This window comes from Planomicrobium sp. CPCC 101110 (assembly GCF_007859395.1).
GTDB lineage: Bacteria > Bacillota > Bacilli > Bacillales_A > Planococcaceae > Planococcus.
In genome coordinates, this window is record NZ_VOHD01000003.1 from 198575 (window position 1) to 255290 (window position 56716).

Annotated in this window: 63 protein-coding genes, 1 tRNA gene and 2 riboswitches (1 of these 66 only partly in view); of the genes, 43 read left to right on the forward strand and 21 right to left on the reverse strand. The window is 47.4% G+C overall.

Going from position 1 to position 56716, the window contains the following annotated elements; translation table 11 throughout:
• Window positions 1-1169, forward strand: the 3' portion of a protein-coding gene (locus FQV30_RS01190) for a bifunctional diguanylate cyclase/phosphodiesterase (protein WP_146498321.1). The gene continues 1111 nt to the left of window position 1, outside the view; only the last 1169 of its 2280 coding nucleotides appear in the window; the start codon falls outside the window, past its left edge; it ends in the stop codon at window positions 1167-1169.
• Window positions 1170-1218: 49 nt separating this feature from the next.
• On the opposite strand, the gene FQV30_RS01195 is transcribed toward FQV30_RS01190, so the two are convergent.
• A complete protein-coding gene (locus FQV30_RS01195) occupies window positions 1219-1614 on the reverse strand; it encodes a GNAT family N-acetyltransferase (RefSeq protein WP_146498322.1) in 396 nt (131 codons plus the stop codon).
• 325 nt (window positions 1615-1939) lie between these two features.
• Complete coding sequence (locus FQV30_RS01200; protein WP_146499531.1) at window positions 1940-3406, reverse strand: murein hydrolase activator EnvC family protein; 1467 nt, start codon at window positions 3404-3406, stop codon at window positions 1940-1942.
• Between the two features lie 429 nt (window positions 3407-3835).
• Between FQV30_RS01200 and FQV30_RS01205 the strand changes: the two genes are divergently transcribed.
• The 11 genes from FQV30_RS01205 (at window position 3836) to FQV30_RS01255 (ending at window position 14631) form a co-directional block, all read left to right on the forward strand.
• A complete protein-coding gene (locus tag FQV30_RS01205) occupies window positions 3836-4528 on the forward strand; it encodes a YflT domain-containing protein (RefSeq protein ID WP_146498323.1) in 693 nt (230 codons plus the stop codon).
• 152 nt (window positions 4529-4680) lie between these two features.
• Window positions 4681-4866, forward strand: a complete 186-nt coding sequence (locus FQV30_RS01210) for a DUF3934 domain-containing protein (RefSeq protein ID WP_146498324.1) — start codon at window positions 4681-4683, stop codon at window positions 4864-4866.
• A 233-nt stretch (window positions 4867-5099) separates the two neighbouring features.
• On the forward strand, window positions 5100-6050 hold the full coding sequence (locus FQV30_RS01215; protein WP_146498325.1) for a DMT family transporter: 951 nt from the start codon (window positions 5100-5102) through the stop codon (window positions 6048-6050).
• A 212-nt stretch (window positions 6051-6262) separates the two neighbouring features.
• Window positions 6263-7042, forward strand: coding sequence for a PAS domain S-box protein (locus tag FQV30_RS01220; protein WP_146498326.1), 780 nt, complete (start codon window positions 6263-6265; stop codon window positions 7040-7042).
• 291 nt (window positions 7043-7333) lie between these two features.
• Complete coding sequence (locus tag FQV30_RS01225; RefSeq protein WP_146498327.1) at window positions 7334-8605, forward strand: Nramp family divalent metal transporter; 1272 nt, start codon at window positions 7334-7336, stop codon at window positions 8603-8605.
• Between the two features lie 177 nt (window positions 8606-8782).
• Window positions 8783-8959, forward strand: a riboswitch (cobalamin riboswitch).
• Between the two features lie 151 nt (window positions 8960-9110).
• Window positions 9111-9311 (forward strand): hypothetical protein, encoded by a 201-nt coding sequence (locus FQV30_RS01230; RefSeq protein WP_146498328.1) that lies wholly within the window; start codon window positions 9111-9113, stop codon window positions 9309-9311.
• 1 nt (window position 9312) lies between these two features.
• Window positions 9313-11595, forward strand: a complete 2283-nt coding sequence (locus FQV30_RS01235) for a ribonucleoside-diphosphate reductase subunit alpha (protein ID WP_146498329.1) — start codon at window positions 9313-9315, stop codon at window positions 11593-11595.
• 13 nt (window positions 11596-11608) lie between these two features.
• The gene (locus FQV30_RS01240; RefSeq protein WP_146498330.1) at window positions 11609-12655 is read left to right on the forward strand and encodes a ribonucleotide-diphosphate reductase subunit beta; all 1047 of its coding nucleotides are present in this window, start codon (window positions 11609-11611) and stop codon (window positions 12653-12655) included.
• Entirely contained in the window at window positions 12636-13091 is a 456-nt protein-coding gene (locus FQV30_RS01245) for a flavodoxin domain-containing protein (protein WP_146498331.1), read from the forward strand. The genes FQV30_RS01240 and FQV30_RS01245 overlap by 20 nt, the downstream gene beginning before the upstream one ends.
• A gap of 720 nt (window positions 13092-13811) precedes the next feature.
• Complete coding sequence (locus FQV30_RS01250) at window positions 13812-14228, forward strand: hypothetical protein (RefSeq protein ID WP_146498332.1); 417 nt, start codon at window positions 13812-13814, stop codon at window positions 14226-14228.
• 43 nt (window positions 14229-14271) lie between these two features.
• Window positions 14272-14631, forward strand: a complete 360-nt coding sequence (locus FQV30_RS01255) for a GNAT family N-acetyltransferase (RefSeq protein ID WP_146498333.1) — start codon at window positions 14272-14274, stop codon at window positions 14629-14631.
• A 293-nt stretch (window positions 14632-14924) separates the two neighbouring features.
• On the opposite strand, the gene FQV30_RS01260 is transcribed toward FQV30_RS01255, so the two are convergent.
• Entirely contained in the window at window positions 14925-15356 is a 432-nt protein-coding gene (locus tag FQV30_RS01260; protein WP_146499532.1) for an NUDIX hydrolase, read from the reverse strand.
• A 144-nt stretch (window positions 15357-15500) separates the two neighbouring features.
• Here FQV30_RS01260 and FQV30_RS01265 point away from each other — a divergent pair, with 144 nt between their 5' ends.
• From FQV30_RS01265 to FQV30_RS01275, 3 genes are all read left to right on the forward strand, one after another.
• Window positions 15501-15743 (forward strand): hypothetical protein, encoded by a 243-nt coding sequence (locus FQV30_RS01265; protein WP_146498334.1) that lies wholly within the window; start codon window positions 15501-15503, stop codon window positions 15741-15743.
• 83 nt (window positions 15744-15826) lie between these two features.
• Entirely contained in the window at window positions 15827-16528 is a 702-nt protein-coding gene (locus tag FQV30_RS01270) for an aspartate/glutamate racemase family protein (protein WP_146498335.1), read from the forward strand.
• 206 nt (window positions 16529-16734) lie between these two features.
• Entirely contained in the window at window positions 16735-16938 is a 204-nt protein-coding gene (locus tag FQV30_RS01275; protein WP_146498336.1) for a thioredoxin family protein, read from the forward strand.
• A 60-nt stretch (window positions 16939-16998) separates the two neighbouring features.
• Here the strand turns inward: FQV30_RS01275 and FQV30_RS01280 are convergent, their stop codons facing one another.
• The 7 genes from FQV30_RS01280 to FQV30_RS17830 all read right to left on the reverse strand — a co-directional run bounded on the left by FQV30_RS01280 (window position 16999) and on the right by FQV30_RS17830 (window position 22594).
• The gene (locus tag FQV30_RS01280) at window positions 16999-17562 is read right to left on the reverse strand and encodes a polysaccharide deacetylase family protein (RefSeq protein ID WP_255473276.1); all 564 of its coding nucleotides are present in this window, start codon (window positions 17560-17562) and stop codon (window positions 16999-17001) included.
• Between the two features lie 87 nt (window positions 17563-17649).
• Window positions 17650-18438 carry a phosphonate ABC transporter ATP-binding protein gene (gene phnC / locus FQV30_RS01285; protein ID WP_146498338.1) on the reverse strand — a complete coding sequence of 263 codons (789 nt, stop codon included), beginning with the start codon at window positions 18436-18438 and terminating at the stop codon, window positions 17650-17652.
• 14 nt (window positions 18439-18452) lie between these two features.
• Window positions 18453-19208: a phosphonate ABC transporter, permease protein PhnE gene (phnE, locus tag FQV30_RS01290; protein ID WP_146498339.1), complete on the reverse strand. Its 756-nt coding sequence runs from the start codon at window positions 19206-19208 to the stop codon at window positions 18453-18455.
• An 11-nt stretch (window positions 19209-19219) separates the two neighbouring features.
• Complete coding sequence (gene phnD / locus FQV30_RS01295; protein ID WP_146498340.1) at window positions 19220-20119, reverse strand: phosphate/phosphite/phosphonate ABC transporter substrate-binding protein; 900 nt, start codon at window positions 20117-20119, stop codon at window positions 19220-19222.
• Between the two features lie 85 nt (window positions 20120-20204).
• The gene (selD, locus tag FQV30_RS01300) at window positions 20205-21254 is read right to left on the reverse strand and encodes a selenide, water dikinase SelD (protein WP_186725486.1); all 1050 of its coding nucleotides are present in this window, start codon (window positions 21252-21254) and stop codon (window positions 20205-20207) included.
• 60 nt (window positions 21255-21314) lie between these two features.
• A complete protein-coding gene (locus FQV30_RS01305; protein WP_186725487.1) occupies window positions 21315-22310 on the reverse strand; it encodes a glycosyltransferase in 996 nt (331 codons plus the stop codon).
• 187 nt (window positions 22311-22497) lie between these two features.
• Window positions 22498-22594, reverse strand: a tRNA-Sec gene (locus FQV30_RS17830).
• Between the two features lie 141 nt (window positions 22595-22735).
• On the opposite strand from FQV30_RS17830, the gene selB reads away from it, so the two are divergent.
• From selB to FQV30_RS01330, 5 genes are all read left to right on the forward strand, one after another.
• Window positions 22736-24643 carry a selenocysteine-specific translation elongation factor gene (selB, locus tag FQV30_RS01310; protein WP_146498342.1) on the forward strand — a complete coding sequence of 636 codons (1908 nt, stop codon included), beginning with the start codon at window positions 22736-22738 and terminating at the stop codon, window positions 24641-24643.
• A 45-nt stretch (window positions 24644-24688) separates the two neighbouring features.
• On the forward strand, window positions 24689-26098 hold the full coding sequence (selA, locus tag FQV30_RS01315) for an L-seryl-tRNA(Sec) selenium transferase (RefSeq protein WP_146498343.1): 1410 nt from the start codon (window positions 24689-24691) through the stop codon (window positions 26096-26098).
• 114 nt (window positions 26099-26212) lie between these two features.
• Entirely contained in the window at window positions 26213-26326 is a 114-nt protein-coding gene (locus tag FQV30_RS01320) for a peroxiredoxin family protein (protein ID WP_146498344.1), read from the forward strand.
• Window positions 26327-26359: 33 nt separating this feature from the next.
• Window positions 26360-26968 (forward strand): thioredoxin family protein, encoded by a 609-nt coding sequence (locus FQV30_RS01325; RefSeq protein ID WP_255473277.1) that lies wholly within the window; start codon window positions 26360-26362, stop codon window positions 26966-26968.
• 79 nt (window positions 26969-27047) lie between these two features.
• Window positions 27048-28034, forward strand: a complete 987-nt coding sequence (locus tag FQV30_RS01330; protein ID WP_146498346.1) for a 2-hydroxyacid dehydrogenase — start codon at window positions 27048-27050, stop codon at window positions 28032-28034.
• 110 nt (window positions 28035-28144) lie between these two features.
• Here the strand turns inward: FQV30_RS01330 and FQV30_RS01335 are convergent, their stop codons facing one another.
• Complete coding sequence (locus FQV30_RS01335) at window positions 28145-29017, reverse strand: metallophosphoesterase family protein (RefSeq protein WP_146498347.1); 873 nt, start codon at window positions 29015-29017, stop codon at window positions 28145-28147.
• Between the two features lie 287 nt (window positions 29018-29304).
• On the opposite strand from FQV30_RS01335, the gene FQV30_RS01340 reads away from it, so the two are divergent.
• Together FQV30_RS01340 and FQV30_RS01345 are read left to right on the forward strand one after the other, a co-directional pair.
• Entirely contained in the window at window positions 29305-29964 is a 660-nt protein-coding gene (locus tag FQV30_RS01340; RefSeq protein ID WP_186725488.1) for a GntR family transcriptional regulator, read from the forward strand.
• A gap of 5 nt (window positions 29965-29969) precedes the next feature.
• Window positions 29970-31340 (forward strand): MmgE/PrpD family protein, encoded by a 1371-nt coding sequence (locus FQV30_RS01345; protein WP_146498349.1) that lies wholly within the window; start codon window positions 29970-29972, stop codon window positions 31338-31340.
• Between the two features lie 87 nt (window positions 31341-31427).
• On the opposite strand, the gene FQV30_RS01350 is transcribed toward FQV30_RS01345, so the two are convergent.
• Window positions 31428-31823 carry an SRPBCC family protein gene (locus tag FQV30_RS01350; protein WP_146498350.1) on the reverse strand — a complete coding sequence of 132 codons (396 nt, stop codon included), beginning with the start codon at window positions 31821-31823 and terminating at the stop codon, window positions 31428-31430.
• Window positions 31824-32148: 325 nt separating this feature from the next.
• Between FQV30_RS01350 and FQV30_RS01355 the strand changes: the two genes are divergently transcribed.
• Together FQV30_RS01355 and FQV30_RS01360 are read left to right on the forward strand one after the other, a co-directional pair.
• Window positions 32149-32391 carry a hypothetical protein gene (locus FQV30_RS01355; protein ID WP_146498351.1) on the forward strand — a complete coding sequence of 81 codons (243 nt, stop codon included), beginning with the start codon at window positions 32149-32151 and terminating at the stop codon, window positions 32389-32391.
• 42 nt (window positions 32392-32433) lie between these two features.
• Window positions 32434-32943 (forward strand): CPBP family intramembrane glutamic endopeptidase, encoded by a 510-nt coding sequence (locus FQV30_RS01360; protein ID WP_186725489.1) that lies wholly within the window; start codon window positions 32434-32436, stop codon window positions 32941-32943.
• Window positions 32944-33045: 102 nt separating this feature from the next.
• On the opposite strand, the gene FQV30_RS01365 is transcribed toward FQV30_RS01360, so the two are convergent.
• The gene (locus FQV30_RS01365) at window positions 33046-33600 is read right to left on the reverse strand and encodes a GNAT family N-acetyltransferase (RefSeq protein WP_146498353.1); all 555 of its coding nucleotides are present in this window, start codon (window positions 33598-33600) and stop codon (window positions 33046-33048) included.
• Window positions 33601-33922: 322 nt separating this feature from the next.
• On the opposite strand from FQV30_RS01365, the gene FQV30_RS01370 reads away from it, so the two are divergent.
• Window positions 33923-34384 (forward strand): hypothetical protein, encoded by a 462-nt coding sequence (locus FQV30_RS01370; protein WP_146498354.1) that lies wholly within the window; start codon window positions 33923-33925, stop codon window positions 34382-34384.
• A gap of 75 nt (window positions 34385-34459) precedes the next feature.
• Here FQV30_RS01370 and FQV30_RS01375 read toward each other — a convergent pair whose 3' ends face one another.
• The 4 genes from FQV30_RS01375 to FQV30_RS01390 all read right to left on the reverse strand — a co-directional run bounded on the left by FQV30_RS01375 (window position 34460) and on the right by FQV30_RS01390 (window position 39284).
• Complete coding sequence (locus FQV30_RS01375) at window positions 34460-35203, reverse strand: ABC transporter ATP-binding protein (protein WP_146498355.1); 744 nt, start codon at window positions 35201-35203, stop codon at window positions 34460-34462.
• A 1-nt stretch (window position 35204) separates the two neighbouring features.
• Window positions 35205-36836, reverse strand: a complete 1632-nt coding sequence (locus FQV30_RS01380; protein ID WP_146498356.1) for an ABC transporter permease — start codon at window positions 36834-36836, stop codon at window positions 35205-35207.
• A gap of 72 nt (window positions 36837-36908) precedes the next feature.
• Window positions 36909-37976: a Fe(3+) ABC transporter substrate-binding protein gene (locus FQV30_RS01385; protein WP_146498357.1), complete on the reverse strand. Its 1068-nt coding sequence runs from the start codon at window positions 37974-37976 to the stop codon at window positions 36909-36911.
• Window positions 37977-38378: 402 nt separating this feature from the next.
• Complete coding sequence (locus FQV30_RS01390) at window positions 38379-39284, reverse strand: peptidase MA family metallohydrolase (RefSeq protein ID WP_146498358.1); 906 nt, start codon at window positions 39282-39284, stop codon at window positions 38379-38381.
• Between the two features lie 277 nt (window positions 39285-39561).
• Between FQV30_RS01390 and FQV30_RS01395 the strand changes: the two genes are divergently transcribed.
• Both FQV30_RS01395 and FQV30_RS01400 read left to right on the forward strand, forming a co-directional pair.
• Window positions 39562-40041 (forward strand): DUF2975 domain-containing protein, encoded by a 480-nt coding sequence (locus FQV30_RS01395; protein ID WP_146498359.1) that lies wholly within the window; start codon window positions 39562-39564, stop codon window positions 40039-40041.
• Window positions 40042-40050: 9 nt separating this feature from the next.
• Window positions 40051-40275, forward strand: a complete 225-nt coding sequence (locus FQV30_RS01400; protein WP_146498360.1) for a helix-turn-helix domain-containing protein — start codon at window positions 40051-40053, stop codon at window positions 40273-40275.
• Between the two features lie 96 nt (window positions 40276-40371).
• On the opposite strand, the gene FQV30_RS01405 is transcribed toward FQV30_RS01400, so the two are convergent.
• Complete coding sequence (locus tag FQV30_RS01405; protein WP_146498361.1) at window positions 40372-41046, reverse strand: sulfite oxidase-like oxidoreductase; 675 nt, start codon at window positions 41044-41046, stop codon at window positions 40372-40374.
• 92 nt (window positions 41047-41138) lie between these two features.
• Window positions 41139-41243: riboswitch (SAM riboswitch) on the reverse strand.
• A gap of 169 nt (window positions 41244-41412) precedes the next feature.
• Between FQV30_RS01405 and modA the strand changes: the two genes are divergently transcribed.
• The 5 genes from modA to FQV30_RS01430 all read left to right on the forward strand — a co-directional run bounded on the left by modA (window position 41413) and on the right by FQV30_RS01430 (window position 45182).
• The gene (gene modA / locus FQV30_RS01410) at window positions 41413-42186 is read left to right on the forward strand and encodes a molybdate ABC transporter substrate-binding protein (protein WP_146498362.1); all 774 of its coding nucleotides are present in this window, start codon (window positions 41413-41415) and stop codon (window positions 42184-42186) included.
• Entirely contained in the window at window positions 42183-42866 is a 684-nt protein-coding gene (gene modB / locus FQV30_RS01415; RefSeq protein ID WP_146498363.1) for a molybdate ABC transporter permease subunit, read from the forward strand. Before modA ends, modB begins: the two co-directional genes overlap by 4 nt.
• 5 nt (window positions 42867-42871) lie before the next feature.
• The gene (locus FQV30_RS01420; protein ID WP_146499533.1) at window positions 42872-43504 is read left to right on the forward strand and encodes an ATP-binding cassette domain-containing protein; all 633 of its coding nucleotides are present in this window, start codon (window positions 42872-42874) and stop codon (window positions 43502-43504) included.
• Between the two features lie 122 nt (window positions 43505-43626).
• Window positions 43627-44646, forward strand: a complete 1020-nt coding sequence (locus FQV30_RS01425; RefSeq protein ID WP_146498364.1) for a ThiF family adenylyltransferase — start codon at window positions 43627-43629, stop codon at window positions 44644-44646.
• Window positions 44647-44666: 20 nt separating this feature from the next.
• A complete protein-coding gene (locus FQV30_RS01430; RefSeq protein WP_146498365.1) occupies window positions 44667-45182 on the forward strand; it encodes a MogA/MoaB family molybdenum cofactor biosynthesis protein in 516 nt (171 codons plus the stop codon).
• On the opposite strand, the gene moaC is transcribed toward FQV30_RS01430, so the two are convergent.
• Window positions 45167-45655 (reverse strand): cyclic pyranopterin monophosphate synthase MoaC, encoded by a 489-nt coding sequence (moaC, locus tag FQV30_RS01435; protein ID WP_146498366.1) that lies wholly within the window; start codon window positions 45653-45655, stop codon window positions 45167-45169. The genes FQV30_RS01430 and moaC overlap by 16 nt on opposite strands.
• Window positions 45656-45719: 64 nt before the next feature.
• On the opposite strand from moaC, the gene FQV30_RS01440 reads away from it, so the two are divergent.
• From FQV30_RS01440 to FQV30_RS01480, 10 genes are all read left to right on the forward strand, one after another.
• Window positions 45720-46964 carry a molybdopterin molybdotransferase MoeA gene (locus tag FQV30_RS01440; protein WP_146499534.1) on the forward strand — a complete coding sequence of 415 codons (1245 nt, stop codon included), beginning with the start codon at window positions 45720-45722 and terminating at the stop codon, window positions 46962-46964.
• Window positions 46952-47473, forward strand: a complete 522-nt coding sequence (gene mobB / locus FQV30_RS01445; RefSeq protein WP_146498367.1) for a molybdopterin-guanine dinucleotide biosynthesis protein B — start codon at window positions 46952-46954, stop codon at window positions 47471-47473. Before FQV30_RS01440 ends, mobB begins: the two co-directional genes overlap by 13 nt.
• The gene (locus FQV30_RS01450) at window positions 47460-47900 is read left to right on the forward strand and encodes a molybdenum cofactor biosynthesis protein MoaE (RefSeq protein ID WP_146498368.1); all 441 of its coding nucleotides are present in this window, start codon (window positions 47460-47462) and stop codon (window positions 47898-47900) included. Before mobB ends, FQV30_RS01450 begins: the two co-directional genes overlap by 14 nt.
• Window positions 47897-48130 (forward strand): molybdopterin converting factor subunit 1, encoded by a 234-nt coding sequence (gene moaD, locus FQV30_RS01455; RefSeq protein ID WP_146498369.1) that lies wholly within the window; start codon window positions 47897-47899, stop codon window positions 48128-48130. Before FQV30_RS01450 ends, moaD begins: the two co-directional genes overlap by 4 nt.
• Window positions 48127-48690, forward strand: coding sequence for a molybdenum cofactor guanylyltransferase (gene mobA, locus FQV30_RS01460; RefSeq protein ID WP_146498370.1), 564 nt, complete (start codon window positions 48127-48129; stop codon window positions 48688-48690). Before moaD ends, mobA begins: the two co-directional genes overlap by 4 nt.
• Window positions 48691-48709: 19 nt before the next feature.
• Window positions 48710-49726, forward strand: coding sequence for a GTP 3',8-cyclase MoaA (moaA, locus tag FQV30_RS01465; protein WP_222434307.1), 1017 nt, complete (start codon window positions 48710-48712; stop codon window positions 49724-49726).
• Between the two features lie 538 nt (window positions 49727-50264).
• Window positions 50265-50498, forward strand: a complete 234-nt coding sequence (locus tag FQV30_RS01470; protein WP_146498372.1) for a DUF1871 family protein — start codon at window positions 50265-50267, stop codon at window positions 50496-50498.
• A 176-nt stretch (window positions 50499-50674) separates the two neighbouring features.
• Window positions 50675-50845: a hypothetical protein gene (locus tag FQV30_RS17835; protein WP_186725490.1), complete on the forward strand. Its 171-nt coding sequence runs from the start codon at window positions 50675-50677 to the stop codon at window positions 50843-50845.
• A 784-nt stretch (window positions 50846-51629) separates the two neighbouring features.
• On the forward strand, window positions 51630-51971 hold the full coding sequence (locus FQV30_RS01475) for a hypothetical protein (protein ID WP_146498373.1): 342 nt from the start codon (window positions 51630-51632) through the stop codon (window positions 51969-51971).
• 380 nt (window positions 51972-52351) lie between these two features.
• Complete coding sequence (locus tag FQV30_RS01480) at window positions 52352-53308, forward strand: sugar-binding transcriptional regulator (protein ID WP_146498374.1); 957 nt, start codon at window positions 52352-52354, stop codon at window positions 53306-53308.
• A 135-nt stretch (window positions 53309-53443) separates the two neighbouring features.
• On the opposite strand, the gene FQV30_RS01485 is transcribed toward FQV30_RS01480, so the two are convergent.
• Complete coding sequence (locus FQV30_RS01485; protein WP_146498375.1) at window positions 53444-54310, reverse strand: LysR family transcriptional regulator; 867 nt, start codon at window positions 54308-54310, stop codon at window positions 53444-53446.
• Between the two features lie 208 nt (window positions 54311-54518).
• Here FQV30_RS01485 and FQV30_RS01490 point away from each other — a divergent pair, with 208 nt between their 5' ends.
• Window positions 54519-55412, forward strand: coding sequence for a DMT family transporter (locus FQV30_RS01490; protein ID WP_146498376.1), 894 nt, complete (start codon window positions 54519-54521; stop codon window positions 55410-55412).
• 131 nt (window positions 55413-55543) lie between these two features.
• Here FQV30_RS01490 and FQV30_RS01495 read toward each other — a convergent pair whose 3' ends face one another.
• Entirely contained in the window at window positions 55544-56089 is a 546-nt protein-coding gene (locus FQV30_RS01495) for a prolyl-tRNA synthetase associated domain-containing protein (protein WP_146498377.1), read from the reverse strand.
• Window positions 56090-56716 lie beyond the last annotated feature (627 nt).

Consider the following 56716-nt stretch of genomic DNA (forward strand, 5'->3'; position numbering starts at 1 on the left):
TCAAACAAGTGAACGATTTGCATGGCCATAGCAGCGGAGACGAATTATTGAAGCAGATTGGGGAGCGGATGGCGGGGATAACCGAGAACACCGGCAGCCGGCTGTTCCGCATAGGCGGGGATGAATTCATCTTATTAAGCTCTTCCATAAAACGGCAAGAGCTGAACCAAGAAGTTGAAAGGCTGATGGAGGTGCTCCGCCAAGAATTTGCTTTAACAAAAGCGGCGGTCTCTATTTCTTCAAGCGTCGGTATAAGTTTTTTCCCGCAAGATGCAAAAACGCTGGATGATCTCTTGCATTACGCAGATAGCGCGATGTACGAGGCTAAGAATAATGGGAAAAACAGCTACGCCTTTTACGAGGACTTGAGCAATAAAAATTATTACAAGAACAAATCGAATCTGAAACTTGATCTTATACATGCTGTAGCCAGAGAACAGCTTTTTCTGGAGTACCAGCCGATAATGGACCAGACAGGAAATCGGATGCTTGGAGTAGAAGCGTTAGTCCGGTGGAAACACCCTGATCAAGGAAGGATCGCACCGCTGCAATTCATCGCAATAGCCGAAGAGCTTGGTGCGATCAATGCCATCGGAGAATGGGTCATCCAAAAAGCGGTAAAAGATATAGCAGACTGGAATGCCCGCCGCGGGGAGTCGCTGCGGGTTGCGGTGAATGTCTCGAAATCACAGTTGAAAAACAAAGAAGGCTTGCTGAGGCTCATCGATCAAACACTGCTGGAAAACAATTTTCCGTCGCATTTGCTGCAAGTTGAAATAACGGAAAGTGATACGGCAACCGGGCACCAGGAAATTGCTGCATTTACCCGTGAACTGAAGGCACGGAAAATTTGTGTGGCCATGGACGATTTTGGCGTTGGCACTTCTTCATTGTTCCATTTGATAGAAATGGACGTGGATGTGGTGAAAATTGACCGGAGTTTTCTTCAAAAAGTGCCGGCAAGCAAGAAGGATACGATCCTTTTGACAGGATTGTATCAGACATTCAAGGAATTGAACCTCCAAGTTGTGACAGAAGGCATTGAAACAGAAGAGCAGCGAAGGTTTCTCCTGGCGGAAAAAACACACTTGCAAGGCTATTATTTCAGCCGGCCTGTTTTGTTGGAGCAGTTAGAGGAAGTCCAGGAGAAGTGGAAATCACCTGTGTAAAATCAGCAGAAGCCAAAAAGGCGAATCCAACAACTGGATTCGCCTTTTTCTATGAGATGTATTTGGTGGATGGCCGGTAAGATGCTTCAGTGTCCGTTGGCTTGTTGGAACATTTATCTAAAAATCTTTGCGTTTCTCGAGTGCCGCGCATTTCCAGCGGCTGAAGGATTTCCTGGAGCTTGTAGACCATCCGGTGGCCGATTCCTTCGCGCCGGAAGGAAGGGCATAACGACAAGTGGTGGACAGTGAAATGGTCGTCTGCAACTTCCACACCGATCAATCCGACAAAATCATCCCCTTCTTTCCATAGAAAAAGCTGCCATTTCGGATTTTCTTGGTAAACTTGCATTGTTTTCCGCAATTTCTTTATATCACGTTCTTCAGGCATGAAAGCCAACATTCCCATGGCGATTTTTTCACAAGATTTCTTGTATCTGAATAGCATAGTGCATTCCTCTTTCCCTTTATTGATCTCTACTGTAAAGCGCAAAGAAGTTTGAGGCAAAGAACCGATTTATTGGATAGCAAGTAAAGTTGTTTTTCCAAAGAAGCAAAAAGCCGAAAAGAGACCCTAGCGTCGGGATTCTTTCCGGCTCTGTCGACAGCGCTATGGTCTGCAACAATTAACCAATGAAATATGGACAGGCAACAGGTTGCCTTTTTCAATTAAGTTTATTTTAATCATTTTCAGTTGAAATGTACAGAAAATACTCGCATTTGAAGCGAACGAAAAAGCACCCGGCATCTTTCAGGATGCCGGGTGCTGAATATTACAATGAAACGTACGCTGCAGGGTTGACTGCATTCGAGCGAGATCCGTTCCATGGTCCTACATGAATTTCAAAGTGCAAGTGAGATCCGAACGAGCGTCCAGTATTCCCCATACCGCCAACACGCTGTCCTTGGGAAACGGCTTGGCCTTTAGAGACGTCGATGGAGTTCAAATGCGCATAAACAGTTGCGTGCGTTTGTCCGTTGATTGAATGCGTAAGGATAACCACGTTTCCGTAGCCGCCCATCGTTCCTGCAAATGACACGTAACCGCTGGCAGCTGCTCTGATGTTTGTGCCGATGCCGTTCGCAATATCAACGCCTTGGTGGAACTCAGGGCCAGCCCCGATATCGCGCCAGCCGAACTTGGAAGTGAAACGTCCAACGGCCGGTGTGATAAACCCAGAACTGCTTGCTGCTGGAGCAGAGGCAACTGAATTGCTCGCAGTTGATGTTTTCGGTGCTGAAGTTGTTGCCGCTTTGCTGGCTGCGTCAGCTTTCTTTTTAGCCGCAGCCGCACGTTCTTGGGCCGCTTTTCTTTCAGCTGCATTTTTTGCAGCTGCTACTTCAGCCGCTGCTTGTCTTTCAGCTTCAGCACGTGCTGCTGCTGCACGTTCTTGGGCCGCTTTTCTTTCAGCAGCCAATTTGCGCTGGCGTTCTTCTTCCGCTTTACGCGCTATTTCCGCAAGGCGTTCTTGTTCTTGTTCAATTTCTTTCGCAAGTTTTGAACTGATTTCAATGGATTCATTGCGCTGCTCCACCAAGCTGTCTTTTTCTTTTTCTAAACGTTGTTGTTCGGCTTGCAATTCTTTAACAAGTCCAGCTTGTTCTTTTTTCTGGCTGTCCAATGATGCTTTAAGTCCGACAAGCTCGGCTCGGCGCTCTTCTTGCTGGGCAAGCTTTGTTTCAACTTCCGCTTTTTGTTCTGCCAGCAATTTTTTGTCTTCCGCTTGTTCGCGCATGATTTCACGGTCAGCTTCGATCAAGGTATTAACAGCTGACATACGGTCGATGAAATCAACAAAGTCATTTGCACCAAGAAGCACGTCGATATAGTCAACTGAACCGCCGCTTAACTGGATTGCACGAGCACGTTCTTGAAGCAACTCTTCACGCTCCGCAATTTTGCGTTCCAGTTCTTCGATCGATTTTCTCAGTTCATCGATTTCCGCTTTTGTCAGGTCGATTTTGTTTTGTACATCACTGATCTTTGTTTCTGTGTCACGGATTTTTGTGTTCAGCTTATCGATTTTTTTTGCTAATGTCTCGAGCTTGGATTCGTTTTCGTTCATTTTTTCTGTTTTTTCACTAATGCCGGAGTTTAACTGGCCCTGTTGTTGTTTAGCTTCTTGCTGTTGTTGTTTCAACTCGTCTAACTTACCGGCGTTTGCTGCTGTAGGCAAGAAAATAGTCAATGCCAACACAGAAGATATACCGGATAATAACCATTTCGATTTCAATTTCAAGTTCATTTTCCCCTTTCAAATCTGCTTGCTTCTATCTAATGTATATATTCTCTATATCTGATAGAGAAAATCTAAATAAGTCATACTCCATTATGAAATTCCCAATAATTACCAAAAGTAATTATATTAAGAAATCTTTTCCTTTTAAAGCCACAAGTAGTATTATAACAGCTTAAACGTTTACTTTTATTACAATTAGATATCAATTTGGATTCAATCCCAAGAGAGCACCTGATCGAAGAGATTCTTCTTCTCCTATTTATGTCTCTTAATACCTATTTAAGAGGTTTAGCAGATCAAATAATTTACAAAAATACTTTTCCAGGCAAACAGAATACTACAAAGACGTCGTGTTTAATTTGTAATACAAAGGGGAAAACAGTTCAAAACTATGCATTGGAAAAATCCGATTCTTAGGAGGCGTTAAGGATGTCACAAAAAAGAGTAGTGGGTGCCTTTAATACCGAGAACGAAGCGATCAATGCGATAGAAGATCTGAAAAGGCAAGGTTACGACTCTGAAGATATTTCAGTAATCAGCAAAGATAAACGGGAAACTGAAACGGTGGCAGGCGAAACCGATACGAATTTTGTGGAAGGGGCTGCGACCGGAGCCACGGCAGGCGGAGCGCTTGGAGGATTAGGCGGCGTTTTGGCTGGTATGGGAGCCCTTGCAATCCCGGGAATCGGTCCGATAGTCGCTGCGGGTCCGATAGCCGCCGGTTTGATGGGAGCGGCAGCCGGGGCCGGTGCTGGAGGATTGGCTGGAGCCTTGATTGGCATGGGAGTCCCGGATGATGAAGCCGATGAGTACGGCCGGCATTTTGATGAAGGCCGGATTTTAGTATTGGCGGAAGAGCGTGGAAATTCACTTGGCGGCCGGAATGACAGCGAAGATTTCCGTAGGGACGCACACGGCGACAACGACAGGGATGCAGCAGGGACAGGGTTATTCGGCGGACGTGACCGCGACGCTGAAGGCAGCGGCTTGTTCGGAAGGAATGACCGTGATTCGACAGGTCCGGATGCCATTATTGAAAATGATCTCCACGGTAACAGGCGGGACACAAGCCTTGGAAGCGACACCGATGAAATCAGAAAAAGAGGGCCAGCAGGCTTATAATAGGAGGAAACTGAAGCCATTCTTTTCGCGGGATGGCTTTTTGCGAGGGATAACACTCCCTTTATTGTAAAATACCCTATCTCTAAAGGCACCGGTTATGATAAAGTAGGTTTTCATGCGATCAAGTCAGGAAAGTATCGGAGTGATAAAAAATGCCGAAAAAAAAGAAAAGCGGAATCGGCCAAGGAACGGGTAAAAAAGGCTGGAACCGGTGGAAAGCCGGCGCCAATAAAGCCAAAAGCGCCAAACCTTATACAAGTAAAGGCGGTAAACGGCCGGAAGAGCCAAAAGGCAACGAAACTGCCAAAGAAAAAGCCACTGAATGGGTGGACGGCTGAACAGCGGTGCCTTGCCATATGTTTCAAACAGCATTTCATCCTGGGAAACAGGATAGAAATGCTGTTTTCTTTGCTGGGCTAATCAAGCCGGCGCCGCCGTTGGATTAGGTTTTGTATTTTTTTGCGGTGGTATTGTAAACTATTATTTCAAATTTGCTGGACAAAAGCGTATTAGCACTGGTTGCCGATGCGCTTATTATAATTCGGCTGGCCGAAAAGAGAGCGGGGGTAGGATGAGCCATTTCAGATTGTATATGATTTTGGTCATGGTCATGTTTATATGGGGGATGAATCTTCCTGCCTTGAAATACTTGACTGTTCAAATGGGGCCGGTGACCATGACGTCGCTTCGAATTTTTCTCGCCGGCTTCACCGTTTTCATCATTATACGTGTGATGGGCATTGCCAGAATGCCGGCAAAGAAAGAATGGGCTTATATAGCAGGAGGTTCCTTGCTGAATGTAGTCATCCACCACTCCTTCATTTCTATTGGACTGGCGCTCACTTCAGGGACAAACGCCAGCCTGATTCTTGGCACAGGGCCTATTATGACCGCGATATTCAGCTTGCTGCTATTGAAATTGAGTCCATCCAAATGGCAATGGCTCGGTTTTGTTTTAGGCGTTCTGGGCGTGTTAGCCACTATACTAGCCGGAGGAAAAGGGCTTAGCGATATCTCGATAGGCGATGGATATGTGTTGTTGGCGATCATCAGCCAGGTCTTGAGTTTTGTCATTATTACGAAAGCAGCAAAAACACTGGATCCGCGTTTGCTGACTGCTTACATGCTGGTGTTCGGTTCAATTGGCTTGTTTGTGATTGGTCTGTTTCTGGAGCCCGGGCAATGGAAGATGTTCGGCGGGATGAATACCACATTTTGGGTGCTTATAGTAGCTTCCGGCGTCTTGGCCACAGGAGTGGGCCATATGAGTTACAACTATTCAGTAGGGGAAGTCGGACCGCCAAAGGCAGCCATTTTCATGAATTTGAACACATTGTTCGCTTTGTTGGGATCTGTGATTTTCCTGGGAGAAACCATAAACCAGAATCATTTGGTCGGGCTTCTCCTCGTGGTCGGCGGCGTGCTTTTCGGTTCGGGTACAGCAGAAGACTGGTGGAAACGAAAAGTCGAGGCTGCGGAGGACAGGCAAAAAGAAGAGAAAGCCGGAAGGGCCAAAAGCTGATGCTTTCTTTTGGGTTCGGTGGACGTATGGAACCGCAAATTCCGGTACGCTCTTTTTCAGCCGGAAAAGTTTGAAGGTGTAAAAAGACCCGCCGATTTTAGCGGGTTTTTTCGTTTTGAAATATGCTAAATTTTTTGAAAAAGGTGTAATTTATTTATAATTAGGTGTATCCTTGTAAAAAAAAGGATTGTTCAAGAGGAGTGGAGCAACTGATGCAACAACCTTCATCCGATAAAAACTTGGCCGCCACTGAAAAAGAAGAGATATACCGCCAGATTATTGAATATTCATATGAACCGACAATCATTCATTCAAATTACAAAGTGTTGTATATAAACAAAGCGGGAGCCGAGTTTCTTAAAGCCGATAAAAATGCCATTATCGGAGCCAGCATCGTAGAAATTTTTACAGAAGAATACCGCGACTTGATTACTGAACGTGTACGGGCTGGAACGGAAGAACGGAAAATCGGGGAATTGATGGAAACGGCCGTCCGACGGTTTGATGGGGCGGTTTCTATTGTGGAGTTGTACAGCCACCCGGTCACTTTCGGGGAAACTGAAGCCATCCACTCGGTTATCCGCGACCTTACAAGCCATAAACGGATGGAACGGGACTTGATGGAATTGAAAAATGAAATTGCTACGCCAATCGTGCCTGTATCCAAAGGAATTGCTGTATTGCCTCTGGTAGGGTCCATGGACGGGGACCGCTGCAAGCAATTGTTGGACATCGTTCCATTGAAAGTCCAGGGGCATCAGCTGCAATTTTTAATCATCGATGTTTCAGGGATCTACTCGATTGATGGAATCGTGATCGATTATCTCTATAAGATCAATGCGGTGCTGAAAATGCTTGGAATTTCGCCCGTCTTTACCGGACTTCGGCCGGAACTTGCGCTGAAAGCTGTAGAAGTTTGCCCGAATATCAATGCACTCACAACTATGGCTACGGTTGAGCAGGCATTAAGAAAGCTGGCTTCACCAAAATGACGGCAATTCCACGAACCTTTCAAAGGCAGACGGAGCTTTATCCGCAGATAGAAATACGCTCCGGCAAATGAAACCTATCCCTATTCAAAAGGATTAGGTTTTTTTAGAAGGCAAATTGCTTGAGGGCAAAATTTATTCGACCGAGCATAGCGGAATCGGGCGGCTTCACAGCCTGCGAACCAAGCATTGATGATGCGCTTGCAACTCAATCACATGAATTCTGGCATAGTATCCGCAAGAAGTTCAGTCTCCAACTGCCTTTAAATAAAATTTATGCAGGGAGGGCTTTGGATGGAGATAGTCCGGAACACTGAAAAAACGGCACCTGCCGTACCGAAAACATGGAAAGAGAAGGCCAAATTAGTCGGGCCGGGATTTGTGACGGCTGCGACGGGAGTGGGGACCGGAGATCTGATAGCGGCACTTGTTGCCGGTGCCGCTTTTGGCACGACATTGGGTTGGGCTATACTGCTCGGTTCATTGTTCAAGTTCTATTTTACGGAAGGCATGGGACGCTGGCAGCTTGCCACAGGGAAGACTATACTGGAAGGCTGGCATTCGCTCGGAAAATGGGCAACCGGTTATTTCGGAATCTATACCATCATTTGGGGCTTCAGTTATGGAGCTGCGGCCATGTCGACAAGCGCCATTATGATGGTGACCATGTTCCCAGTCCTTCCTTTATGGGCTTGGGCGGTCATTCATGGTTTGGCCGGACTTGCCTTAGTGTTGTTTGGGCATTATCAGTTGTTTGAAAAAGTGATGACGCTTATGATCGGCCTCATGTTCATCACGGTTGTCGGATCCGCCATAATCCTTCTTCCCGATATCGGAAACATCTTGAGCGGTTTTGTGCCGCGGACCGGAGGCAGTTCTTTGCTGCTTGTTTTAGGCTTGCTCGGCGGAGTGGGAGGCACGATTACAATGGCTTCATATGGCTACTGGATCCGTGAAAAAAACTGGGCGGGAAAATCCTGGATTCCCATGATGAGGATGGATTCTGCTGTCGGTTACATCATTACTGCAATCTTCACCTTATCCCTATTGATCATTGGAGCGGAATTCTTATACGGCACAGGCATCGAAATCAATGGAGAAGAAGGGTTAGTGACTTTGTCCGACTTGTATAGTGCGGAATTCGGTTCGACTGCACGCTGGCTTTTTTTGATCGGGGCTTGGGCTGCGGCTTTCTCCTCGCTGCTTGGTGTTTGGAATGGCGTCCCCTATCTGTTTGCGGACTTTGTCCGGATGATGAGCAAAAAAGGGGCGGATTCTGATCGGCGGATATCTAAAGAAGATCCGGCTTATCGAATTTACCTTCTTTGGCTGACATTCCCGCCGATGCTTCTGCTGTTTTTCGGCCGCCCTGTGCTTCTTGTCATCTTGTACGGCGCACTTGGTGCTCTGTTCATGCCTTTCCTGGCAATCAGCCTGATATTGCTGCTCAATTCTAAGCGGGTTGATAAAGGATTCAGGAACGGCTGGATCACCAATACCGTTCTGACAGCATGTATCGTGGTATTCGTTGTTCTTGGTGCGATTGAATTGATTGAACTGCTTTAGATTGATAGAATAGAAGACAAACAGCGAAGCCGGAAAAGTCCTGAAAGCTGATAAAAAAGCTTTCGGGACTTTTTTGAATTTTTGATTTTACTTTCGCTGCTTGTAAAAGAAAAAGATCTGGTTTATAGTTTAGAAATACAGTATTTAGTGAATTGTATAAGTGCAGACACTATATATAGTGAAACCAATAGTATTGGTGCCCAAAAGGCTTGATAGGGAATCCGTGGATACCGGAGCTGTACCCGCAACTGTAAGTGCTGACAAAGCTGTCATGATCTACTGCCCAAAAGATGGGAAGGAGATGGCGATGGAAGATGCACGAGCCAGGAGACCTGCCAGTATTATCAGTTAACAATCTTCTCCGGGAGCTGGGAAGTATAACAAAGATACTCTATGTGGAACCGCCGATTCGGCTGGTTTCCGCTGGATTATTCTGCGTTTGCACCTTGATCCCCCCGCGGGGGACTAAGGTGTTTTTTCTCGGAGGAAATGGGCGGCAAAAACAATGATGAAAGAGCGGGTACATGCAAATTTTTCCAGGACCATCCAGACGCGGTTTATCCGGCCGCCTGACACTAAACTTATGGACATGATTTTCAGCGGAGCCATCCCTGAAACCGAACATGAAAAACAATTGTTTAAAAGCGCTGAACAGCGCAAGGAACAACAAATAAAACTTAACGAATTTGCGAAGGAGCTGGCTTGATATGAATTTGAAAACAGAGACGGAAATGGATACGGTAATAAAAGCGCTCGACCGGGCTGCGGAAATACATAAACTTGATGCGGCGCCATTGCGTGCCCAAATTGAAGGATTGGATCAACCGGCAAGAACGGAACAGTCCATGCTATATGCTTTGAACCGGATTTCAATGGCAGAGCCGAACTGGACATTTGTTGCAGCGGAACTGTACTTGGACGGCTTGTACCAAAAAGCGGCAAAGAGCCGGAACTATGACGCTTCCAATAAATACGGCAGCTTTTTCGAATTGGTTGAAGAATTATCGCGCATCGGCATTTATTCCGGAGATCTGCTTACAGCTTATTCAAAGGAAGAAATGGATGAGCTTGAAGCTGAAATCAGCCCGGAACGGGATTTGCTGTTCAACTATATCGGCCTGTTCCTATTGGCGGACCGCTATTTAGCGAAAGATTATGAAGGAAACTTGTATGAATTGCCTCAGGAGCGCTTTTTGGTCATTGCCATGACGCTTATGCAAAAAGAACCGAAAGAACAGCGCCTTGCTCTTGTAAAAGAAGCTTACTGGGCAATGAGCAATTTATATATGACAGTGGCAACACCGACTTTGTCGAATGCCGGCAAAAGCTTCGGCCAGCTTTCTTCCTGCTTTATCGATACAGTGGATGACTCGTTGGACGGCATTTACTTGAACAACTGGGATATCGCGCGTCTCAGCAAAGACGGCGGCGGCATCGGTGTCTATTATGGAAAAGTGCGGGCGCTTGGATCTGATATCAAGAAGTTCAAAGGCAATTCTTCAGGCGTCATCCCGTGGATCCGCCTTGTCAATGATACGGCAGTCAGCGTTGACCAGCTTGGACAGCGCCAAGGGGCGGTAGCCATCTACTTGGATGTGTTCCACAAAGACATCATGAACGGATTCTTGGACTTGAAAACCAATAACGGGGACGAGCGCCGAAAAGCGCATGATATTTTCACGGGCGTCTCGATTCCGGATTTGTTCATGGAAAAACTGGGCGAAACTGACGAAAATGGCCGCAGCATCGGAGAATGGCATACATTCTGCCCGCATCAAGTGAAAACGATCATGGGCTGGAAAGACGAGTCTGGCGTAGCGTTAGGGTTGGAAGATTTCTATGACGAGAAGGATATCAAGCATTTCACTGAGAAATACGAAGAAGCGGCTAACCATCCGTTATTGCCAAGAAAAACCTACCGGGCAATGGATATCATGGCACGCATCATGGTATCGCAGCTTGAAACCGGCACACCATACATGTTCTACCGCGATGAAGTGAATCGCCAAAACCCGAACAAGCATTTGAACGGCAAAGGCCGCACATCGATTTTCTGCAGCAACTTGTGCACCGAGATCATGCAGAACATGTCAGCTACCACTATCACGAAAGAATACACTGACGAAGAAGGCAATCTAGTGATGATCCGCAAACCGGGCGATTTCGTCGTTTGCAACTTGTCATCAATCAACCTTCCGCGTGCTGTAAAAGCGGAAGTGCTGGATCGATTGATCCCGATCCAAATGCGCATGCTTGATAACGTTATTGATTTGAATACGATTTCCGTAGGGCAAGCTGACGCCACGAATAAGAAATACCGGGCTGTAGGCCTTGGGACATTCGGCTGGCATCACCTGCTTGCGCTGGAAGGCATCCACTGGGAAACAGAAAAAGCCGTGGAATTCGCGGACAAGTTATATGAAGAGATTGCCTACCATACTATCCGTTCATCAATGGAATTGGCTGAAGAAAAAGGCGCTTACCGCGAATTTAGCAATTCAGAATGGGCAACCGGGGAATACTTCGAGCGCAAAGGCTACGATAGTGAACGCTGGACGGACTTGAAAAAAGAAGTGGCAGCAAAAGGCGTGCGCAACGGCTGGATGATGGCAGTAGCACCGAACTCTTCGACAGCGAAAATCGGCGGCTCGACAGACGGCATTGATCCGTTGTACGCAGTTGAATTCGCAGAGGAAAAGAAAAACTTCAAATTCAAAGTGACTGCGCCGGATCTTGACCACAACACGTACGACTATTACCGCCGCTCGCGCCATGTTCTTGACCAGAACTGGAGCATCCGCCAGAACGCTGCACGCCAGCGCCATATCGACCAGGCGATAAGCTTCAACTTCTATGTGCCGCACACCATCAAAGCAAAAGACTTGCTGACTTTGCATTTTGAAGCGTGGGAGCAAGGATTGAAAACGACATATTATGTGCGCAGCACATCGCAGGCGGAAATTGAAGAATGCGAAGCTTGCCAAAGCTAAAGGAGGAATACCAATGTCGATACACGCGCCATTAAAAAAAATCAAACTGCTCAATCCTGAGCAGCCAAATAAATCCACCGGCATCTTGAACGGGGAATCTTCCGGACTTTTGAACTGGAACGATATTGCTTATCCACAAATGTACGATTTGTACCAAACGCTGTTGTCGAATTTCTGGAAAGCCCAGGAAATCAATATGCAAGACGACATCAAGCAATGGGATTCATTGACGGACGTGGAAAAAGACGTTTTCCTGCGCATCAATACCCAGCTTGCATCACTCGACAGCTTGCAGACGCCGACGATGAGCCAAGCAATGGACTATGTTACGGATTCGAGCTTCAAAGCGATTTTTGCGGTTGTATCTCAGCAGGAGGCAGTTCATAACGAATCGTACTCCTACATTCTGAGTTCACTCGTTTCAATAAGCGAACAAAATGCCCGTTTCAATCAGGCGAAGAGCGATCCAATTGTCCAGAAAAGGAACAACCTGATCTTGGATGCCTATGAAGAGTTCCGTCAAAATCCGACGCCTCAGACATTATTCCGCTTGAGCGTCAATTCGATCAATCTTGAAGGCATTTATTTTTACGCGGGATTCGCCTTTTTCTACCACTTGGCGCGCCAGCAAAAGATGCTGAAGACAAGCACGATGATCAGCTATATCCAGCGCGACGAAATGCAGCACGCTTATTTCATTTCACAGTTCATCCGCATCATGCTGACGGAAAATCCTGAGCTGAATACGGAAGAGAACATCCAATATGTGTACGATGCCATCAATCAGGCGGTTCAGTTGGAGAAGGAATGGGCGCAATACATTCTGGCGGATATCCAAGGGCTCGATCTGGAAGAGTTTGAGGGCTATGTGGAATACTTGGCCAACAAACGCTTGCGCCAGCTTGGATTGGACAATTTATATGAAGAGCGCAACAACCCGATGCCTTGGATCCAGGTGTTCGGCGACGACATGATGAACGACACGAAATCGGACTTTTTTGAGCAGAAGTCTAGAACTTATTCAAAAGTGTCGCAATCAAATGGCTTCGACGAACTGTAAGAAAAAACTGGCGATTGTCTATGCATCAGTTACCGGAAACACGGAAGCGGTCGCCGCTATCTTAAAGGAAGCCGCTCAGGCCGAGCCGATTGAAACGTCGGTTTGGCGGGTGGAAGACTTTCCCTTGGAAGAGTTGTTGCGGTATGATGCCGTTTTAGTCGGCACTTATACATGGGGCAGCGGGGAGATTCCAAGAGAAATGCGCGGGTTGTTCGAAGCCTTTGAAAACTTAGGGCAGAAACAGCTGGTGACGGCAATATTTGGCACGGGCGACAGTTTTTTCGCTGAATTTTGCGGAGCTGTCGACCGTTTCAGGGATATGCTATATGTGCATACGGATTTAGCTGCGACGCTGAAAGTGGAGCTAATGCCGCAAGAAAAAGACTATGCTCGCTGTGAAAAACTGATTTCCAGCATCACGGCCAGGCTTTCTTGATGCTTTCTCTTCCGATTTCAAGTTTGTTAAAGGGTTTTCCAGACAGCGAAAAGGCTGTCTGGGCTGAGTACAGTTAGAGCAATAGCGACAATTCCGAATTTGACAATAAGTTGTTAGGGCACCGAAGAGGCAGGCCGGCTGAAAATCAGCTGGCCTCCCTTTTTTTGTTCGCTTCATATGGATGGAGTTCTTATAACAAGCCGAATCCCCCGCAAGAAAGTTTAAAAGTAAATAAATAGGGGAATCTTATAAGTAGCTCCGATAGTTATCGAATTTTTGCCAAGAAAACCTTTTTGTAGAAGAAAATAGTCCAAAAGATTTTACTTTTTAAAAAATCGGTAGTAGGCTATGTGTAATCGGAAAACGATAGTGTTTTCGATTTGGATCAGAACTAAAGGTAATTGCATTTTCAAAAATAGATAATCGAATCATTTGGTCGAATGTTGCAGACAATAGTGCTGTGGACAGCGCCGAAGAGAATTTAAAATTCTTTTCGGCGTTTTTTTGTTGATTTCTAACCGAATAAAGGAGCTGAGTAGAACAAATGACAGTTTTATAGACTACAACAAGAGAAGCATTCACCTATAGAAATTTGCAGGGGGTCGTTGTGGTTTTCTAAAAACACTTGCCTCAGGACTTGAGTTCACGATCTGCTCCAAATACGTGGAGCTGGATAAATGGACAGGACATACAGTTAACGAATGGGGAGGACTGGTTGAGATGGACCGATGGGAGTTAGTGGCAGAAAAAGTCGGCATGCTCATGAAGGCGGAATGCGAATTGCTGGAAAATGAATGCCTGGTCAAAAGGCAGAGGTCTATAACGATTCCCGCAAATAGCGCGTACTTCCAGTGCACACTGGATCTGGATATTTCGTTCGCAAAACTTAAAGTGGATGGCTGCGCATTGAATAGGGCCGTCATCTACCTTCTTCCGGAAGAATTGCCGGCGTTTGCATTTACACTTATTGAATATCCGCTTCCTTTGCCGACTCATTACCAGCAGCGCGTCGAAGCAGGCCCCAATATTGTCTGCTTTTATATGGAATCAAAAGAGCCGCCGGAAGATTTTGCCGAACGGTTATCCGCCGCTTTGCAAACAATCGAACAAACAGGCAGGAAATCGTATATAATTTGAGCTTTATAACTCTAACAATATATCGAATCGAGGATGAACTGAAATGTTGGTCAGATACAAGAAATCATGCGAAAAAATTGCCATGGGTTTATTGTCTTTAATGCCTCAACAAAAAAATATTAAAGCCTTGCAGCAAACGATGGTCCGATATGGCGAAGAGCCTGGTTGGCAGCTTTATCTTTTGAAAGCAGGAGAAAGCTATGTCGGCTTGATCGGCATAGAAGTCCACGGCACTTATTTCACTGTCCACGATATTTCCGTGCTTCCTTCGTTTCGGGGAGAAGGCTTTGGGCATATTATGGCTGAAAAAATCCAGAAACTGATGCAGCAGCGGGAAATGCAAACAACAGAAGCGACCAAAAGCTTCCTGGAGAAATGCAAGAAAGAACTTGCTGCAAGCTAATATATAGGGAGAAAAAGAAATTCTGTCTTGTAAAACAAGGTCAACCCTTTTATAACAAACGGGGCTTTTCAATTGAAAAGCCTTTTTGACGTAAGGATTTTCATGTATTACAGCAGATATTGAGTCTATGGAAATCTGGTTATGGAGCGAAAAATCGACCATTCAGGCGTCAGAAAGAAGCGGCGCATGCCATTATTTTTTCTATGCGTTAATATGGCTCCATAATGCAGTTGTTCCGGGTATCATCCAAAAAGACTTTTCCTGGAAAAAGTCTTTTTCTTTCGGATATTAGTTTATTCTGAATTCAGGGCTTTCATCACTGCCCAGTAATGATGTTCATGGACAAGCAGCTCTTGCAGCCTGGCAATCGGCAACCAAGTCAAAATATGATCTGTTTCGGTCGGCTCCTGAACTTTTTCTTTCAAGGTTGCCAGGTAGAAATAGCCGTCGTTCAACATTGGCCCATTTTTCCGGGAATGGAAAAACCGCATGGCTGTTCCGATAAACGATCCGACTGCAATAGCGTAGCCGGTTTCCTCCAACAGCTCTCTCCTAAGGCATTCTTCCGGAAGTTCTTTTTCTTCAATCCCTCCTCCGGGCAAGAAATACCGGTCCTTGGGAGTTTTCACTGTGGCTACTTTATCTTTCGCGGCATTGAAGATGACGGCATAAACACCTTTTCGCAAATGATAGTCTACGCCTTCTGCCTGCTCACCAAATTTCATTTTACCCACGTATTATCCACCTCTTCATTTTATTTCCATGTATCTTAATCATACTCTTATAAAGAAAATGAATAAATAAAAATATTCAAAAAACGGTAACTAAACTTCTGAAAATCGGCTATAATCCGAGAAGGGGGTGCGGAAATGGGAAATAAAAGCCATGGGCTGAAATATGGATGGACATTGATTGCGCATAAAACATTCAAGCTTTTTTCCAATGACAATGCTTATATCGTCATTGACCAGGAAAGTGATGTCGTGATGCACTTCACCGTCAAAGAATCAGAGTTTGAAGTCATTAATAACAATTGGGGCATCAACTATAAAGTGATTCCGGGATTTAAAACGATAAAATTTTTAAACGTACCGGAAGATGATGAAGAGTAAGATGTGCTAACCGGGGGTAAAGCAAATTAGTTGGAAAAAGAATAAAAGAAAGTTGGAAACAGAATATATTGGAGGAGAACATCATGAAAAAGCTTGGAATCGTCGGCGGTACGGGACCGGAATCGACAGTGGATTATTATCAGTCGATCATCTCGAAATATCAAGAGAAAGCCGGCAGCAGCGAAGACTTGCCTGAGCTTTTGATCAATAGCATCAATATGTATAAAATCTTCTCATTGCTGGAAGCTAATCAGACTGAAGGGCTTGCCGATTATTTGACAGAGTCTGTACGGACGCTTGAAAAAGCGGGAGCCGATTTTGTTGTCCTGACAGCAAATACGGCTCATATTGTATTCGACAAGGTACAGGAGCGGGTTAACGTGCCGATGATCAGCATCGTTGAAGAAACATATAACCGTACAGAGGAGCTGGGACTGGGGAAAATCGGGCTCCTTGGGACAAAATTCACGATGGAAAATGATTTTTTCCAAAAACCATTTCATGCAGGGGCTAAAACCATCGTTGTGCCAGAACCGGAGGAACAGCAGTATTTCCATGAAAAGATTGTCAGCGAATTGGAGAAGGGCGTTGTTGAAGAAGGGACGAAAAAGGACTTTTTAGAACTGGCCGCCAAGATGGTTGAACGGGACGGAATCGAAGGGCTGATTTTAGGCTGCACGGAACTGCCGCTGATTTTCAAGCCGGAAGATCTGGAAATTCCCCAATTGAACACGACTGAAATCCATGTAAAGAAAATCATTGAAGTGATGTTCGATGAAGGATAACGGGCCTGTTTTTTTGCTTGCAGGCAGAATATTTAATAGCGGGCCGGAAAAGGTTTATACTTAAAGAGTACGAAAAAATTTCAATAAAGGGAGGTATAAATATGGTGAAAGCGATCAAGTCTGAAGATTTTATTGCACTTACAGAAAACCAGGAAAAACCATTTGTCCTCGACTTTACAGCGGATTGGTGACCAAGCTGCCGTCATTTGGGACCGGTGGTCTCAAGCGTAGCTGAACAACTTGATTCAGTTGATTTCTACAAAGTCGATGTGGACGAAGCGCCGGATTTAGCTCAAAAATTTGGTGTGCAAAGCATTCCAACCTTGATATTGGTCAAAAATGGCCAAGAAGTAAAACGCTCGGTTGGTTTTATCCCGGAAGAACCGGTGAAGGAATTTGCGCAGTCCTAAGCAGAAAAGGTGCCTTGAAGGCGGCTCACAGCCCGCTTCAAGGCACCTTTTTATATAGCTCTACAACAGTTTGAATCCATAGCCCCGTTCTTTGATCGCTGAAATCAATCCAGGAAGGGCCTCCAGCGTTTGGGGAAGTTCATGGAGCAAAATCACCGCACCATCCTCCAAATGCTCGGTCACATTGGCAATCAATTGTTCCGGATCGGTTTTCAGTTCCCAGTCCATTGATGCGATTTTCCACATGACCGGCGTCACATTCAGCCGCTCGGTCACCTCAAGTGTGTCGGCATTGAACTGGCCGTACGGAGGGCGGAAAAAGCGAACGCTGCTTCCAGTGATGTGTTCAATAGTTGCAATGCTGTTTTTAATGTCTTTGTATTGCTCTTCCTGGGTCAATTCGACCAAATTCCGGTGTTTGACGGTGTGGGAGCCAATCATGTGCCCTTCGTCCAATACGCGCTGCCAAGGCCTTTTGGGATGCAGCAGGCGGGTCTGCCAGAAAAAGACGGCTGGGACGTTTTCTTTCTTCAGCACATCAAGAAACTTGGGCAGTAACCGGCTCGGGCCATCATCAAACGTCAGGACGACGGATTTTTCACCGGGGCTTTCACTTTTGGTCACAACGTTTTCATGGGTAGAGTCGTACACGACTCTGGTATTGTCGACTGCTCAAGGACTTTTTATCATTTGATCCATCCCCTTATGCGATTAGATTCCAGCGCCGAAAAAGGAATTCTCAGATTTTGATCCATACGTAGCGTAATATTCTTCTTCCGTAAACTGCTCCGGTGGCCCATCGAAAATCAATTCCCCGTTACGCAAGGCGATAATCCGGGTGGCGTAGCGCTTGGCAAGATCAATGTCGTGGACATTGATGATGGTCAACAAGCCAAGCCGTTCGTGCATTTCTTTCAACAGTGTGAAAATATGGTTCGAGGTGCCGGGATCCAAGCTTGCCACCGGTTCATCCCCAAGCAATACCCGGGGCTGCTGCACCAGGGCGCGGGCGATTCCAACACGCTGCTTTTGTCCGCCGCTCAAATTCTCCACACGGCGGCCGCTCATTTCGGACAATCCGACTTCCGCAATGACCTTCTTGGCAAGTTCGAGCTCCTCCTGGGAAAACCAGCCGATCAGGTTTTTAAAAGATGACCGGTAGCCGAATGTACCGGTCAGGACATTCTGCAAAACGCTCAGGCGGGGAATCAGGTTGAAATGCTGGAAAATCATGCCCATTTCCCGGCGCACTTTCCGCAGTTTTTCCGCTTTGGCGCCGGAGACGTAATCCGGATCCAAACATACTTTGCCGTCTAAGCAGACTTCGCCGCTGGTCGGTATTTGCAGGCCGTTGATGCAGCGGATAAATGTCGATTTGCCGGCACCGCTTTTGCCGAGAACGCAGACAAAGTCGCCTTTGTTCAACGTTAGATTTATATTGGAAAGTGCCTCTGTGCTGTTGCCGGCATATTGAACGGACAAATTTTTAACGTCGATCATGTTGAGCGCCTCCTTCATATGATCCGGTTCCGGACATAGCTGGCTAAGAAGTCAATGATGATAACCATAACCATAATGATCAATACATCAAGCGAAACGGAAGAGTATTGGAATGTTTTAAAGTCGTTGAACAGGCGCTGCCCTATACCGCCACCTCCGATAAATCCTAGGATAAGGGAGGTGCGGATGGCGACTTCAAAGCGGTAGAAAAACTGGGATAGAACGTTCGGCCATATCTGCGGCATGATGCTGAACAGATAAGCGACCCATTTTTTTGCGCCTACCGCTTTCATCGCTTCTTGCGGGCCCGGATCTGCCGCTTCGATCAATTCCGATATCAGTTTCCCAAAAACGCCGATATTATGGAACATAATGGCGATTACTGCCGGAAATGGGCCGAGTCCGAGTGTTGTCAGCAATATCAACCCGAAGACAATTTCAGGAATTGACCGGACAAAACTGAGCCCGACTCTTGTAATCTGGAAAAGCGCTCTGGAAGGGGCCGTATTGCGCGCTGCCAAAAAGCTGATCGGCAGGGCGATGACAAGGCCCAGTACACTCCCCAAAAACGCCATCGCGAGCGTCTCCAATGTGTCCTGCACCATCTCCGGCAGCAGTGAAAAGTCCATCGGGAACCACTGCGACAAGAAATCGATCATGTTGCGGAAGTCTTTGAATTTGGTCAGATCGAATTCTGTCAATCTCATACTCAAATAGATGAATATGAGGAGTATCACTACCGTGACAATATTGCTTTTCTTAAACCACACCATGATCAACCCTATTCTTTAATGATTCCCTGCTTGATCGCTGCTTGTTTGATGCTTTCATAGTCTGCATTAGTAGCTTCTGTAAAGCCGGACGCCCCGAATGCATCAAGGATTTCCGGATCTTCAATTGCCAGGAAGGTTTCCTGCAATTTCTTCACTGTTGCGTCGTCCGTGCTTTCAAGCACAGCCCAAGGGTATTGGAACAATTCTTCTGATTCCCAGATGGTCTTGAATTGATCGCCGTCAATCTTTCCGGATTCAACCAATTGGTCATAGATTGCGCTGTCGATTGCCCCGGCATCCACTTGCTTGTTCTGGACAGCAAGCGCCGTTGCGTCATGTGAACCTGTGAAACGTACAGTAGCGAATTCATTGTCGTCTTCCGATTGGTAGACGCCCTGCTCCTGCAATTCAATTGAAGGAATCAATGAGCCTGAAGTCGAGTTCGGGTCGCCGAATGCAAAGTCCACTTCTTTGGAATCCGCAAGCAGTTCATCAAGCGTATTCCACGGGTTGTCTTTGTGCGTGATGATATAAGAATGGTAGTAAGGTTTGCCGTCAATCAGCTGCGTGATGATGGCTTTTGCGTTGCTGTTCGCTTCTGCGATAACGAAAGTCAAAGGCCCAAGATACGCCATATCGATCTGGTCGTAATTCATCGCTTCCACTACACCGTTGTAATCAGGATAAACTTCAATTTCCACTTCACGGTCCAATTCAGTTGTCAGCAGCTCCTGCAATTTCTTCATAGCGGTATCCATCTCGCCTTCAGTTTGTGCGGGGATGACACCGATTGTGAATGCTTCCTGTTCTTGAGAGCTTTGTTCTCCACTGCCGCTTTCCTCTCCGCATGCGGAGAGGAAAAGTGCCAGGACAAGCATCAAAGCAAATAAAATACTCGATTTTTTCATAAATTCAAACCTCTTTACTGTTTTCTTTGTTTAGTGGTTTTCCGCCACAATGGTAAAACAAGGGCCCTGTGAAGAGCCCTTGCAATTAGATGACTTGAATCCGTCCGGCATTTTCGCTGGTAACGGTTCCGATAATGGCCGATTGCACATTTTTTTCAAGCAGATCACGCTGGAGCGCTTCTGCTTCCGCCTCTGGAACGGAAATGAGCAGACCGCCTGAAGTGACGGCATCACATAGGATCAGGCGATCGATTTCGCTGACGCTGTCTGCGTAATCAATATCGCCGGCAAGCCATTTCAGGTTTTTGCGGGTTCCTCCCGGAATGACGTTTTGTTCTGCAAGCTCTTTGGCTTTTGAAAGAACAGGAACATCTTTGCTGGAGACCGTTACACCGACATTTCCGCCTTTTGCGACTTCCATCGTATGTCCGAGCAGGCCGAATCCGGTCACGTCGGTACATGCGTTAACAGAATAGTTCTCCATGACTTCAGCGGCTGTTTTGTTCAGCGTCGCCATGACCGTCATCACTTCGTTCAAATCTTCTTCCGGCAGAATGCCTTGTTTGATCGCTGTCGTCAAAATGCCGACGCCGATCGGCTTGGTCAAGATCAAGCGGTCGCCTGGCTGTGCGCCGGCGTTGGAACGAATTCTATCCGGATGGATTGTCCCGGTGACCGACAGACCGAATTTCGGCTCTTGGTCGTCGATAGAATGCCCGCCGACTAACGTAGCGCCCGATTCTTTCACTTTGTCGGAAGCGCCTGCCAAAATTTCGGCTAGAATGCTTTTATCCAAGGTATTGATCGGAAATGCGACGATATTCATGACGGTCAGCGGCTTGCCGCCCATCGCGTATACATCGCTCAGTGAGTTGGCAGCACCAATCTGGCCGAACATATAAGGGTCATCGACAATCGGGGTAAAGAAATCCAATGTCTGGACGAGTGCAACCTCGTCGCTGATTTTGTACACTCCTGCATCATCGGCTGTGTCCAGTCCGACAAGCAAGTTGGGGTCTTCTACATTTCTTGGTAAATGGCGCAGAACCTGCGCCAGGTCCTCAGGACCAATTTTGCAGCCTCAACCACCTTTAGTAGATAAAGAAGTTAAACGTACCATTTCTTTTTCTGCCATTTGTATTCTCTCCTTTTTTGTTCAATTGGGTGTTCGCAAAGACGATTGTGAAATCGGGATTTATGTCAAAACACTTCTGTATATAGCCAGCAGTGCCTCGGCTTCCTTGATGCCTGAATGGTGTTCGGCAATATGTTCTTTTGCCTGGAGACCCAGTTTTTCCCTCACTTCATAATTATTCATCAGTGATTCGGCATAAGCAAGAAATTCGGTCTCGTTGCTGTACAAAAATCCGTTTTCTTCATTAGAGACGATGCTGCTGTTTCCAGGAATGTCGGAGACAAGAACAGGACGCCCATAGCCCATCGCCTCCAAAATGGCGGCTGGCTGCCCTTCGGAAAGGGAAGTGTTCAATACCGCATCGGCTTGCTGATAAAGCGGGCCCATAAGCGGATGGGGTACTGCCCCAAGATACCGGACCCAATCTTTATGCTGCTCGACCAAGCCTTCGACAAGTTCTCCCTCGGCTTCTTCCAGAACCGGCCCTGCAAGCCAAAGGCGGAGGTGCGGGTAGCTGGCGTGCAGCTTCTCGAGCATACCGATCGCGGCAGGAACATTTTTCACTTTCCGTATGCCTGCCGGCAACACAAACAAAAATGTATCCGGCTCTTTTTCTGCAAGAGAATCGGCGGATGAAAATTCGCTATTTCCTTGGGCAATTGCATAAATCTTGTCCGCAAGGAAAGGGGCTTCCTGGATCAATATCAGTTTCGCCTTTTCATCGAACACATGGATGGCTGCGGCTCCTTTCAAAGCGGCAAGGACGTCCCGGCGTTTTTCCGGTTGGAACAAATCCACATTCAGATCCGTGCCGGTCATTGTCACTATATAGCGAGCAGGCGGTTCAGCCAGCTGTTCCATGAATTTGTAGAGGCGGTGGGCATGGAACCCGTGGACAAGATCGGCATCCGGCAGCCGGACGGGAACCGGCTCATCGGTGGAAGAGATGATTTCCGTGCGGACGCCAAGTTTCCCTAGGTTCGCCGCAATCCGTTCCACAGTTACGGTATTGCCGCGCGGCTGGGGATAATTTGGCGAAACAAGTACAATCTTCATATAATTTCAATCCTTCGGTGACTCGATTTGTTGAGACTTTGGCCAGGAATGGATAAAAATAAACTCCTTCATTAATTATCATGAAACTAGACTAATTTGTCACTTATCTTGCCTCTCTTGGAAGAAAGAAAAACAGGATGCAAAAAATAAAAAAAGCCGTCAAAGACGGCTTTTGGTTTTCTATGTATGGCGGGACTGTGTGGGAATCGAACCCACCGAGCCTGGCACGCAGGCCCCTCAGGGTTTTGAAGACCCAGGAGGACACCAGTCACCCAACCAACCCCATATTCAAGCAAAGATAAGTTTATACCGAAAAAAAGAGAACCGCAAGCCCTTTGCTCAGAGGAAGAGGGCAAAGAGCTTGAAACCGTTCGGCGCGAAGATTAAAGTAAAGGTACCATCAATCAAAGAAAGCATGTGAGAAAATGAGCGATACGTATTTTACGATTGGAATGGCGGGGCATATCGACCACGGGAAAACGACGTTGACAAAAGCGTTGACGAATGTCGATACAGACCGCCTGAAAGAAGAAAAAGAGCGCGGAATTTCCATAGAACTCGGTTATGCACCGCTGCAGACGGAAAACGGGGCGCATGTATCCATCGTTGATGTGCCGGGGCACGAACGGTTTATCCGGCAGATGATCGCCGGTGTAGCGGGAATCGATCTTGTTGTCTTAGTAGTGGCAGCGGACGAAGGAGTCATGCCGCAGACCGAGGAACATTTGGAGATTCTGCAATTTCTAGGCATTGAGCATTGCATCGTCGCCATCTCGAAAATCGATCGCGTTGATGAAGAAATGCTTGAACTGGTGACAGAGGATATTCGTGACCGGCTAGAAGGGACCATTTTTGACGGGGCCCCGTACGTTCTGGTCGACAGCATTTCCGGCAAAGGCATCGAACAATTGAAGGAAACGATTTTTGGCCAATTGAAAAAAGTGAAGTTCCGTGACGCCTATGGTTCGTTCCGTCTCCCAATCGACCAAGTATTCACCGTCCAAGGGCAAGGCACAGTCATCAGAGGAACGATTTACGAAGGTGTCGTCCAAAAAGGCAGCCAATTGACGCTGTTGCCTAAAGGGCAAAAGGTGAAAGCGCGCCAAATCCAGGTGCATCACAAGGAACAGGACCAAGCACGGGCAGGGCAGCGGACCGCGATAAATCTCGGCGGCGTGGACAAGGACGAAATCAGCCGGGGAGATGTGCTTGTGGCATCAGATCATTTTTTGGTCACTGATACGATAGATGTCGCGATGCAGCTGATCAATGAAAAATTCTCGCCGATCAAGCAACGGGCTCCTGTGAAGGTCCATGTTGGAACTTCCGAAGTGATGGGCAAAATCGTCTTTTTTGACCGGAACGAACTGGAACAGACACAAGAAGAAGTGCTGTGCCAAATCCGTTTGGACGAAGAAGTGGTGGTCCGCCGCGGCGACCGGTTCATTTTGCGGCGGCCGACTCCAGTCGAAACGCTGGGAGGGGGGTGGGTCATCCAGCCCAAAGGCGGCAAATACCGTTTTGGCGAAGAAACGATCAACATGCTTCGTGATATGAAAGAAGGCACGCCAAGCGATTTGATCGAAGACGTGTTGGCGAAACAAATTCTGCTGGATGCCGAGCAATTGATCCAGCAAACCTCACTTGATGAAGGGGTGCTGCGGGAAACCCTTGCAGAAGGCATTGGGCAGGAAACCATACTGGAAGTCTCTTCCGGCAAGTACAGCTTGTCAAAGACGTTCATCAAACTGAAAGATGAGATTGCGGGCCGCCTGCAGGCTTTCCATGAGGAATTGCCAATGCGCATCGGAATGAGCAAAGCGGAGCTGGTGCAGACGTTCAGCAGCGCATACCCGAAACCGTTCATCGAGTATTCGCTGGAAAAGATGGCAGAACAGGGTGATGTGAGAAAAGCGGAGCAGTTTATGGCGCTCGGCAACTTCGAGCCGCATCTGCCAAAGCAGTGGAAGACGCGGATGGAAGGGATCGTGGCAGCCATTGAAAAAGACGGCGTGCAAGTGAAGAAGTGGGCCGATTATATAGCCGGCACTCCAATTCCGAAAGCCGATCTGTCCGAATTGGAGGCTTTTCTGATTCATACAAAACAAGCCTACCGCTTTATGGAAGATACGCTTATCCACCGGTCGGCTGTTGAAGCGGCGGTCATAAAACTGCAGGCGGAGACGGAGGCGGAATTCGGGTTGAAAGAGGCGAAGGATTCGCTGGACCTTTCAAGAAAATACTTGATCCCGTTTTTGGAGCTGCTTGATCAATTGAACATCACTGCGCGTGCCGAGGACAAACGGCGCTGGACGGCCAAAGCCGGGATGTGAAAAATCTAACGGCAACCCATTTGCCGGAAAAGGGAGGAAGATAGGATGAAAGAGTATTTGCGCCAAATTCCGCCCATTCATGAACTGCAAAAGGATGCCCGCTTTGAAGGTGTAATGGAGACCTACAGCTTGAACCATCAGCAAGCCACAAAGTTCGTTCAAGAGGAAATCAGCACCTTGCGGAACTTGCTGTTGGAAGGCAAACTGGACATTTCGCCAGCGGATGCAAACTTTGCTGCGCTGATTTTTGGCGGCATCGAAAAAAAGGCGGGAACATGGCAGGAAGATCGCTTGAAGCAAGTGATCAACGGGACCGGTACGGTTTTGCACACCAATTTGGGGAGGGCGCGCCTCAGCAGCCGGGCGGTAGAGCATGTGGTCAAATCGGCGCGCAACTATTCGAATCTGGAATACCGGATTTCAGAGGGGAAACGCGGTTCCCGGCATGATATTATAGAGGATTTGTTAAAAGAAGCGACCGGTGCAGAAGCGGCAATGGTCGTTAACAATAACGCGGCGGCAGTGTTCCTTGTATTAAGTGCCTTAGCCAAACACAAAGAAGTGATTGTTTCCCGGGGACAGCTGGTAGAAATCGGCGGTTCCTTCCGTGTGTCTTCCATTATGGAAGAAAGCGGAGCCCGATTGGTGGAAGTCGGTACGACCAACAAAACGCATTTGTTTGATTACGAAAAAGCGTTCACTGAAGAAACAGCCATGATCATGAAAGTCCATACAAGCAATTTCCTGATGGTAGGATTTACTGAAACGGTAGAGACGGAAGAGCTTGTTGATCTCAAGAACAATCACGATGGTGTAGTGTTGTACGAAGACCTTGGCAGCGGGGCTTTATATGATTTTAAGAAGCATGGAATCGGTGATGAACCGCTTGTCCGGGAAGTGATCCAGTCCGGTGTCGACATTGTTTCCTTCAGCGGGGACAAGCTGCTCGGCGGCCCGCAGGCGGGCATCATAGCCGGGAAAAAAGCAATCATCGACCAGTTGAAAAAGCACCAATTGGCGCGGGTGCTAAGAGTGGATAAACTGACGTTTGCGGCGCTGGAGGAAACCTTGAAAGCATATCTTTCTGGAGAAGAAGCCATCATGGAATTGCCTACAGTAAGGGATGTTGTCCGGCCGCTTGAATCGATCAAACAGCAGGCGGAAGTTTTCATGAAGGAAATGGGCGGGCAAACGGAAGGATACAGCATTGAACTGAAGGAAAGCACCTCCCAAATAGGCGGCGGTACGATGCCTGGTGTCGAGCTTCCTACATATATAGCGGCTGTTTCGCATGCCCGGTATTCCGCACAGGAACTCGCAGAAAAACTTCGCAGTTGCCGTCCAGCTGTCATTGCCAGAATCCAAGACGAGCGGGTCTGCATTGACTTCCGTACAATTGATCAAGACGAACTGCCAATTGTCGTGGAAAGTTTCATGGAAATCTATCGGGCATAACATTGCTGATCCTATGTGGAAATCTTTTCAAGGGTTAAGAAACAGGGATTTTAATGGCACATGTAGAATAACCAGTAGAAAGAAAATTTTTTCATGTAAAAAGGAGGACCAGCTATGTTACTGGAAAAAATGCAAGACATCCAATTGAATGACCTGGAAGGCAACAAAGTTTCCATCAGCGATTTCCGGGGGAAAAACACGCTTATTTTCATGTGGGCATCCTGGTGACGCTGCCGTGCCCAGCTGCCCGGGTGGCAGCAAGTGTACGAGAAATACAAAGATGCCGATTTTGAAATTTTGTCGGTTGCCGCAGATGGCCAAGGGCCTGAAGTCGTCAAGCCGTATACAGAAGGAACCACCTTTAAGACAGTGGTCGACGAAAACAATGTTTTGATCAACCTGTTCGGCTTTAAAATGGTGCCGAATGGAATTTTCCTGGACGAAGAAGGAACAATCCGGATGATCAAAGAAGGATTCAAGCTGGACCATCCGGAAAATATCAAGGCGGTCGAACAGCTGATCCGCAAAGAAGTGGAAAAAGTCGAGTTTGGCGGCGACAGCCCGAAAAGCGGCCAGCCGGATTTGCAGCAGCAATTGGCCCAGACCAAATACAAGCTGGGCATGGAATACGCCAAACAAGGCCGCAATGATGAGGCATTGAAAGAGCTTGATGATGCATGCCTGCTGGATCCGGATAATTTCACCATCCGCAAACAGCGCTGGTATATCCGTTTTCCGGAGAAATTCAGTCCGGAGATTGAGTTTGAATGGCAGCAGGGTCAGCTTGAAAGGGAGAAAGAGGAGGAAGAGCGTCACCGGAACCAGGGGCTGGTCTGCGGACCGGATGGCTGTTTTTTGCCGAGCACATGAAGAAAGGGCCAATTTTCGGCCCTTTTCTTTTCATTTAACAACGAATAAGCATACATAAGAGGGAGATGAAAGAAAGCCGATGAAACCAAAAGTATTTATTTCTGCGCCGATTCCGAAAAAAGTGGAAGACTATATCGCACAGCATTGCGACTACCGAATATGGGATAAAAAAGAACCGATTCCACCTGAAATCCTTGCACGGGAAGTGGCGGATGTAAAAGGGCTGATAACCAAAAAAGGGGCCATCAATAAAGAATTTCTTTCCCAAGCGCCTCATTTGAAAGTGGTCAGCACCATATCCGTGGGCTATGACTCTTTTGATATTGAAGCGATGAGGGAAAGAAACGTGCTGGGCACCCATACGCCTTTCGTTTTGGACGAAACGGTCGCGGATTTGGTGTTCGGTTTGATATTGTCAGCGGCCCGAAGATTGCCGGAACTTGACCGCTGGGTAAAAGAAGGCAATTGGGGCAAAGAGAAGGACTCCGAACGGAATTTCGGGGTGGATGTCCATCACACGACGCTCGGCATCATCGGGATGGGCAGAATCGGGGAGAAAATCGCCAGAAGAGCCGCATTAGGATTTGAGATGGACGTCCTGTACAACAGCAATTCTAGAAAGCCGGAAGCGGAAGAGAAATATGGCGCCCGTTACAGCGAAGTCGATGAATTGCTTGCCTCGTCCGATTTTGTAGTAGTGATGCTTCCTTTGACACAGGAAACGCACCATATTATAGGAGAGAAGCAATTCGGTTTGATGAAACCGAACGCTATCTTCATCAATTGCGCTAGAGGGCAAGTTGTAGACGAGAAGGCTTTGGTCCGTGCGCTCCAGGAGAAAAAAATACGCGGAGCGGGACTTGATGTTTTTGAAGTGGAACCGGTCGGGCAAGACAATCCGCTCCTGCAGATGGACAATGTCGTTACCCTTCCCCATATCGGATCCGCGACACATAACACGCGGTTTGATATGGCGATGAGAGCGGCAGAAAACTTGGTTGCTGGCGTGACAGGGCAAGTGCCGCCTGATGTGGTAAAAGAGCTGAAGAGCTTGGCGGAGCTTTGAATGACAGCCGCTGTTGAATATGGAGGTTTTAAACGAAGCCAAAATGAAAACACCGTTCATAAGGAATGGTGTTTTTGTGTGCCGTTTTTTAGTTATCGGCGTTCGGCCGATTAGGCGTTGGTCATATTGACAGCTTTGGCAGCCGGTTTTTTCGTGGCCGGAAGCAATGGGATCAAGTGCTTCATGTCAGCATCCGTCCCTAGCGGATCGACTCGCAGGCTGAAATGGTTGATGGCTTCTCCGATAACTTTCGCCTGTTCTTCCAGAAGCGGATCGGACAAATCGATGGAATCGATGGAAATCAGCGAATCCGATATATCGATAATACGCGCAGCCTGTTCATCCAATACAGCGGCAATTTGCAGGAACGTCCAGCGTTTTCGCAGAGCGATCGAATTATAGTGATTGTGGCCGTTGACGTAGAGGCCGGGGCCTTGTTTTTTCTGCAGAATTTCCTGTACTTGGACATGCGGATGTATATAATGCATAGGCTCATGGGATTTAGCGGTTGTCGCATAGATAGGGTGATGGCCAAAGACGAGAAGCGGTGTTTCCCCGGAATATTCGACTACTGATTCCAGCCATTCCTGTTGGATCGGGTCAAGGATGCCTCCGCAATCGGTAAGGTCCTGTTCTCGTGTAGTATCCAGGAAAGCCAACATTGCAGTGTCTGTTTCAACCAAGTGAAAGCGCTGCTGCTGCGTGATGTCCAATACTTCCTTGCGCTTCAATCCATAAACGTCGTGGTTGCCAAGAACGTGGACAAACTGTTTTCCGTGGCGGCGAATGATCGAATAGATGTTTTCCAGTTCTTCTTCCGTGCCGTAATTTGTCAAATCCCCTATGGATACGTACAAATCTGCTGGTATTGAAAAAAACCGTTCCATGAACGTTTCATAAAATCCTTGGCGCGCACCTGCAATAAACTGGTTGTCTGTAGTCAATTCAGGGTAATGCAAATCACCGATTACTGCGATTCTCATGTCTTTTCATTCTCCCTTCATCTCTGCGTTCATCCATAGTATCTCCGAAAATTGTTGAGGCACTATTAAGGCAGTATGAAGAATTGTGTAAATTCCTGTTCCGTAAAGAAATGAAGGAGGGTTTTCAGTGCTGGCAACAAAAGAATGCCCATAACAGTTGGAAAGATAGAGCATGGTTTTAATGGTATGCAATGTTTTGTTTTTTCATTATAATATTGACTGAAATAAGTTATTTAATTAAAATTTATAAAAAATGGTATACAATTTAAAAAAGATTGGATTGGAGTTTGATTGCCATCGAACTGAACGACGTCAAAAAAAATTCTGTTTATGATTATTTATATAATGCAATTCGTACAGGCGATATCAAGCCGGGACAAACTTTGACTGAAAGAGGGCTCGCCGAAAAACTGGGCGTCAGCCGAACGCCGATTCGGGAAGCGATCCGCCGGCTCGAGGAGCAAGGGCTTGTAACACATGTGCCCCATAAAGGGGTAAAAGTCATCACGCTGTCTGCTGAAAAAGTGGCTCAGCTTTACGAGGTTCGGGAGCTTTTGGAAGGACTGGCGGCAAGGAAGCTGGCTCAGGTACATACGCCGGAAATGATCGCAGAATTGAATGGCTTTATTGAACGGGCAGAAAAAGCAGCCTTTGCCGACAATGTGAAAGAAATGGCAGATATCAATTCCGGTTTTCATATAGCCTTGGCGAGGCTATCAAAGAATGTCTATCTGGAAGTCATCATGAATATGCTGCAGACTCAAATCGCTTTAGTCATGTCGACATCTTTATCCCATACGGGGCGTCCATTGAAAAATATAGAAGAACATAAGATGATCATCAGCGCTATTCAGTCAAAGGACGGGGATTACGCTGAGAATACAGCGAAGTTCCATGTAAGAAAATCAAAAGAAAACGCACTGAAAAAAATAGTAGAGGGTGAATAGCGATAATGGTGACCAAAAAACTTGTACAGAACGTCTTAGGGACAAAGATGAGCGATATTCCGGAAGAAGTGAAGCTTCACGGCAAAAGAAGCTTATACAACTGGATGGGAGTGGCAATTGGTGCATCACATCATCCGTCAGTGGATATGGTTCTTGGCTTGAAAGAAGACACCGATTCAGCGGAACAAGTCTCCATTTTCGGGCGCGATGAAAAAGTGGATCTGCTGTTAGGCAGCTTGATCAATGGCATGTCGTCCCATATTTTTGACTATGATGATACGCATTTAGATACCATCCACCATCCGAGCGGCCCTGTTGCTCCGGTAGTGCTGGCGCTGGGAGAAAAACTGAACCTGACAGGCGAACAAGTATTGCATGCCTTCATCCTTGGATGCGAGGCGGAACTTCGCATTGCAAATGCAGTCTATCCAAGCCATTATCACCTGGGCTATCACATTACCAGTTCAACGGGGGTCTTCGGGGCTGCAGTAGCTGGCGGCCTTCTGCTTGAACTGACTGAAGAACAGATGGCGTGGGCACTTGGCATTGCCGGAACCCAATCGTTTGGGCTGCGGGAGATGTTCGGCACGATGACCAAACCGTTCCATCCTGGAAAAGCGGCACAAAACGGATTGATGGCTGCGCTTCTGGCAAAGAAAAACTTTACAAGTTCAATGGAAGTATTAGAGGCAAAGCGAGGGTTCGCCAATGTGCTGGCTCCTGAACACGATTTGTCGAAAGTGAATGTGAAATGGGGAGAGCAGTGGGAACTGCTGAAAAACGCCTTCAAACCATATGCATGCGGAATCGTCCTTCATCCATCCATTGATGCATGCATTGCGCTTGGAAAACAAGTCAAAGCTGAAGACGTGGAGCGGATTGAACTGACAGTCAACCCGTACGTATTGGAATTGACCGGAAAACCGACACCGCCGACTGGGCTTGCAGGTAAATTCAGCATTTATCATACAGGCGCCATTGCTTTTTTAGAAGGCGATGCCGGGGAAGATCAATACGCGGATGCTAAAGTGCGCGATGGGAAAGTGGTGGAATTCCGTTCCAAGATTGCGCCGAAAGTGGATGACAGCGTAAAAGAAGAAGAAGTTTATGCTACTGCTTTCCTAAAAGACGGCAGCAAAATTGAACATGTTGTGAAACATGCGACAGGAAGCTTAGAAAATCCGATGAGCGACAAAGATTTGGCTCGGAAGTTCAACAACTTGACACATGCGGTAATCGGCAAGGAAAAGGCGGGCCAACTGCGGGAAGTTATGTATAGTTTAGAAAAGGCTGCTGATTTAAGCGGATTGATCGGGTTGACGAAATCAGATGCCCCAAAACTTCAATTAAGCAGTAGAGACGAAAGAATTTTATGAGTTTTTTGCTCTTCTTTTCCCGTTTCTTTGTAATTTAACAGAAGCAAAACCACCGCTGCGCAAACAGGCACAGCGGTGATTTTTATTTTATATATGGGGCAAATTCTTGCCTTCCGCAAAAGCTTTCAAATTTTCCAAGCTGAGTTCAAAACCATCCGCATTCACCGTTACCCGGGTTCCGTCCTGTTCTGGAAACAAGTCGAACGTGAAAAGCGTTCCGTCCGAATCGGAAGCGTAGGAAAACCGTTCGAGCGGCAGGACCTCGGTAATGGTGAAGCTCATTGAGATGCTTTCGCCTTCCTCAAGTGAATTGTGGTCGCTTGGCATCAGTATGAAAAGCGCTTTTTCTCCAACCTCCACCTTTGGTATTTGCCAGGTCGAACCGGGAGCGTACCAAGTGGAAAACCGGCCATCTTTGACGATGGAATTCCAAACCGTTTCAGGATCGGCATCAATGAAAACAGAGCGTCTGCCGGCAGTCATCTGATCAACCTCCTGTTTTCTTTAAACTTTATGGGTTTTCCGGCGTGCTTACAAGTGCATAAAATACTGAAAAACCTCTAGAAAAATGAAATAAACCATTTTTTTCCTTGTTTGCCTGGTGTGCCGCTTGTTTAGAGAAAAATATTGGCCGAGCGGCAGTGGAAGCGCTAGTCGGCTGCCAAGAAAGGCAGTGTCTTTTCCTGCTCTCAAATAGAAAATCAATCAGATGCCTGCCGTTTATTTGGCAGGCATTGACAACAATGATGGCTGCTGAAAAAATTAAAGAACAAGAGGAATGATGCAAAAGACGAAAGGGGCTGCGCCCATGAAAAGAAAGAGTTTCTGGAAATCATTCTTAGCGCTTTTTGTTTTTGGATTGATCGGCATTTTCTTTTTCATCCCTTCTTTGATTCCGCTGATCGAAGGGCAGTTGCAAAGTATGGCAAACCCGCCGGATCTCCCGCTTGGCCTGCTCGTTTTGCTGTCGCTGATCAACCCGCTGATCCTGCTGGCGGGTGCCGTTCTTGCCGGCTTGTTGACCGCCCCGAAAGCCGGTTTAGTGTCCTAACTTTACTTGTGGATGAATGGCCGTTTGAAAGAGGGGAATGGCATGTCTTTTAAAAAGGCTGTTCCAGTTGGAATTTTCTCCGGAGCAGCAGCGGCTGCTGTCCTTTTTCTTTTGGAACTCCTCTTTCAGCCTTATTTGCCGGAATCGCTGCAGAAAAACGCCGGTTCAAGAAGTTTAACGGAAACAATTGGAGGGATGTTCTACGGCGGCATTACGGAAGAACTGCTCCTTCGGTGGGGCGTGATGTCCTTTTTGGTATGGCTCCTTTGGAAACTGTTCCAGCGTTCCCGGCAAGTGCCTTCTGCGGCAATATTCTGGATTGGCATTCTAGTCAGCGCGCTGCTGTTTGCGCTGGGCCATTTGGGGGCAACTGCATTGGTTGCCCCGCTTACGGCAGCCGTATGGGCACGCATGCTGCTTCTTAATGGCATCGCCGGTTTAGTATTCGGCTGGCTGTACTGGAAAAAAGGGCTGGAAATCGCCATGCTTTCCCATGCTTTTCTTCATATTACGACTACTGCCATCACAACGGTATGGGTTTCGTTTCAATAAGACCTTGCAAAGTAAACCTTTACTTGAATCAAAGGCTGGCCAATTGATAAATGTATCCAAGCACAAAAGGTTTCCTTCGAGTGAAGGAAACCTTTTGTTTTGTTATTTTGCATGGAGCGCTTCCCATTCAGGGCGCAGAATCCCCATGACGATAATGTCAAAACGCTTGCCGTCCCGGTAGACCATCGAACGCTTGCGGCCCTCCACTTTAAAGCCTGCCTTTTCGTAAGCCTTGATGCCGCCTTTGTTATATTCAATAACTTCCAACCCTACGCGGTCCAGATTCATTTCGTAAAACGCATAGCGAAGGATCAAGCGGAGCGCATCCGTTCCAAAGCCTTTACTTCGGTCAGCGGCGTCTCCGATTCCGATGGCCAACACGCCGGTCCGGTTGTTCCATTCGATGCCGTAAATGGTGACGAAGCCCACCAAACGGTCCCCATCGATGGTTCTCAGCCGGAAATACACTTCATTTGGTCCTGGGGAACCTTCGTTCATCAATTGTTCGCTATTACGGGGCATTGCCATATCCGTATCCACATTCCGCAAATAATCGGTGTCTTCCCCCCATTTCAGCATAATGTCAACATCTTCTTCCCGTGGTATTGAAAGCTTTATCCGTTCGCCGTAGAACAGGTTAGAGAAAATTGTTGTCATGTCGGTCTCCTTAATCTTTTTAGTTTTTCAACACCTGACCGATGATTGATAGTGGGCTTGTTGTGCACAATATCTCATCCTCCTGAAATTCAATTACATTCATCATAGAGTTTTTGAAAACGAGTGGCAATCGAATCTGAAGTTTTGCGACGGGATGAAAATGAGTAAGGTGAGAATTTTCTTTTGTATATGGCACCTAGTCTACTAATGATAAGACCCTGTTAAAGGACAATGCTAACTTTCTTATTTAACTGAGGGGCAGGTTAATTGCAGGAAAAGATTGAAGTATAGATTAGCGTTCTTTTTGACAGGAGGGAAAGTTTTGTTCGATAAATTCAAAAAGGTCTTTAAGAAAGATTTGCCGGAAGAAAGAAATGATCCGTATGTCTTCGTTCCAGAAACTGAGATAAACGCAGAATTAAAAAGAAATATAGTTCAACTAGAAAGGCTAGCCGACGACTTGGCTAAAAGGCTTCAAACCAAATATGCCAAGAGATTTGAGGACCAAGGAAAATTGAACTTAAGGATTCGGGTATGCAGGGACATTGATGGAGATGAAGAAGAAACCCTGACTTCGGAACGTTGTTTAGAAAAAGAATACCGGTCTCAAATAGCAATAGATTATGACGGCCCAAAATACGATGATGAGTTTGATGCTGGTACACTCGGGTTGTGGTATTACTTTGGAGGATATGTTCAAGGTTCAGGGACATTATATGATTTGTCCCAAAATGATTTGGAAAGCGATATTGAAGAAACCTTAACAAATTTACTTGAAGCATAATACGAACGGATTCCATTCAATTGATGGGACCAATAATAAAGAAACACCGCTCCTATGAGCGGTGTTTCTTCATATTCAGATTCTGACCAACTCTTCTTCGGCCACGGTTTCTTTGGACGACAGCGCTGCTTGGCTGTATGTATCCAGCATATCGCACGGACGGCCTATGAAGTTTATACGGCCATCCTGGATTTTGACGATCCGGTCGGCAAGCACATAGGCATCTTTTTCATCGTGCGTCACAAAAATAGATGTAATGTCCGCTTTTTTCAGGATGTCCCGCAAGTCTTTGCGGATTTTCTCCTGGAGCTCCGCATCCAGGTTGCTGAACGGTTCATCAAGCAGAATAAGGGATGGGTTCGGGGCGATGGCCCGGGCAATCGCGATGCGCTGCTGCTGGCCTCCGCTTAACTGATGCGGATAGCGCTTGCCGTAACCCTCGAGTTCCACCAGTTCAAGAACTTCCTGCAGCCGTTTTTTCTTTTCCGCTTTTTTCAACCGGAACAAGCCGAACAGGATATTTTCAGCAACCGTCAAATGGGGAAACAAGGCATAATCCTGGAACACCATGCCGATTCCGCGCTTTTCCGGCTGCAGAAAGGTCTTGTCGTCGAAAAGAACTTTGTCTTCGATCTTAAAGCTGCCTTTTTCGGGTTTCTCCAATCCTGCCAGCAGGCGCAGCAAGGTGCTTTTTCCGCTTCCGCTTTTTCCAAGAATCGAAATCACTTCCCCTTTGTGGATGGTAAGAGAGAATTTGTCCAGGGCAGCAGCGGATTTTCTTGAATAGGAAAAACAGACATTCTCGATGGCGACATACATGCTAATCCAACTCCTTTTCCAAAAACTTATAAAACAAGACAATGGCCAAGGCACTAATTCCGACAATCAACAGCGAAGCCTGGGAAGCTTCCATGATTTTCTCATCACTTGCATACTGGAAAGCTTTTGTGGAAAGGGTATCGAAATTGAAAGGGCGCAAGATCAAAGTCAGCGGAATCTCTTTCAGAACATCGATGAAAACCAGGATAAAGCCGCTGAAGATGGCACCTTTCAACATAGGCACATCAATTTTGAAGAACGTTTTTGTCAGCCCTGCACCGAGAAGGCGGGAAGCATCCCTGAAGTCCGTTCCGATTTTATCGTATCCGGTCTCAATCGAATGGAACCCGATGGCGAAAAAGCGGATGATAAAGGCGGTGATGAGAAGCACTAAGCTTACACTCAAAACAAGCGTTGTCTCAAAGCCTGCCATCCTGTAGAGCGGTGCCAGAAACCGGTCGAGTGCGATAAAGGAGGTGACCGCCGCCACTGCAATCACTGCCCCCGGAATAGAGTAGCCGAGAACGGTCAGTTTCGGGAGCAGCTTGGCGAGGCGGCCATGCACGAGCCGTGAAAAGTTGCCGACGACCAATGCCAAAATGATGATCAGCGAGGCGCTGATTCCGGCGACGGCAACCGAATTTCCCGCATAGGCCATGAATTCTTCCAGCGGAATGGTCCCGAAAGTCAGGATTGTCCAATCCGCCAGCTGCAGAACCGGGATGAAAAAGCCGAGGGTCAGAACCAGAAAGCCATAGCTCGCTGCTGCAAAGCCCTTCCAGCCAGTAAGCGGGATCAACGATAACGGGCGCACTTTTGTTGTTGCATAACTATAGCGGCGTTTGCCGCGCATGATTTTTTCGATCAATAATATCAAAATGACAAAGCCCATCAACGAGGCGGCCAATTTGATGGAGGACTCAAGATCCCCAAGCCCGAACCACGTCTGGAAAATGGCTGTCGTAAAGGTTTGAATTCCATAGTATTTTACCACACCGTAATCATTCAGCACTTCCAGGACCACCAAGCTTGCACCGCCGATAATGGAAATCCGGGAAATTGGAATGACCACTTGGAAAAATGTCTGCCATGGGCCTTTGCCCAGCAGCCGGGTGCTTTCGATCAAGGAAGCGGACTGCTTGGACAGGAAAACTTGCGTGATCGTATAGACGTAAGGATACAAAAATATCGTGTAGATGAAAATTGCGCCGGGCAGATTCATGATGTCAAAATGGGCGGGATTCAATCTCATGCCCAAGCCTTCGCGAAGCGCTGTCTGGATGATGCCGGTGTAATTGAAGATGCCATGGTACGTATAAGCACCGATAAAAGGCGGAATGGAAAGGGGCAGGATCAAAGCCCATTTCAGAAACCGGCGCAGCGGGAATTGGTACTGGGCAACAAGCCAAGCCAGGCTCAAGCCGATGAAGATAGTCGACAGGGCCGTAATGGAAATCAAAATCAAGGAAGTTTTGACGAATTTCCATAACACGAATTCCTTCATATGTTCCCAGTTATCATTGGTGGGGGTGAAAAAGCCTGCCACAATTGTCAGGTTAGGCAAAAACAGCAGGATAATGATCGCAGTAGCCGACACCGTCCAGATATTCAGGTTAGCCATTCTTCTTTGCACGTTTTTCCTTCCCCCTTCCAATGACAAGAAATCCCTTGCTGTGAAAAACACAGCAAGGGTCGTTTAGTTTGATTATTTCCAGCCGACTTCATTGAAAATCAAGATCGATTTGGCGTTGTTTTCACCAAGAACAGACAACGGGATGTCCTGTTCTTTGAACTCGCCCCATGAAGCCAATAGTTCTGCCGGTTCAACAGATTCGTTCACCGGGTATTCATAGTTTGCTTCTGCAAATGTTCCTTGTGCTTCAGGAGCTGACAGGAACTCAAGCAATTGGATGGCATTTTCTTTGTGTTTAGCGTTTTTAACGACGCCGGCACCGCTGACGTTCACATGTGTTCCTGTCGTTTCCTGGTTAGGGAAGAATACGCCAAGGCCTTCTGCCACTTTCACTTCTTCCGGATCTTCGGAATTCAGCATTTGCCCGAAATAGTAAGTGTTCATGACGGCGACGTCGCCGACTCCGGCCATAATGGCTTTCGCTTGGTCGCGGTCTCCGCCTTCAGGGTCACGCGCAAAGTTATTGACCAGGCCTGCTGCCCATTCCTTTGCTTTTTCCTCGCCGTTAATTTCGATGAAAGAAGCCAACAGCGATTGGTTATAGATGTTATCTGATCCGCGGATCAAGACGCGGCCATTCCACTTGTCTTCAGTCAAAGCTTCGTAAGTCGACAATTCCTCAGGTTTTACCGTTTCTTTATTGTAGACAATAACACGGGCGCGTTTTGTCAGGCCGTACCACATTTGGTCTGTGTCGCGGAAGTTCCCAGGGATTTGTTCATCCAGCACATCGCTTGAAACGGCTTGCAGCAATCCATCATCTTTCGCGCGGAACAGCCGGCCCGCATCCGCAGTCAGGAACAGATCCGCTTCTGTGCCGTCGCCTTCACGTTTGATGCGCTCAAGCAATTCATCCGCTTCCCCTTTGATGAGGTTCACCTTGATGCCTGTCTCTTCTTCAAACTTCTTATACAACTCATCGTCTACGTCATAATGCCGTGCAGTATATAGATTTACTTCCTTGCTTTCCTTCGTTTCTTCAGAAGCGGTACCTGAAGCTTTTTCTGGTGCCGCATTGCTGCCGCATGCCGATAAAACAAGAAGCAATAAAGCCAGTACAAGATAAAATGCCTTTTTCATTGATGTCTCTCCCTTATTATGTAGTTGAATCTCAAATGAAAACGATTCTCAATCTCAATTATAGGGCGCTAATTGAGAAAGTCAACAGCCTTTTTGTGTTTTATTAAAAATTTCAGATTTTAATAAATTAATTATAGTGGGAAGGGAGAAAAAGGCCTTTAATGGTTCTTTCTTATAGGCAAAATGGCTAAAAAATTAACTGTGGGCGCTTTAGCGTATTTCCACGCCTTTTTTCAAGGTTTTTTTAATTTCCACATGAGCTTCTAAGGTTCTTACATGACGATTCAAGCCCTCTACATGCACGACTCATGTTTTTATATAACCTGCTGAAGCATCCGCCATAAAAAGAGGCAGCCTGATAAACTCTGCGAGGAGCAGGTTTCATCAGGCCGCCTTTTTCAGTTACTTCAGGTAATGCGATTTCAATGCTAGTTCAAATTCCGGCAGCGTCATGCCGGTCAATTCCAATAAGCTTTTCTCGAAATCCTTGGTCCTGCCTACGGATTCGATCAGTTCGTTGAGCGAATCTTCACCGTATTGATTGACCAGGAATTTGACCGCAAAATAGCTTTGTTCGTAAACATTCGCCTTGTCCCTGAACCGCGCTTTTTGCCATTGGTCGTGGGTTGTCAGTTTCTCGAGCGGGACGTCCTGGAAATAGGAATGCTCGACCCGGATCTTGTCATTGCCTATATATTCCGCTATCCCTTCATGGAACCAGACGGGGTAGAGCGTGGAGTCGTCCGCTTTCGTCTGGTCTATTTTCCGTTCAAACGCATAGTGGGTGTATTCATGCAGAATGTTCTTCTGAAAACGGTATAAGGCCAGCTCCTCTCCGGCCAAAATCGATTCTTTGTTGTAGTAGATGATGCCAAGCAGGCGCTCGAATTCCGAATAGAACCCGGATATATTTTTCAGATCGGAAAGCTGGCCCATATCGGCATCATTTTCAAAAACGATAATGTCCAGATTTTGCTCATCCAATTCTCCGAACAGTTCCCCGTTGCGTTCCATCGCCCAGTCCAAGGTATCTCTCGTAAGGGGAAGGAGAGGAGAGAAATCGCTTTCATAATAGATGGAAATGTGATGGTGGTCTTCCCGAAGGTTCGTCTCTTTCAGCTGCCTTTCAGCTGCGCTGTCGAAATTCGTATTGACGAGCATCTTGATGGACTGGAAATAAGTCAGATCCTCTTGCGTTTTTTCCTCAAGAAATTTGCTGAGAAAAATACTTCCGCCAACCAGGACAATGCCCAGTAAAACAATGATGCTTGATAGAATAAGCGGCAGTATTTTAAGTGAGGTTTTCATTTCGTCTCCCTTCTTTCTGACATTGGCAGTCTTTTTGTTTTTTCATCCGAACAAACCTAAAAGGGCGTTTATATCTATATTAGCCAAAATCGCTGCCTTTCAATCCTTGGATGGGAAGGGCGGCCAGTAAAATTTATCGCCGGGCAGGAGCGGGTTTGTCTATCGGCTTCTTTAGCCAAAGGAAAAATAAAAAACTGAAAATCAACAATATTTTATTGTAAAACGATAAATACTTTGTTAGAATCAATGTAATCACTAAACAAGCGAGGTGCTTTATATGAAACGGGAAACACTTTTTTTGAAGGCGGTTATTATTCTTATGGCGTTGCCGGCGCTTGCGATTTGCATCTTTGTGGTGCCTCCGCTTTCGTCCTTTGTCGCGGAAGTCATACCGAAAATGGCTTTTTTGCAATACGTCTTTTTGATTTCGATGTACGCGTCGGCAATCGCGTATTTTGCGGCTTTATACCAGACGCTGAAGCTTTTAAGCTATATCGACAGGAACGTCGCCTTCTCGGAATTGTCAGTGAAGGCCTTGAAGAATATCAAACTTTGTGCAATTGCCATTACGGGATTCTTTTTACTGTCCTTGCCGATCATCATGTACGTGGCGGAAGTGGATGACGCTCCGGGTCTCGGAGGGCTTGGGATGATCATTTCGTTCGGCGCATTCGTAATAGCGGTGTTCGCGGCTGTTCTTCAAAAGCTGCTGCAGAATGCCATTGATATCAAATCTGAAAACGATTTAACGGTCTGAGGTGAAATTATGGCGATTATAATCAATATTGACGTGATGCTCGCGAAACGGAAAATGAGCGTGACCGAACTTTCGGAGCGCGTCGGAATTACGATGGCCAATTTGTCCATCCTGAAAAACGGTAAAGCGAAAGCGGTCCGGCTGTCGACACTGGAAGCGATCTGCAAAGCGCTCGACTGTCAGCCCGGGGACATTCTGGAGTACCAAAAAGACGAAATCGCATCAGACAAGTGAAAAAATGGATTTGAATGCCAAAAAGCCTGGTCGAAATTGAATTTCGACCGGGCTTTTTTTGATGTCGCCAAAGAACGGGCTGTCCAGCTGAACGCATCAGTCGAACTCTTTCTTTTCCCATTCATCTTCCGGAATCTCCAGGTCCTCGCCGGAGAAGCGTTCCTCTTTGAACGGATCGCCGTTCAAATGGAAGCCGTTCTGTTCCCAGAATCCCGGCTGGTTTTCGTCGATGAATTCGATGCCGCGCACCCATTTGACGCTTTTCCAGAAATAGAGGTGAGGCACAACAAAGCGGAGCGGGTAGCCGTGCTTGGCAGTCAACGGTTCGCCGTCCAGCGAATGGGCGAGAAGAACGTCTTCCCGGTCCAGGTCGCTGAGCAGCACATTTGTCGTATAGTCATAGTCGCCGTGAAGCATGACATACCCGCTTTTTGGCGTAATGCCCAGCTCCTTCATAAGATCCTGGAAGCGGACGCCAGTGAATGTGTTGTCAAAACGCGACCAGCGGGTGACGCAGTGGATGTCGCGCGTCATTGTCGTTTGCGGCATGCGCAGAATATCGTCATATGACAGCACCACTTCCCGGTCGGTGAGGCCGAAAATCTTCAATGTCCATTCACTCATGTCATAGACTGGCACTTCCCCTTCGTGGAGAACAGGGAAGCGTTCGGTCAGCACCTGGCCTGGCGGAAGGCGCTTCGCCAGAGCCGGGTCTATGTCTGCCGTCGGGACTCTTGTCCGTTTGATGCGTTCTGCTTTGGTTAATTTCATGGGATCACTCCTCTATTTGTGTGTGCAGATTTCAACAATAAAAACCTCTTCCTAAGAGGAGGAAGAGGTGGGCTTTCGCAACGGTGCACTCTTCCTCATCTTTCAGGACAAGCCGTCCTGCTGGATTTGGCACCATACTACAATATAGCGGTTGCCGGGCGTCATCGGGCCATTCCCTCTGCCTCTCTTGATAAGGATCTGTAGTTTATATAATTTTCTAACAAGATTATTTTAACGAATAAAGCGAACTGTTACAATGGAAGAACCAAATTATTTTGGAAAAGGCTGTGGGCAGGGCTTACGGGAGACAGACGGTTGACATCGAAAAGCCGGTCCTTTAGGTTTGAGGATAGAGGAGTTAGAAGAATGAAAAAATTGATCATCATGACAATACTGGCGGCTTTTCTGCTGGGAGCCTGCGGCCAGCCGGAAGCCGGAAATGATAATAAACTGCTGATTTCTGCGGCGTCGAGTTTATCGGGCGTCATGGAAAAAGCGGCGTCGGAATTCCGGAAAACCGGTCAGGACGTTGAGCTTTCCTTCAACTACGGCTCTTCGAGCAAGTTGAGGGCCCAGCTTGAACAAGGAGCGCCGGTGGACCTCTTTTTATCGGCAAGCGAAGCCGACATGAAATTGCTGGAAGAGCAGCAGCTGATCCAGAAAGACACTGTGGTGCCGTTTGCAAAAAACCGGCTCGTGCTGGCCTCAAGTGCCGAGTTGGCGGAAAGCGCCGAGTTCGGTGCACTTTTGGAGGATGTTGAAACCATTGCGGTCGGGGAGCCGGAAAGCGTGCCGCTCGGCCGCTATACAAAAGAAGTGCTCGAAGGCTTGGAGCTATGGAATTCGCTCGACGGCAAGCTGGTGTATGCCAAAGATGCGCGCCAGGTGCTGACGTATGTGGAAAGCGGAAATGCGGCGCTTGGCATCGTCTATGCATCCGATGCCGCCACCTCGGAAAAAATAATGGGCATCGCGGAATTTCCGGAAGACCGGGAGCCTGTCGTTTATCCGGGCGGGATTGCGTCCGGCAGCCAAAACCGGGAAGCGGCTGAAGCGTTCCTGAAATTCCTGGCGGGGCCGGAAGGGCAGAAGCTCTTTCAGGAATTCGGCTTCATATCGGCAAGCGGGGAAGGGTCATGATGGCGTACGATATGTCGCCGCTGTTTCTGTCGCTGAAAGTCGCCGTGATTTCCACGTTTTTCGTCTTTTTCGCAAGCATCGCCTTGGCACGCTTGATGAGCCGCCGCGAGTTCTTCGGCAAAAGCGCCATTGAGGCGCTTATTCTGTTGCCTTTGGTCCTGCCGCCGACAGTCATCGGCTTCGGGCTCATTGTGCTGTTCGGGACGAATGGGCCGCTTGGCAGCCTGCTTGAAAACTGGTTCGGGATCCGCATCGTCTTCACCTGGACCGGCGCGGCCATTGCGTCGTTCGTCGTCTCGCTGCCGCTCATGTACCAAAGCGTCATAGCAGCTTTTGAAAAAGTCGACCCGCGCTGGGAAAATGTCGCCCGGACAATGGGCGTCTCCGAATGGCGGGTGTTCCGGACCATCACGTTTCCGCTTGCCTGGCCGGGGATCCTCGCGGGTCTGATCATGGCGTTTGCACGGGGCATCGGCGAATTCGGGGCGACTTTGATGATTGCCGGCTATATTCCGGGAGTGACGGAAACGGTGCCGCTCGCCATCTATTTCGCCTATGAAGCAGGGGATATGGAAAAAGCGGCGTTCTGGGTCATCGTCATATCCGCGGTCGGGATCGCCGCCATCACCTGGGTCAATTATTGGCGCAAAAAAACAGCGGTCCGCATCGGAAGGGAGTGACGCGTATGCTGACGGTCGATTTCCAAAAAACTTTAGAGCATTTTGAACTGGCTGTCCAGTTCCGGCTGGAGGATGAAATCATGGCGCTTGTCGGCTCTTCGGGTTCCGGCAAGACGACGCTGCTCAATTGCATCGCTGGCATAGACCAGCCGGACCGCGGCGAAATCATTTTGAACAGCCGGGATTTTTATAAAGAAGGGAAAAAGCCGATGAAAATCCAGCAGCGGAAAGTCGGCTACCTGTTCCAGGACTATGCCTTGTTTCCGCATATTTCGGTAGAGGAGAACATCCTGTACGGCACATCGCGCGGTTCGGATCTGTCGCATGTGACGGAACTGACCGACATACTCGGCATCCGCAGGTTGCTGCCAAAATACCCGCACCAGATTTCAGGCGGGGAAAAGCAGCGTGTGGCGCTGACACGGGCATTGGCTGCAAAGCCGGACATTTTGCTGCTTGATGAACCGTTTTCGGCACTCGACGATGACAATACGCGCCGCTGCCAGGACGAATTGGTGCGCATCCATGAGCGCTGGAAGATACCGGTGATTTTTGTCACGCACCGGAAAGCCGACGCGGAACGCTTGGCGGACCGGGTCGTCCGGATTGAAAAAGGCCATATGACCGAACAACTGTAGGCGAGCTTTCCCGGGATTTCGGGAAAGCTTTTTTGTAATCAGGCGTTAGCTGTTCAGCAAGAGCAGCGCCCGTGGTAAGCTTAAAGCATAAACATCGGAGTGAAGGAAAGGGGGAACCGCGAATGGAAGAGCGCTATTCCAGGCAGACATTATTCAAGCCCATAGGCCAAAGCGGACAGGCGTTAATAGGGGATGCCACCGTCACCATTGTCGGCTGCGGCGCGCTCGGCTCGGCGATTGCCGAAACGTTGACGCGTGCCGGTGTGGGTGAGATCCATCTTGTCGACCGCGACTATGTCGAAGTTTCGAATCTGCAGCGCCAGCAGCTGTTTACGGAGCAGGACGCGAAAGACATGATGCCGAAAGTGGCGGCTGCCGAACTGCGCCTAAAGGCGATCCGCAGCGACTTGCGGCTTTTTACGTATCTTGACAATCTGGATGCCGTGCTGATGGAGAAACTGATTGCCCAAAGCGATTTGGTCATGGATGCGACGGACAATTTCGAAACCCGTCTGCTGATTAACGACGCTTCCGCCAAATACGGAGTGCCGTGGATTTACGGCGCCTGCGTCGGCAGTTCCGGCGTCATCTTTCCGTTCATTCCGGGAGAAACCGGCTGTTTCCGCTGCTTGATGCCGGTGCTGCCCGCTGTCAATGAAACCTGCGATACAGTAGGCATCATTTCGCCGGCTGTCCAAGTGACTGCGGCGCTGCAAAGCGCTGAAGCGATGAAGTGGCTGAGCGGCAACCAAGGCGCTATGCGGAAGAAAGTCCATCATTTCAATTTGTGGGACAACACGCAGCTGGATATCGGTATCTCTCGCATCCGAAACCCGGCTTGCGAAACTTGCGGAGCAGAGCCGGCTTATCCATCGCTGGATAAAACGGCCGAGCGTGCTTACGCCGTGCTTTGCGGCAGGGACGCTGTGCAGGTGCTGCCGGATGTGACGCGGCCAATCACTCTGGAAGACGCGGAAAAAGCGGGACGGAATCTGGACGCGAAAGTGAAGCGCACGCCCTACTTTGTGGAGCTGCACGCTTTTGGCCACCGCATGGTCCTGTTCGGCAACGGCCGGCTTTTGATCCACGGCATCCGCAGCATTTCCGAAGGGCGGAAATTGTACCATCAATTGTTTGGGTGAAACGGAAAGGGAGAAACGCGATGTCTGAATCCTTTAAGCATGAAAAACAAATCCGCCTGGCGGTGCTGACCGTCAGCGATACGCGGACCGAAGAGACCGACCTCGGCGGAAAGCTTGTCCGGAAATTGGCGGAAGAAAAAGGGCTGCATGTGGCAGCTTATGGAATCGTGCCGGATGATGCGCAGCGCATCCGGCAGGCGGTGGAGGACTGGCTGCAGGAAGAGAAAGTGGATGTTATAGTGACGACCGGAGGGACCGGGATCGCCAAGCGGGATGTGACGCTTGAAGCTGTGAGTCCGCTGTTTGAGAAGCAGTTGGACGGTTTCGGTGAACTATTCCGTTACGTCAGCTTCTCGGAAGATGTCGGCACAAAAGCGCTTCTGAGCCGCGCGGCGGCAGGTGTGGCGGGTGACAAAGCCATCTTTGTCCTGCCGGGTTCCCGTGGGGCAGTGAAGCTTGCAATGACGCGGCTTGTTCTTCCGGAAATACGGCACATCGTTTTTGAGCTGACGAAGCACCATCAGCCCCGGGAATAGTCACCCGACTTGCCGCCTGTTTTTTCAAGCAGCATCGTCGGCCCGATGACCATTTCCTTGCCGGCTGCCTTGCACATGTCGTAGATGGTCAGCGCCGCAGCCGATGCCGCAGTGAGAGCTTCCATTTCGACGCCGGTCGGCCCTTTTGTCTTGACCGTAGCGAGCAAAAGCACTTCAAAATGGCCCGCCGCTTCGTCGACATTCCAGTCGAACCGGATATCGACGCCGCTTAATGCAAGCGGGTGGCACATCGGGATGATCTGCGCCGTGTTTTTTGCGGCCATGATGCCGGCCACTTGCGCAACCGCAAAAACGTCGCCTTTCTTGTTCGTGCCGTCCTTGATCTGGCGGTAAATGGCTTCGTTGATGACGACTGAAGATTTGGCGCGCGCCGTGCGGACCGTGTCGGTTTTTTCGGAAACGTCGACCATCTTGGCGCGTCCTTGTTCATTGAAATGAGTCAGTTCAGACAACGGAATCATCCTTTCATAATAGATTATGTCCAGTATAGCAGAACTGGCGGAGGAGTTGAGAGCAGTGGTGGAACACCGAAAACCGATTCCGGTGGCGGAAGCCGTGGAACGGGTGATTAAAAAAGCGCAGGCGCTCGGAACAGAACGGGTAGCGCTTGGCGACAGCTATGGACGGATTTTGGCGGAGCCGGTAAAGGCCTCCCATGATGTACCGCCGTTCAACCGGTCGCCCTATGACGGCTTTGCCATCCGGTCGCAAGATTCGGCCGGGGCATCCGGCGAAAACCGCAAAAGGTTCGAAGTGATCGACCATATCGGGGCAGGCGCCGTTTCCGGGAAAACGGTACAAGAAGGAGAGGCGGTGCGCATCATGACCGGTGCGCCGCTGCCTGCGGGTACAGACTCGGTCGTCATGTTCGAGCAGACGGTCGATTCCGGCTCTTCAATCACTATCCGGAAACCGTTTGAGGCGCTCGAGAACGTATCGCTGCAAGGGGAAGACATGCAAAAAGGCGACGCCATTATTGAAAGCGGCAGTTTTATCCATCCCGGAACCGTAGCGGTGCTCGCGACATTTGGCTACGCAGAAGTTATTGTGGCAAGACTGCCCGTGGTCGGCATCCTGTCGACCGGTACTGAACTCTTAGACGTAAGCGAACCGCTAGTGCCCGGCAAAATCCGCAACAGCAACGGCCCGATGATCGCAGCGCAGCTAATGCGCATGGGCATCCGCTGCAGAACATACGGCATGTCGGCTGACGATTTGGATGCAAGCTTTGCGGTGGTGAAACAGGCAGCGGAAGAAACCGACATCCTGATCACGACCGGCGGCGTCTCAGTCGGCGACTTCGATTTTCTGCCGGCAATCTACGAACGTCTGGGCGCCGACGTGCTGTTCAATAAAGTCGCCATGCGCCCGGGGAGTGTCACGACTGTGGCAGTGGCGAACGGCAAGTATCTTTTCGGCCTGTCCGGCAATCCTTCCGCTTGTTTTACCGGCTTTGAACTGTTCGTCCGTCCGGCGATCCTGAAAATGATGGGAGCGGACAAGCTATATTTGCCGCACACTCAAGCGGTGCTTGCGGAAGATTTCGAAAAGCCGAACCCGTTCACCCGCTTTATACGGGCCGCTTATGACGGCGCGTCCGTCCAACCGGCCGGCTTCAATATGTCGAACGCGGTATCCTCCATCGCCCGCGGCAACGCGCTCATCGTGTTGCCGGGCGGGACTCGGGGCTATCAGGCGGGTACGATGGTCGATGTCCTGCTCCTTGGCGTGGAGGAAGGGTCAAACGAATGGGCGCTGTAAAAATACTGCAGATTGTAGGTTTTAAAAACAGCGGGAAAACCGCTTTGCTGTCCCGTTTGATCGGCATAGCAAAGGAAAACGGCAAGGCCGTCTCCGCCATCAAGCACCACGGCCACGGCGGCCCGCCTGAGATGCCGCCCGGAACAGCAGACAGCACGCGTTTTTTTGATGCCGGAGCGGAGAGTTCGATTGTCTGCGGCGGCGGGGTCATCCAGCTGCATCAGCGGCAAAGGGATTCAGGGTTGGACAGTTTGATCCCGATGGCGCTTATGGCAAAGCCGGATTTCATCCTTGTCGAAGGCTATAAGAAAGCGGAATATGACAAAATCGTCCTCGTCCGTTCGGAAGAAGATTGGGTGGAGCTGAAACGGCTCCAAGGGATAATTCTTGTGCTAGCGCCCGAAGGCTTACGTATGGGCGAAGTTGAAACGATGGAGCGGAATGGCGCACAAGAGCTCGAAAATTGGTTTTTGAAATGGATGGAAGGTGAAAAAGATGAAAGCATTTGAAGTGGTGACAGAACCGATCAATCCGCAAATCTACGCAGATTTCGTACTGCGTCCGGAAGCGGGTGCGGTAACCTTGTTCACGGGGCATGTCCGGGAATGGACAAAAGGGGTCCGGACGTTGTATCTTGCTTATGAAGCATACGTGCCGATGGCCGAGAAAAAGCTGGCGCAAATCGGGCGTGAAATCGAAGAAAAATGGCCAGGCGCACAAGCCGCGATCGCGCATCGCATCGGTGAACTGCAGATCAGCGACATCGCCGTTGTCATCGCCGTGTCGTCGCCTCACCGCAAAGCGGCGTATGAAGCGAACGAGTACGCAATCGAACGGATCAAGGAAATCGTGCCGATCTGGAAAAAAGAGATCTGGGAAGACGGCGAAGAATGGATCGGTGACCAAAAGAAAAAGCCGGAGGGGGGAAACCAATGATTACGTTGCATTATTTTGCGGGACTCCGTGAACTGACGGGCACGTCCCAGGAACAGGCGGACCTTGCCGGCAAAACGGTCGAGGAGCTTATGGAATGGGCAGCCGACAAATACCCGGGCATCGAAAGGGCTTCAGCGCGAGTCGCCATCAACGAGGAATACGCCCTGCCGGCAGATGTTCTTGAAGACGGTGACGCCGCGGCATTTATTCCGCCGGTAAGCGGCGGATGACCGAACGGATCGGCATTCTGCTTTCGGGCGGCGAGTCACGGCGCTTCGGTTCGCCAAAAGCGTTCGCGGAGATCGATGGCGAAAAGTTCTACGAAAGAGCGTATCAGGCGCTGGATGCGGTATGCGACCGGGTTGTCATCGTATCCCATCCCGAACTTCAGCCCCGTTTTCCAATGGAATTGGACGTTATTACAGATCTTCCGGCTGTTGCGGGACAAGGGCCGCTTGCCGGCATTTTGACAGCAATGACCCAGAGACCGGGCAGCTGCTACATCGTCCTGCCGTGCGATATGCCGTTTGTCACTTCTGCTGAAACCGCAAGGCTCGTCGAACAGATGGATAAAACGCAGAACATCACAGCCATCCGGACACCGGATGCAAGGGTGCCGCTGTTCAGCATCTGGAAAACCGGCCTCCAAAAAGCGCTCAAGAAAGAACTTGAGGCTGGAGGCCGGCGCGTCATGGTATTCATGGAAAAAGCCGGCACCGCTTGGCTCGATTCTGCAGTGATCAACGGAGACTCAAGCGTTTTCCGCAACATCAACAGACCGGATGAATAGAAAGGGAGGTGCACCGCAGATGAATGCCAATCCGCTAACTGACAAACTCGGGCGGCCGATCCGCGATCTCCGGATTTCGGTGACGGACCGCTGCAATTTCCGCTGCTCCTACTGCATGCCAAAAGAAATATTCGGCGATGACTATGCCTTCTTGCCGAAGCAGGAACTGCTGTCGTTTGAAGAGATCCACCGGCTGACAAAACTGTTCGTCTCGATGGGCGTCAAGAAAATCCGGCTGACCGGCGGCGAGCCGCTCATGCGGCGCGGCCTCCCGGAACTCGTCGGTAAAATCTTGTCTGTTGAGGGTGTGGAAGATATTGGCCTGACCACAAACGGCCTGCTTCTTGGCCAGCACGCGCAGCCGCTTTATGATGCAGGCCTGAGAAGGCTGAACATCAGCCTGGATGCGCTGGAACCGGGACTTTTCGGCAAGCTGAACGGCCGAGGCGTCGAACCGTCGCGCATCCTCAAGCAGATCGACTATGCCAAGTCGGTCGGCTTCGACATCAAAGTCAACATGGTCGTCCAAAAAGGCGTCAACGAAGATGAAATCCTGCCGATGGCCGCTTATTTCAAGGAACGCGGCATTACATTGCGCTTTATCGAATTCATGGATGTCGGCAATGACAACGGCTGGAGCTTCGAAAAAGTGGTGACGAAAAAGCAAATCCTCGAAAAGCTTCAGACGGTTTACGAACTCGAGCCGGTCGATGAGGATTATTTCGGGGAAGTCGCGAAGCGCTACCGTTTCAAAGGCAGCGACTCCCAGGTCGGCTTTATCACGTCGGTATCGGAATCGTTCTGTTCCTCGTGCACGCGCGCACGGCTGTCGTCCGATGGCAAGTTCTATACGTGCCTGTTCGCAACAAACGGCTTCGATATCCGGGAACTGCTGCGCGGCGGCTTGAATGACGAAGAACTCTATCGGGCGATCAGCGGCGTCTGGGAAGGCCGGGCGGACCGCTATTCCGATGAACGGACAGAACAGACCGCCAAAAACCGCAGGAAAATCGGCATGTCGTATATCGGCGGCTGATTTTCCTGAAGTTTGATTGGCAAAAATAAAATGGATTTCCCGCTAAACCGCTCATCCGTACATGGATAAGCGGTTTTTCTTATGGAAATGCAGATTGGGAAAATACGAGCTTGCTGCAGAATCGAGAGTGAAGTGGAGTGTTCGAAGCTTTCGATTTTTAGAGTTTCTATGAATTGGGGATTTCCTTAGCTTTCAATTGAAAGTTGTGGGTTTAAACTTTGCTGCTGATGAGCAAAACCGTTCATAATTGTATAGGCGAGAATCGCGAACGATCGTAAAGTGTTTGACACGTTTACGAACGTTCTTTTCTTTGTTTACAGCCCTTTTTAAAGTGTTCGGAAACGTGTACTTTTACGAACGGTTTTATTCAAGAAAGCAAAGGTGATTATTTCATCTACATATTATGGGAATTAATGTTAGTCTAAATGTAGATGATATTTGAAAGTGAATGCAAATTAAGTGCAGTTAAGTTACCTGCGGTTTCGCTAGAAATAAGGCGTTACTAGAAAAACTAAAGCACAGATTAAGGGGACGGGCTATGAATGACTATAAATTTGTAAAAAGTATCATTGATGAATGGGATCCGATTGGTTTTTTGGATCTTGGGTGCCCGGAGGACGAATACGACCCTGAAATCAGAGATATTGTAGAGCTCTTGCCTCATGTGAAATCGATTGATGAACTTGCATTAAGAATCAGGCAAGTTTTTATAAAATGGTTTGAGGAATTTCTATCAATCGAAAAGTGCTATCCGATAGCTTTGAAAATATAGTAGGCTGCTAAAAAAAAGATTTCTTTTTTAGTACATACAAATGTAACTTAATGGTAATTGTTTTACATTCAGATTCCATTCTATTGCCTTAGTAAAGATTTTAAGCTTGGATAGGAAGAGAAGTAAAAGTAGATATCTTATGGAGTAATATGATTTTAATGGGGGGAGGTTTCCTAATGACCAAGTACTTAAAAGATGCACTCACAGTGGCATTAGTAACATTTGTAGTATCAGTTATTTTGCACCTTATTCTCTTTGGAGAAGTAAGATGGATTCCACTTATTAGCATCATTTTGATTATATATGTTGGAAGATTATTCATACAACCTAACTTAAAAAGAAATTAGACAAGTTCAGTATTACACTGAGGCTTATTCAACTTTAGCTGTTCTATCTATAATGTGAATGTAACTTATTATGAATTAAGTTACACTCAGATTCTCGGAATAAGCAGTATCAATATGCTATTTGATTACCGATCTACCGATACCAAGCAATAAAAACCGCATAAATATATGCGGTTTAAGGCGAAGTTATATTTCAAAAGAGATAGATTCTTTTTTTCTTAAAAATTCGTCTATAAGGAAAAACAATACTGCTATGAACGCAGTTAAGATCATCACAAGAAAAAAGAAAGAAAGCAAGCAAGCCGAATCCAATATGCACTAAAAAAAAGGTATATACGATATTTTCTAACATTCGCTGTAACTAAATCAGCCAATAATGAAACAGGTTTTCTATAGACAATGCTTCCTAACAAGCAATAAAACAATACAAGAACAGAGAAAGTGAAATTAATACTAGATCCTGCTACCACTGTTTTTATATCAAGAATTAACTACAAAAAGGTGAAGAATAAAGAGGTATAAAGGGCAACTTTACTTTTTCTAATTACAAGTAAGGGTTGATAAAGGTTTATACGTATCTTTGGTAAAAACGTTAACCCAATAATAGCTAAAACAACTTTTATTTGGATAGATTCTAATCCAACTCAGATAATAAAATAAATCAGTGTAACGATGGAGGTATACAGAAAAAGTCAAAAATTCTTCAACTCTCAGCACCTATAGGATAGTCGTGTATCATCATATCGAATTATACAAAAGGAGTAATTTAGAGAGGACTGAGGAAATGAAAAGGAAAACATTTTCGCTGTTTGCAGCCTCACTGCTTCTTATAAGCGGAATTTTTTGCTATACAATATTTTTTTCTTACCAACCTTCTGAGGAGGTATCGGATTTCCCTGTTCCCAAAAAAGCCGAATTGATAGAAGCAAATCGACATGCCAGAACTTATAATTGGGCTCCGGCATCTGAGGAGAATGGCATTCCATTCGGGTATAAAATAGTTCTGAAAGTTAACGGATGGGAAGAGCAGGAGAGAGAAGGAGCGTCTGTGATCTACACAAAAGGGGACAAACAAGTCGATGTTATTTCTCAGACACAGTTATTAATCCTTCGCGATATGGAATAACTTCAATGTAGATAGTTTAAGAAGCGATGGAATACTGCATTAAGCAGTAAACCATCTCAAAATGAATGATAAACCGCAGCGATTCAGCAATTCATATTTTAACTCTCTGGTCCACATATCTCTAGGTTATTGGAAGCGATAAGGTCCATTAATACAAGAAAAAGAAAAAAAGGACAAGTTCAATATGAATTGTTTAGGCCATACTGTGGAAAAGCTAAGGACTTAAAGTTTTTGGGGTAGAGTTAGCAGTTGCTATTAACATTTCCAAAGAACTTTCACCTTTAGGCAAGCTATTGACACGTACAAATACACCCTATACACTGAAAGCATTTACACGACATATGTGCACTGTTTGATTATATGTGCAAAGGAGTGGTCACTTGAACTGGGAAGAAGAACGGTTGCTGTATAAAATTGCAAAGCTATATTACGAGGAAGACTATACGCAGGCGCAGATATCCAAAGAATTAGGCATTTACCGCACGACTATAGGCAGAATGCTGAAGAAAGCAAAAAAAGAAGGAATCGTAAAAATAGAAGTAAAGAGCAAAGTGAATGAACAAATCGAAATTGAAGAGAAAATAAGAAGTCACTTCGGTATGAAAGAGATTGTAATTGTTCCTTCAAGCCATGCTTCGACTCGTTTTGAAGTTGAAGGAATGATAGGGCGGGCTTGTTCCGAACTCCTGAACCGCATCGTCAATGATAAGGACATCATTGGTTCGGCTTGGGGGACGACTCTAGGGAATATGGTTTCCCGTTTAACAGACATCGCTCCCAAAAACGTGGAGTGTGTTCCTCTTGTCGGAGGACCGGGGGAAATGGACGTAGAATACCACGTCAATGCCATTGTCTATAAGCTGGCAGAAATTTTCGGCGGCAAATCTTATTTTATCGATGCGGCAGCAGTCTACAGATCGAGCGAAACGACGAAGGAAATCCTGGAAGCGAGTTTCATGAAAAAGATTTTAGAGCTGTGGGAAAACCTTACGGTAGCAATTGTCGGAATCGGCTCGCAAACAAGCTCCTCTAATATGGTATGGAGCGGCATTCTTGGAGAGTCGGATCAGCAATTATTGGAAAGCCGCCACGTGGTCGGGGACATCTGTTCACGGTTTTATACCTTGTCCGGTGAATTGATTGAATCTCCGCTTTCCGACAGAACCATTTCGATTCAATTGGAAAAACTAAAGGAATTGAATTATTCCATCGGGGTTGCCTATTCAAGGGATAAAGCTGAGTCGATCATCGGCGCAATGCGCGGGAAGTTCATCAATGTACTCATTACCGATGAAGAAACCGCCGCTGAAATCCTTAAAGCTATGGAAAATCATTGAATGAAGGATATGTAATGTGAATTTTGCTGATGATGTCTGTGAAATTATGGCCATTTTAAAGGAAGGGAGGAAGCTGGATATCCAGTTTCCTCCCTTCCTTTTGTTCGTTTGCGTATATTTTCATCGTTAAAACTATTAATATCGCCTGAAGGATAAATACTCCATAAATCTCTTGGCTGCACGGGAAAGAGATTTTTGCTCTCTCATTCCAATGCCGATATCCCTATAGGCTGGAACTTCAAGCTCTTTTGCAACAATCCGGTAAGGAATGCGCTGCAAAATCAGCTCCGGCAATATACTGATGCCCAGCCCGTTTTCCACCATGGACATAATGGCATAGTCATCCCATGTGGTGAAATGAACTTCCGGTGAAATCCGGTGCTTCTCAAAAATTTCGGCAATTTCGGCTTTGGCCCCTTTTTCGAGCAGCATGAACGGGCTTTTCGTCAGTTCGCTGATGGGGAACTTCCCGCAATCCGCCATCGGATGGTCTTCGGGAATTACCACCAGCAGCCGGTCTTTTTCCAGCAGGACGGTTTCAAGTTCAGCTGTTGCCGGAAGCCGCAAAAAACCGAAGTCAACGCGCCCCTCTAAGATCCAGCCTTCAATTTCTGTATAGTCTCCGAGCAACAGTTCAAAATCCATTTTGGGATAGTCCTTCTTGAAAATCTTGATGATGTTCGGGAGCCAATGGGTGGCGGCACTGGAAAATGTCCCGATCCGAATGACGCCGGACTGCATATCATGGAGTTCTTCTATCTGCCTCTTAAGGATTTCCTGCTCATTGCAGATCCGCTTCAATTGGGGCAATAGCTTGATGCCATCAGAGGTCAAGCGGATGCCTTCCCGCCCCCGTTCAAAAAGGAAAACATCCCAATCCTTCTCCAGATCATGGATCATGCGGCTGATTCCCGACTGCGTATAATTTAAGCTTTGCGCCGCTTTAGTGAAGCTGCCATATTCTGCAGCCTTCACAAATGCCAAGTACTTCTGCAGATTCACTCGCTTCTTCCTCCATTCCATTTTGTAATGCAACCTATGACAAACATTCGTTTTTGTAATGGTTACATCCATGATATTTTATGAGTAGGAAAAATACAAATAAGAAAAAGTAATCATTTTTCCACTGGTACTTATCGAATGATGCTTCCAAAAGCGGATGCGCATTCCATCCAGCGTCAAGCGGTTCGAGAGCGAGGAGGAGCAGAAAATGAAATCTGAAGTTCAATTTATCCTGTCGATGGTGATATTTGGTACGATAGGTGTTTTTGTAAGATATATCGAGCTTTCTTCAAGTGAAACGGCCTTGCTCAGCAGTTCGATCGGCTGCCTGTTTTTAATGTTCGTCTTTTTCTTGATGAAAGGATCAATTCCGTGGAAACGGGTGAAAGCCAATGCAGCGATACTCTTATTTTCGGGCATCGCATTGGGCGGCAACTGGATTTTCCTTTATAAATCGTATGAATACACCACCATCACGAACGCCACACTGGGGTATTACTTTGCGCCTGTGTTTGTCATGCTTCTCTCGCCCCTTATCCTTAAGGAAAACTTGCCAGCCAAAAAGGTTGTTTGCATCGGCGCAGCGGTATTGGGCCTGATATTGATAGTGGGCAACGGCTTTAGTGCAGCCGGAACAGGGGATGTAATCGGCATCTCGTTCGGGTTAACGGCCGCTGCATTCTATGCAGCCTTAATGTTATTGAATAAATTTATCCGGGGCCTGGCCAAACTGGAAATCACCATCATACAGCTTGGAGTGACGGCGCTTCTTCTCCTGCCGTATGTGCTTTTTACCGAAGGGGTCAGCATTCTTGAAGTGTCTCCTTCCTCCATTCCATTCATCTTGATACTAGGAATCGTGAACACGGGAATCGGATTCTGGCTGTTTTTCTCCGGCATGCAAAAGCTAAAGGGACAGAGCATTGCAATGCTCAGCTATGTCGATCCTTTTGTGGCAATTCTGATTTCCTGGCTCATCCTGCAAGAACAGATGACCATTGTCCAGATGCTCGGCGGCGTCCTGCTTTTAGGCTCCACATTCATCAGCGAAAATCAATCCATCCAGTTTACGAAACGCTTTATGAACGCATCTGCCAAGTGATATGAAAAGGCTGCAGCAAAAGGTGCCCAAACAGTAAAAGAAGCTGTCCCATGTGGATTTCCGGGGACAGCTTCTTCCGTTGTGAGTTAGTCCATGTTTTTTTAAGAGACGCTCTTTTCTTGGTTCTTTTTCTATATTTTATAGGGGATGACGACCGGAATGTGCTTAGCGGAAGGAAGGAAAATATCGATGATTTCCTTTGTTTTGACTTTCATATATCCGGTTGTGGTTCCGTCACTGCATCCATACCATTCTTCCAAAAGGATTTCCTCATCAACCACAACTTGCACAAGTTCATCGTTATCCATCAAAACGCCAAATACAGTGGCGGCGCCAACTTTCGTTCCCAATATACTTTCCATCATTTCCGCAGGGGCAAAAGATACGCGCGAAATGCCAAGTGCATTGCTGAAGTTTTTTGATTTGAAGGGTTTTGCAGCAGCAGTGATAAACAAATAAAATTCTGTCTTTTGACTGTTGCAAAGGAAAAGCGTTTTTACCATTTTCATATTCAATTTTTGATTGATTTCGATACACTCTTCCATTGAAATCGCTTCGTCGGTATCCACCCGTTCAAAAAAAATATGCAGCTTTGCCAGTGTTTCGTAAACCATTTTTTGCAAGGGAGATTTATAGTCGGTCGGCGCTGTTTCCAGAATATCGCTTACAAAAAACAAGGAGATCCACCTTTCTTAACTTGAAATTTCTATTAATAGAAACGTAACACAGCCTTATGTATAACAAAAACGAATCTTTGTCATATTGCCTATGACAAAAACGGATGTACAGGAGGCCTGATATTTACATAAGATGCAAAAGATATTTTTAAGAAAATATCTGGACAGTCCATGATCCAAAAAAGAACGGGCAGCTTGATTTTGAAAATCACATGGCCCTTTTTTAGAAGACTGATGCATTCTGATGCAGCTTTCTATCGCTCGAAATTATGGTTCCCCAACGATTACACAGGCATAAAACATCATCACTGCAAATCTTGAAATCAGAGGCTGGAAAGGAATTCGATGCCAATTCCTTTTCAGTCTTTTTTTGTTAATGGGTGCTTTTTAGAAAGGTTTTTGTTTAGGAAATATTCATCTGCAGTAATCTTAATCGTCCCAAAACTTTGAAAGCGGCATTTATTTTTCAGATAAATGATTGACAACTCCATAATCACCCTATAAACTGAAAGCACTTACATCACATATGTGCATGTATTGCTCATATGTGCAAAAGAGAAGGAGGATGGAAGAGGAAGGATAACAGCCGCTATATGAAAGCGCAAAAAGAAAGCGCTATAAAAAATA

Coding starts and splice junctions, on each gene's coding strand:
- FQV30_RS01390 (WP_146498358.1), bottom strand. CDS start 39,284: ATGAAAACCTCACTTAAAATACTGCCGCTTATTCTATCAAGCATCATT.
- FQV30_RS01265 (WP_146498334.1), top strand. CDS start 15,501: ATGGGAAATAAAAGCCATGGGCTGAAATATGGATGGACATTGATTGCG.
- FQV30_RS01405 (WP_146498361.1), bottom strand. CDS start 41,046: ATGAAATTAACCAAAGCAGAACGCATCAAACGGACAAGAGTCCCGACG.
- FQV30_RS01245 (WP_146498331.1), top strand. CDS start 12,636: ATGGCTTCGACGAACTGTAAGAAAAAACTGGCGATTGTCTATGCATCA.
- FQV30_RS01210 (WP_146498324.1), top strand. CDS start 4,681: ATGCCGAAAAAAAAGAAAAGCGGAATCGGCCAAGGAACGGGTAAAAAA.
- selB (WP_146498342.1), top strand. CDS start 22,736: ATGAGCGATACGTATTTTACGATTGGAATGGCGGGGCATATCGACCAC.
- FQV30_RS01320 (WP_146498344.1), top strand. CDS start 26,213: ATGTTACTGGAAAAAATGCAAGACATCCAATTGAATGACCTGGAAGGC.
- selA (WP_146498343.1), top strand. CDS start 24,689: ATGAAAGAGTATTTGCGCCAAATTCCGCCCATTCATGAACTGCAAAAG.
- FQV30_RS01430 (WP_146498365.1), top strand. CDS start 44,667: ATGTCTGAATCCTTTAAGCATGAAAAACAAATCCGCCTGGCGGTGCTG.
- FQV30_RS01235 (WP_146498329.1), top strand. CDS start 9,313: ATGAATTTGAAAACAGAGACGGAAATGGATACGGTAATAAAAGCGCTC.
- phnC (WP_146498338.1), bottom strand. CDS start 18,438: ATGATCGACGTTAAAAATTTGTCCGTTCAATATGCCGGCAACAGCACA.
- modB (WP_146498363.1), top strand. CDS start 42,183: ATGATGGCGTACGATATGTCGCCGCTGTTTCTGTCGCTGAAAGTCGCC.
- FQV30_RS01240 (WP_146498330.1), top strand. CDS start 11,609: ATGTCGATACACGCGCCATTAAAAAAAATCAAACTGCTCAATCCTGAG.
- FQV30_RS01385 (WP_146498357.1), bottom strand. CDS start 37,976: ATGAAAAAGGCATTTTATCTTGTACTGGCTTTATTGCTTCTTGTTTTA.
- FQV30_RS01395 (WP_146498359.1), top strand. CDS start 39,562: ATGAAACGGGAAACACTTTTTTTGAAGGCGGTTATTATTCTTATGGCG.
- moaD (WP_146498369.1), top strand. CDS start 47,897: ATGATTACGTTGCATTATTTTGCGGGACTCCGTGAACTGACGGGCACG.
- mobA (WP_146498370.1), top strand. CDS start 48,127: ATGACCGAACGGATCGGCATTCTGCTTTCGGGCGGCGAGTCACGGCGC.
- FQV30_RS01270 (WP_146498335.1), top strand. CDS start 15,827: ATGAAAAAGCTTGGAATCGTCGGCGGTACGGGACCGGAATCGACAGTG.
- FQV30_RS01195 (WP_146498322.1), bottom strand. CDS start 1,614: ATGCTATTCAGATACAAGAAATCTTGTGAAAAAATCGCCATGGGAATG.
- FQV30_RS01345 (WP_146498349.1), top strand. CDS start 29,970: ATGGTGACCAAAAAACTTGTACAGAACGTCTTAGGGACAAAGATGAGC.
- FQV30_RS01375 (WP_146498355.1), bottom strand. CDS start 35,203: ATGTATGTCGCCATCGAGAATGTCTGTTTTTCCTATTCAAGAAAATCC.
- FQV30_RS01355 (WP_146498351.1), top strand. CDS start 32,149: ATGAAAAGAAAGAGTTTCTGGAAATCATTCTTAGCGCTTTTTGTTTTT.
- FQV30_RS01490 (WP_146498376.1), top strand. CDS start 54,519: ATGAAATCTGAAGTTCAATTTATCCTGTCGATGGTGATATTTGGTACG.
- moaA (WP_222434307.1), top strand. CDS start 48,710: ATGAATGCCAATCCGCTAACTGACAAACTCGGGCGGCCGATCCGCGAT.
- FQV30_RS01220 (WP_146498326.1), top strand. CDS start 6,263: ATGCAACAACCTTCATCCGATAAAAACTTGGCCGCCACTGAAAAAGAA.
- FQV30_RS01215 (WP_146498325.1), top strand. CDS start 5,100: ATGAGCCATTTCAGATTGTATATGATTTTGGTCATGGTCATGTTTATA.
- FQV30_RS01475 (WP_146498373.1), top strand. CDS start 51,630: ATGAAAAGGAAAACATTTTCGCTGTTTGCAGCCTCACTGCTTCTTATA.
- FQV30_RS01470 (WP_146498372.1), top strand. CDS start 50,265: ATGAATGACTATAAATTTGTAAAAAGTATCATTGATGAATGGGATCCG.
- FQV30_RS01255 (WP_146498333.1), top strand. CDS start 14,272: ATGTTGGTCAGATACAAGAAATCATGCGAAAAAATTGCCATGGGTTTA.
- FQV30_RS01350 (WP_146498350.1), bottom strand. CDS start 31,823: ATGACTGCCGGCAGACGCTCTGTTTTCATTGATGCCGATCCTGAAACG.
- FQV30_RS01330 (WP_146498346.1), top strand. CDS start 27,048: ATGAAACCAAAAGTATTTATTTCTGCGCCGATTCCGAAAAAAGTGGAA.
- FQV30_RS01225 (WP_146498327.1), top strand. CDS start 7,334: ATGGAGATAGTCCGGAACACTGAAAAAACGGCACCTGCCGTACCGAAA.
- FQV30_RS01230 (WP_146498328.1), top strand. CDS start 9,111: ATGATGAAAGAGCGGGTACATGCAAATTTTTCCAGGACCATCCAGACG.
- FQV30_RS01360 (WP_186725489.1), top strand. CDS start 32,434: ATGTCTTTTAAAAAGGCTGTTCCAGTTGGAATTTTCTCCGGAGCAGCA.
- phnD (WP_146498340.1), bottom strand. CDS start 20,119: ATGAAAAAATCGAGTATTTTATTTGCTTTGATGCTTGTCCTGGCACTT.
- FQV30_RS01335 (WP_146498347.1), bottom strand. CDS start 29,017: ATGAGAATCGCAGTAATCGGTGATTTGCATTACCCTGAATTGACTACA.
- FQV30_RS01420 (WP_146499533.1), top strand. CDS start 42,872: ATGCTGACGGTCGATTTCCAAAAAACTTTAGAGCATTTTGAACTGGCT.
- FQV30_RS01450 (WP_146498368.1), top strand. CDS start 47,460: ATGAAAGCATTTGAAGTGGTGACAGAACCGATCAATCCGCAAATCTAC.
- FQV30_RS01425 (WP_146498364.1), top strand. CDS start 43,627: ATGGAAGAGCGCTATTCCAGGCAGACATTATTCAAGCCCATAGGCCAA.
- FQV30_RS01260 (WP_146499532.1), bottom strand. CDS start 15,356: ATGAAATTTGGTGAGCAGGCAGAAGGCGTAGACTATCATTTGCGAAAA.
- FQV30_RS01250 (WP_146498332.1), top strand. CDS start 13,812: ATGGACCGATGGGAGTTAGTGGCAGAAAAAGTCGGCATGCTCATGAAG.
- FQV30_RS01365 (WP_146498353.1), bottom strand. CDS start 33,600: ATGACAACAATTTTCTCTAACCTGTTCTACGGCGAACGGATAAAGCTT.
- mobB (WP_146498367.1), top strand. CDS start 46,952: ATGGGCGCTGTAAAAATACTGCAGATTGTAGGTTTTAAAAACAGCGGG.
- modA (WP_146498362.1), top strand. CDS start 41,413: ATGAAAAAATTGATCATCATGACAATACTGGCGGCTTTTCTGCTGGGA.
- FQV30_RS01400 (WP_146498360.1), top strand. CDS start 40,051: ATGGCGATTATAATCAATATTGACGTGATGCTCGCGAAACGGAAAATG.
- FQV30_RS01305 (WP_186725487.1), bottom strand. CDS start 22,310: ATGAAGATTGTACTTGTTTCGCCAAATTATCCCCAGCCGCGCGGCAAT.
- FQV30_RS17835 (WP_186725490.1), top strand. CDS start 50,675: ATGACCAAGTACTTAAAAGATGCACTCACAGTGGCATTAGTAACATTT.
- FQV30_RS01205 (WP_146498323.1), top strand. CDS start 3,836: ATGTCACAAAAAAGAGTAGTGGGTGCCTTTAATACCGAGAACGAAGCG.